Consider the following 57,671-nt stretch of genomic DNA (forward strand, 5'->3'; position numbering starts at 1 on the left):
ACGTCCGTTGCATCTTTTTCAAAAGATGCTGAAAATCTCTTAGAATTTTCAAGGTTGTCTTATTGTTTAGTTGTCAATGTTCTGCTGTCGTTTTTTGTCTTACTCTTATGAGCGACAGCTATATTATATTATCACATCTCATGTTGTCTGTCAAGAACTTTTTTCATTTTTTTGAAGAAGTTTGAAAGACTGACATTTCTTGTGCTGTCCGATCTCCGTCAGCAACTTTTATATCATATCATGGTGAACCATGAATGTCAACAACATATTTCAAAAAAGAAAGGTTATTGAGAAGCAAGATGAAGTTGTGAAGCGCTGCTGTTTTGTCAGCAACGTTGATAATCTTACCATTGCTGTCGGCATATGTCAACAGGTTTTTTCATTTTTTTTAAATTTTCTGTAATGCTGCTGATTCAACTAACTTTTTGTGCTTTTTACGTTCTCTCTGTTATAATAACAATATCTCACCAAATATAATAACGGAGGTTTTCCTTTATGAAAAAAATCGCAAGCTTTACAGTAAACCATTTAGATCTGCTGCCTGGTGTATATGTATCCCGCAGAGATTCAATTGGAATAGAAACATTAACTACCTATGATCTCAGAATGACTGCCCCAAACAAGGAACCGGTAATGAATACTGCAGAGATGCATACGATCGAACATCTTGGAGCTACATTCTTAAGGAATCACTTTGAATATAGAGATCGGGTGATCTACTTTGGGCCTATGGGATGCCGGACTGGTTTTTATCTGATTCTCACCGGTAAACAAACATCCAGCGAAATCCTTGGCCTTGTCACAGAAACCTTTGAGTTTATACGTGATTTTCAAGGCGAAGTACCGGGAGCATCTCCGAGGGACTGCGGAAATTATCTCGACATGAACCTTCCGATGGCAAAGTTCCTGGCAGACAAATATCTGTCTGAATCCCTGTATACAGCCAATGAGAAAAATTTGAATTATCCGGAATAATTATGTCAATACTGATAAAGTAACTTTTATTATAAGAAGGAGGCTTTGTCAGATGTCAGATCAGAATAAAATATATGAAGAAGTAGCAGTCAACTGCAGCCAGTACTGTCCCTGCGGACGTGATCATTCTATAAAAAATGTAAGCACCGGGGATGATACCAAATGTGAAAGCTGTCTTAACTGTTCTCATTTTTCAGAAGAAGAATGTCACTGCTGTCTGGACTTATATGATAAGATCGTAGATAAAATATAATTCCAGGAAATATTTTACGGACGATATTTTTATATAAATATCGTCCGTAAATCTTTATAAGCTCTGTTATTTGTTTCTCCTTCTTCTCAGGCAGAGAACCATTCCTCCAATGCCGCTGACTCCGGCTATTGCCAGCAGGCCTGAAACTCCGGATGTATCCCCTGTTTTTGGGGCCGGACCATTCTCTGAACCATTTTTGGTTACTTCATGATAATTCCAGTTTCCATCAGAGTTTTCTTTCTTTTCTCCTGAACCAGAAGTATTCTTTTCATTATTCTTTCCGCTGTCCTGTCCTTCGGCCGGTATCTTCTTCCATTTGGCTATTAATTTTAGATTTTTATGCACCGGGGTTTTAAAATCCCATCGCACGTCCTTTCCATTCTCATCCTTATAATACCACCCTTCAAAGGTGTACCCGTCTCTTTTTGGCTCTTTCGGTTCAACGGCTTTCTTCCCTCCGGCCAATATCTGTGTCTCCGGCGTATAATCTCCTCCGTTTGGATCAAAAGATACAGTGTGATCCCCGGTCAGGACAAATTTAACGGTCACACTTGTCCCGTCTGCCAGTGAGAATGTAAGATCAAAAGTTCCGGTCTTCCCCGAAATTTTTGCTTTATTAATAGCAGACATCTGCTTTTCATCTGCTTTGACCTGTGCATTGTTCCGGCTGGCATCCTTTCCCGCTGCTTTGCACAGATTGATCAGTTCGGTCTCACTGAGGGCTTCCCCACGGGTTTTATGGGTTCCATTGTTGGCGGCAATTAATCCCTTAGGATTTTCAGTTTCAGCCTTGGCACCATCGCTCCCCTCTTCCCGCAGAAAGACTTTGACAGTTACTTCAGTTTTATTAGGCGTCTGAAAGGACAGCAGAAAATCTCCAACCTCTCCTGCTGTTTTTGCTTCATTTATCCTGCGGACCTGTTCAGGATCGGAGATGATCAAATCTTCTCTTGGAATTTCAGCTCCTGTTTCATCAAACGCTTTCACAACCGACAATTCTTTTAACTGCTTTTCAGTAAAAGCTTCTCCCCCGGTTTTGCTGATGATGTGCATGGCCTTTATTATCTCATCATTATCCTCATTTTCTGCCACCTCATCATAACTCATTAAGGAGACCTTCACCGTAACCTTGCTCCCGTTTTCTGCCGTATATGTCAGGTCAAAGATGCCTGGCTTTCCTGCAGTTTTAGCCTCATTAATTTGTTTCAGCTGTTCCGGATCCAGGGAAAATCCATCCAGAGACACCGTATTCCCGTCTTTATCTTTTCCTTTGACAGCTCCGTAATTTTTTAATTCTTCCTCAGTAAAAGGACTGCCCCCTGTTTCTTTTTCAAAATCATTGGCTCCGATCGTAGGTGTTGGATGTTCCGGATCAAACTCCGCAGCATCAGTTCCGCATCCCCTCAAATAAACAGTCACGGTGACTTCCGTCCCGTTTGGTGTTGTATAGGTCAGCGGATATTCACCAATTTCCCCGTCCTTTTTTGCTTTGTTTAAAGTGTCTATCTGTCCAGGATCTTTAAACACCAGCTCATTATCTTCAAAACTTGTACCGTCTTCTTTTTTCCCAGTAACCTTTGTCAGCTTTTTTAACTCGTCCTGGGAAAATCCTTTCCCTCCAGTCTTGCTGACAGCATGATTGGCCCCGATCTGCTCCTTTGTGTCGGAGTCGATCCCATTTACATCCCGGTACGGGCCAAAATATACTTTAGTGCAGAATTTTCCTATCGTAATGGCTGTAGAGGATGCGAAAGGAGTTCCTTTCATAAAAGTATAATCGCTCAGCGTTGTTCCATCCTGAACATAGCCCTGATAACCGAAATCCGGAGATGCATAAACATTGGAAACCTTGGAATTTCCAGCTCCTGATCCAATTCCCGGCATCTTACTCCCAGAATCACCAACTGCAATAACCACTGTATCTCCGCCGCTGATCTCAATATTCGATGTAGTCATAGACTGATTAGGGAAAACTCCTGGATTCCCACAGTTGGAAGCTCCGATACCCGGAGCTCCGTTGCCTCCTACTGCATTGACCGTTCCCCCGGATATATAGATCCCATCGACTTTGTTTCCATAGCCAGATCCAATGCCTGAACCATATTGTGTTCCTACCGCTCTTATATTTCCGCCTGTAATACGAATATTTTTTGTATATCCTCCCCCCTGATGCTCTGATATACAGATAGATCCGATTCCCGGGGAATGCTTTCCTGCCAGGGCCTCAATATTGCCGCCCTTTACTGTGAAATTTGCAAATCCACATTCACTCGGAGTATTTATATTTCTCATCGCATTGCCTATTGCTCCGGCATGGAATAAATCAGGATTCCCCTTTGCCAGCAAAGAACCGCAGCTGTCATCACACTTATGTCCCTTCTTCTCCGCATTCACACACTGTATTGTCAGCTGTCCGTCCATTCCGTCTTTAGCCAGTGCCGCCCCATAATCTGGCCCGCCTGTTGCATCTGCACTGGTACCTGAATTGCAAATCAGCTGATTTGTTCCTACCAGCGTCATTGTTACATTGGCATGGGACACATTAATGCAGTCCTTTTTTGTTGTATTGCAGGTAATATTTACATTATTCAGTGTAATATCTGCAGTTACATCCTTCTCTGCCACAACATTATATTTTGTGGTTGTCCCAGTAATCTCATACCCTTTGGCATTAAACTCTGTCTCATTCAGAATTTCTGTCCCTCCGGATGCAGTCACCGATGCCCCATGAAGTGTAATTCTGATATCACCCTGGCTTACATCCAGCAAAGTTTGTCCCGTTTTAGTTTTCTTCACTGTACTCTTCTTTATCTCTTTTCTATTGGGAGTCTTTTTGAGGTTCGATTCTAACTTATTGCTTGCCCCCCCCCCCAATTTCTGGAAGTTCAGTCTGATTCTCTGTCTGTTCGTAAGGCACAGGTGCCAAAACCTCTGCTGTAGTTTCACTTTTTTCTTCTTCCTTCATTTTTTCCGATTCAGCATCTACTGCCATGGAACTCTCTGTTTCCATTCCATTTTCCAAACCTTGTTTGGTTTCTTTCTCTTCCACGGCAAACAAAACATGGTTTCCCGCCCCAAGAACAACTACTGCCAAGAATACAGCAAGCCGTTTCCATCTTCTCTTCATGATCATTTCCCTCCTAATTTTATCCCATATAGATATTTCATAAAATAAAGCGTTATAAGAGAAGATCTTCTGAATAAAAGTTAGAAACTTCTTTCTATCTTTTCTGAACGGCAGTTAAAAAATAATGCAGCAGTCCTCTGTTCTTTTCTGCAGGCTGAGCCTGTTCCCGGGCTGCTTCTGCCAAAAAATAAGTATGTGAATCCAACGTCCCTCCATCTTCTTTTCTGTAATATATCCCATCTTCTTTCAAAACAGATGTATTGACCGTATCTTTCCACATGATTTGAATCATGGCTTTCATTCTCTTTCGAATCAGATCGTCACAGACCGGACAGGCAATCTCAATTCGTCTTCTGGTGTTCCTTGTCATCATATCTGCACTGGAAATATAAATTTTCATTTCATCACCTGCCCCGAAGCAATAAATCCTTGAGTGCTCAAGGAATCTTCCCACAATACTCTGAACATGTATGTGTTCTGTTTTTCCTTTGATTCCCGGAACAAGGCAGCAGATGCCCCTGATGAGCAGAAAAATTCTGACTCCCGCACAGGACGCTTCTGAGAGGGCATCTATGATCTGCCGGTCGGTAAGCGAATTCATTTTCATAAAAATATAAGATGCCTGGCCGCTTTCCGCTTTGACCGCTTCTGTATGAATCATTTCTAATATCCTGTCCTTAAGCCCTTCCTTTGGTGCCACCAGCAGATATTTATAGTCACCGTCTACATTCGCGGTCGCCATGTTGTGAAAAAATCGGGCGGCATCTCTTCCGATCTTCTCCGAAGCAGTCATAAGGCTTAAATCTGTGTAAACTTTAGATGTACTTTCATTATAATTACCGGTTCCAATTTGAGTAATATAACGAATCCTCTTTCCGGATTTCTTTGTGACCAGACAAATCTTTGAGTGGATCTTGTATTTTTCAAATCCGTAGATCACTTTGCATCCGGCTTCCTCAAGTATCTCTGCATAATTTATATTATTTTCTTCATCAAACCTGGCCCTTAGTTCCATAATAACCAAAACTTCTTTTCCATTCTCTGCTGCCTCACATAAATATTTTACGATCTTTGCCTGTTTGGCAAGCCGGTAAATCGTGATCTTAATGGATATGGTCTCTTTGTCTTCTGCACTTTCTTTCAGCAAAGTAATAAAAGGCTCCATGGACTCAAAGGGAAAAGAAAGCATCCTGTCTTTTTCTAAAATCTGTTTCGTGACGGACAAATTGGGAATGAAGCTGCGGCTTCCTGAAGGAATCATCTTTGGATAGCTCAAGTCGGCCCTGGTGCTTTTAGGACAGCTTTTTATCAATGTATCCAGATACTTCAGCTGAAGCGGCGTATTACTTTTAAAACTGTCATGATCTGTAAGTTCCAATTTTTCGTTCAGGTAATCTTTCAGACTCTCCGGCATGCTTCTATAAAATTCCACCCGCACAGGTTCCAGGCGTCTGCGCAGTTTGATGATTTTTTTCATATGCATCCGATAGTCTTCATCCGTCTCATATATTTCATCATCCGGGTTGATATCGGCACTTCTTGTGACGCCAAAAATCGTTTTTTCCATAACCTCATAATGTTCAAATAAGGAATCACAAAATAATTCCATAACTTCTTCCAGCAGAAGAAACCTTTTTTCGTTTCCCGGAACAAAGATCAGACGTTCTAAATCCCCCGGCACAGGAACCATGCCGAACGACTGCTTTTCTTTCTTTTTAAGAATCAGTCCAATCTGCAGTTCTTTATTTGGAATATTGGGAAATGGATGCTGCCTTGTCACGACCATAGGAGAAAGCACCGGAAGTATCATACTGTCAAAGTATACTTTAAGATATTTCCGTTCTCGCTCTGACAAATCACTCTTCTGTGCATGGAACATTCCGATTTTCTGAACTTCATTTTTTAATTCTTTATAAATTTCATCACGTTCTTTATATAAAGTACGGACCATACTCCGGATTTCTGAAAGCTGTCCCTCCGGAGTTAAATTAGAACGGATATCTCTGTGGCTGTCCTGAATCAGGATCATCTCATGTATACTTCCCACTCTCACCATAAAGAACTCATCCAGATTATTTGTGAAAATATCCAGAAATCTCAGCCGTTCAAACAAAGGTACATTGCGGTTTTTTGCCTGCCCAAGGACCCGTTCATTAAACTTAAGCCAGGACAGCTCCCTGTCCTGTGTAAACGAAACATCATATTTTTTCATCCGCTGCTCCTAACACGTGCTTCAGCAAATATCCTTCTTTGACCCCTGCATTGTCAACTTCCATAGAAAGAGCTCCAGCTTTCTTTAAGATTTGAATGAGAATCAGCATTCCCGGAATCAGTGTATGGATTCTGTCCGGTTTCTTTTTTAATATTTCATGGGAAAGTCTCTGCGGGTCCTCTGCCGCCATAGATACCATACGTTTTAAATCTTTTAATGTAACCTTCTTAACCTTTTCTCCTTGATAAAACAAACTGCTGCATATGGATGCCGCTGCTCTGCAGGTCCCTCCAACCCCTATCACAGTTTTCTGGCCTGAATAATCTATTTCTCCTGTATACTCTTTGATCTCCTCTGAGACTGCATTCATTTCCTTTTCTTTCGGCAGAATAAATTCCACATACCGCTGAAATAAATTCAGTGATCCAATAGGAAAGGAACAAAAAGAAACTGCTTCTTCATCCTTAACCTCTATCAGCTCAGTGCTTCCGCCGCCAATATCAACAATAATACCTTCTTTTATATTATTGTTTTTTGATACGGCCAGATAATCCAGATATCCCTCTTCTTCCCCTGAGATTACTTTGATTGTAGTGCCAGTGCTCTCCTGAAGCCGGCCAGTGACTTCGCTCTCATTTTTTATTTCTCTCAGAGAAGCTGTCGCAAAATAATGGCGCTGGCTGATACAAAGCAGTGTCAGAATACCGTCAAACTCTTTTATTATAGAAGTCAGCTTATCTATGCCTTCTTTAGAAAGCTTCCTGTTTTCCACATAGCTGATGAGCCCCAGTGTCTTTTTCTTAGAAAAAATCTTCTTATACTTTTTGCCTTTCACCTCATATACAGCCAGCCGGACCGTATTAGATCCAATATCAATCATTCCTATACACATAATCTACCTCCATGCACTAATTATAATAACTGCATGTAATATTTCTTTTTGCTTTTTGTTAAATTTAGGTAAGTGTCTTTGTTCTGAATAAAAAACATCCATAGAAACTGTGAAAATCCTGACTGTAAATGGTACAATATGAATAAATTTTAATGATTAGGGGGAAATATCATGTCACCACAACAGATCATTGCAGTTGTTATTTTCTTGATTACTATGACTGCAATTATTTCAGACAAAGTACACAACACCGTTGCCGCAATCACAGGTGCGGTCCTTTTAATTTTAACCCATATTCTTACCATTGATGAATGTGTAGAGGCCGTGGACATTGAGACCATCGGCATTTTGGTGGGGATGATGCTTTTGGTTGCGATTGTCAAGAATTCGGGCATCTTTGAATATATTGCAATTAAAGCCGCAAAACTGGCCAAAGGACGCCCCTGGCCAATCATGGTAACATTCATTCTTATCACTGCTGTTTTATCCGGGCTTCTGGACAATGTAACTACTGTACTCCTGGTTGGCCCAATGACTTTAGCCATCACCAATATCTTGGGTGTTAATCCGGTCCCATACATTATTACACAGATCATGGCATCCAATATCGGCGGTACCGCTACCCTGATCGGTGACCCACCGAATATTATGATCGGCAGTGCGGCAAAGCTCAGTTTTGTTGATTTCATTCTAAATACAGGCTTTGCAGTCGTTTTTGTTATGATTGCAGCCCTGATCTGTTTCCGCTTCATATATGGAAGCAGTCTGACAGTAGAAGACAAAAATATGAAAGAAGTCATGAAACTGGATGAATCCAAGGCCATTAAAAGTAAAAAGTTGCTGATTCAAAGTGTGGTCATTCTGGTTATTGTAGCTCTTTGTTTCATTTTTCATGACCAGCTGAAAATGCAGTCCGCAACTATCGCTTTGGCTGCTGCCTGCCTGATGCTGATCATCGGCGGACAGGATCCTGAAGATATTATTTTGAGTGTGGAATGGCCGACGATTCTTTTCTTTGTAGGACTGTTTATTGTTGTAGGCGGTCTGGAGAAAGTCGGGGTTATCACGGTCCTTGCCAACGGACTTCTCTCTGTAACCGGAGGAAATATGACCATGACAATGATTCTGATCCTCTGGATCTCTGCTGTGGTTTCATCCTTCCTGGATAATATTCCTTTTGTGGCAACACTGATTCCGATGATCATGACGATCCAGGCTCACGGAGTCGATGTGACGCCCCTTTGGTGGGCACTTTCCCTGGGAGCGTGTCTCGGCGGCAACGGAACACTGGTCGGGGCCTCTGCCAACGTAGTCCTTTCCGGCATCAGCAAAAATGCAGGATATCCGATCTCTTTCGGTAAATATTTTAAAATCGGTTTCCCTATGATGATTTTATCTGTATTTATCTGCTCCATTTTCCTGCTGATCAGGTTTGCATGAGTTTTCATACTGTTTCTTAATAAGGAGGTTTTTATGTCTGCAGAACAAATTCTTGCGATTCTTATTTTCGTTATTACAATGGCGGCCATCATTACAAACAAGGTCAACAATACCCTTGCTGCTGTTTCTGGAGCCATCCTTCTTGTCCTGACCCACATACTTTCCATAGAGGACTGTGTAGGCTTTATTGATGCAGAAACCATCGGAATACTAGTCGGCATGATGCTTATGGTCTCTGTAATCAAAACTTCCGGTATTTTTGAATACATAGCGATCAAGTCTGCAAAGCTTGCCAAAGGGCGCCCCTGGCCGATCATGGTTGTTTTTATCATTATTACCGCGGTTTTGTCAGGACTTCTTGACAATGTCACTACGATTCTTCTCGTAGGACCTATGACTCTGGCTATCACAAATATATTGGAGGTGGATCCGGTCCCTTACATGCTGACTCAAATCATGGCATCAAATGCCGGAGGAACCGCCACACTGATCGGTGACCCGCCTAATATTATGATCGGCACTGCTGCAAATTTAAGTTTTATGGATTTTATCCAGAATACCGGTGCAGCCGTTGTACTGGTCATGATTGTCTCTGTCATCTGTTACCGTTTTATCTACAGAAAAAGCCTGACGGTGGACGAAAAGAATATACAGAAAGTCATGCAGCTGGACGAAACCAAATCCATCAAAGATAAGAAATTGATGGCTGAGAGTATTATTATTCTGATCCTTGTCGCTGCAGCCTTCATCTTTCATTCACAGCTGCACGTAACGTCTGCAACGATTGCGCTTACTGCAGCCTGCATTATGATGTTTCTTGGAAAAGAAGACCCTGAGGATGTTATAATAAATGTAGAATGGTCCACCATTTTGTTTTTCATTGGTTTGTTTATTGTTGTAGGGGCATTAGACAAAGTAGGGATCATCAAGATTCTGGCCCATGGTCTGATGAATCTGACCGGCGGAAATATGATTTTTACTATGATGCTTATATTATGGGTTTCTGCCTTGATTTCTTCATTCCTCAACAATATTCCGTTTGTGGCCACTTTGATTCCGATGATTCTCACAATGCAGGCCGGCGGAATCCAGGCAGAGCCTCTCTGGTGGGCACTGTCAATGGGCGCATGTCTGGGAGGAAACGGCACCCTGATCGGTGCTTCTGCAAACGTAGTATTAGCCGGCATCAGCAAAAATGCAGGATATCCGATCTCTTTCGGAAAATATTTTAAGGTGGGATTCCCGATGATGCTGGTCTCCATTGTGGTCTGCTCCGTATTTCTGCTGATCAAGTTTGCATAACAAACAAATGGCCTTAATTTTATTTACCATTATCACTGCCATATGTACTTTATAAGGAGGATTTTTTATGAATGAAAACACAGTAACCGGCGATTTTATTAATATCAACCTGCGCCAGCTGGGCGCCACTTCAATCAAAGAGTACAACAGTATCATGCACATTGCAGAATTTGACTTAGGTGACGGTCTGATCGTATCCTATGTATTCAACATCACCCGCCACAACAAATACTTTCTGCAGCGGGTACAGCCTTATGCGATGATTCATGGAAAGTTTGCCAGCGACCGTGAAATTCTTGAATTCATCAAAAGCGATTTAAAGCGTTTTGTGAATGCTAAGAACAGCAAAAACTTCGACACCTTCCTGATTATCTCGCACTTAGGGCACCACGTAACAGAAAATATAGAAAAACTGTTTTTAAATTATAATGTGGAACCAGATAAGCTCGAAGGCATTCAGGAAAAAATGGAAGAATCGCTGACTGACATCATTAAACTCTATCAGGCTTCCGAAAAGATTGATTTAAATGAGGACGATTAAAAAGGAGGCTCTCCTGTACATCTTACAGGGAGCCTCCTTTTTCTATAATTATTTAAGCCTTACTTTTAACCGGACCGGCTGATGGTCCGTATACTGGAAGTCATGGTTTATGACTTTCACTTGTTCTACTTTCACATTGGGTGATACGATAAATCCGTCGATCACATATACCTGTGAACCTTTCGTATAGGATTCATTTAAAAGCCTGCAGGTAGGATATGTATCATCCACAGCAAATTTAAATCCATCCGGAAGAATCTCGTTTCCGATAGCTCCCGGTACCCAGTCCTCTTTATTGCGGATCGGATATTTTGTGATGCCCTGAAAAGTCTGATTAAAATCTCCCCCTGCAATCACATAGTTTCCCTTTTTATATTCTTCTTCCAGCACTTTCAGGAGCATTTTGCTCTGTGCCTCTTTCCCTTCTCCGGAATCATAGGCTTCCAGATGCAGATTGATCAGAACAAGTTCTGACTTTGTTCCTTTTATAGGCAGCCTGGTCTTTAAAAGACAGCGTTTCAGGTTGCACGTTTTCAAAGGCCATGCAAAAGACTCCGGAAGGGCAATTCTTACTGCATTGTTTACTTTGCTGTCTGTCAGTGTTGTAAGGCCGCTTTCTACATGGCCGATGGTCGGCCATGGATATGGGGCGTATGCCACTTTAAAATTATATGCAAACATCCCGCCAAGCCCTAATTCGTTTTCATAGTATTTCTTTTGATCCGTAAAATAAGACCGTTTGGAATTAAGATCTACTTCCTGCAGAAAATAGGCATCCGCCTTGTTTTCTTTCAGCATCCCGGCAATCCCGGCCATATTTTTCTCTACCTGAGCTTTGCTGTCCGGCCGCACCTTTGTGCCTCCGTCCATAAAGAAATCTTCCTCTTTCCCGAGGCCGGCATATCCGGTATTCAGACTTACCAGGGTAAAGGGCTTCTCCCTGGAAACTGTCCTGTCTCCGCCTGATTTCTTTACTGTCTCTTTCTTTTCCGGACGGTACTCTTTCACTGTGACAAAAATCAGCAGTCCCACAAACACAAAAACTATGAGGGTAATCACCGCTGCAGCTGCCTTTGCTGCTTTCTTCAGCCTCTTCATCAGCCTCATCCCTTTCTCTTATTCCAGAAACAGTCCGACCGGACAATGATCGGAGCCATAAATATCTGTATGAATAACGGCCTCTGCCAGCCGTTCCTCAAGGCCCTCAGATACACAAAAATAATCAATACGCCATCCCGCATTCTTTTCCCTGGCCTTGAACCGATAGGACCACCAGCTGTAAGCCTCTGTGATATCCGGATAGAAATAACGGAAAGTGTCAATAAATCCGCTCTCTAAAAGTTTTGTGAACTTTTCTCTCTCCTCATCCGTAAATCCTGCATTCTTTCGGTTTGTCTTTGGATTTTTCAGGTCAATCTCTGTATGCGCCACATTCAGGTCGCCGCATAGGATCACTGGTTTCTCCTGCTCCAGTGTAAGCAGATACTCTCTGAAATTTTCCTCCCATTCCATACGGTAGGACAGTCTTGCAAGCTCACTCTGTGAATTCGGGGTATAACATGTGACGAGAAAATACTCTTCAAACTCCAATGTGATGACTCTTCCCTCATGGTCAAACTCATCCACTCCAATGCCGTTTCTCACGGAGACAGGCTTTATTTTTGTAAAGACCGCCGTTCCGGAATAGCCCTTTTTCTCAGCATAATTCCAGTATTGATAATAATCAGGAAGCTCCAGGTCAATCTGACCTTCCTGAAGCTTTGTCTCCTGAATACAGAAGATATCTGCATCCAGCTGTTCCATCACATCTAAAAAACCTTTTTTTACACAGGCTCTCAGCCCGTTTACATTCCAAGATACTAACTGAATCATCGTCTTTCTCCTTTGAAATTAAAAATCCTGTAATCTCAGTATAACACCTTGATTACAGGATTTTAACCTTTATTGTATATCTATCCTGAGATGTTTCTACCTTATTATAATAGCTGTTTTATGTTCATTCTGTCCACTTTTTTAATGAGATTATTTCTTTTATTTCTGTTTACAAATTATTATAGTACCTTTTTAGTACTTTTACATAACCCCCGCCATAGCCATATATTTCAATTCTTCCTCGGTATAATCATCCGGCTGAAATCTCAGCCTGCTTCTTTCCTTACGGCTTGGTTCCGAGCTATGAAAAAGCCCCTCAGCCTTTCCAATCTCTATGATCTTCCGGTTGCTTCTTAGCTGTCTCAGTGCTCTTGACTGCCTGGCTCTGGCCTGCTCTGCAGTCACTCCCTTGCGTCTCCCAGCTTCTTTTAAGGTGCAGTCCTCCTGATAGCGGGAGATCAACACCTCATAATCATTCATGTCTTTGACTGCTGCCTTTACAGCAGGCCAAAGTGATTGTTTCAGCTGGTCCTGGTCTATATGTTCATCCACAACTTCCATATCTGCCCCAGGATCGGCGATAGCATCAGCTATGGTCATATCTTCGTCTAAGGGCTTTTCAATGGATTCTACGGCGGTTACGTGCATTGTCTTTCTTAAGCTATAAAGCTGTTTTTCACTCATATGCATCCACCGCATGTATTCCTGATCTGTAGGTTCCCGGTTGTATTCTGCCAGGAAGTGGCTGGTCACCTGGTTGTATTTATAGATCTTTTCCTGTATATGTACCGGGATCCGCATAGATCGCCCGGTATTATCAAGGTATCTATGGATACTCTGGCCAATGCAGCACATGACAAACGTTGAGAAAGAAGCGCCGGCAGCAGGGTCATATTTTTCTACAGTCTCAGCCAATGCAATATAACTTTGATTCATCAGGTCTTCTAAGTCCGTCATATGGTCAATATACCGGTACTTCTTCACAATATTATAAATAAGTCCTTTGTTCTGCTCATAGAGACGGCCCATATTCTCCTTTACATCATACCCTTGTTTAATCTGCTGCACAAGCGTTTCATTGTCCATTGTTTCACCCTCCGTCTATAGAAACAGCCCCATATACCAATATAGGCATACAGGGCCGTTGAGTGCCTGTAAAGGCTGGTTATTTGCTTGTTGGTGCCACGGCCTGGTAATAAATAGCCTTGGCTTTATTCTCTAATACAAAGGCATCATAGTTAATACGTCCTTCTACCAGAGAACCACTGATCCCTGGTGGATCTGCATGGATCTTATAATCTTCCAGCTTTGTTGGGGCTACGGTAGCGCACGGGTGGCACATCATAAATCCAAAGTCTTCTGGAACTCTGCCCACCGGAACCTTGATGATCTGACAACCATCCAGTTCAGCAATAACACCCATCTTTTTCATATCCTGCCCGATGTCCGTCTCCATGATAATATCTTTACATTTCTTCATGAGAGTGTATGTCTTTGGAGAAACCACGATAAACCGTCCTGTCTCCGGAACCTCTGCGGTATCCAGCGCTTCACTGGCAGCAAGGATATCATCATATATTGTGGTATTTGTAAGAGCCTTTGCCGTTGGCTTTGTTCCTGCTCCCTCACACATTACACTATATACATAACTGTCTACCTCTGGAATGACCACCTCTCTGGTCTGTCTTTCCAGTGCAGCAGCCGCAGCAAGCTGATTAACGGTTTCATCTGCGTCCAATTTATCAATGGCAAAGGTAAAGGAACGATCCTTTCGTAACTGGAAGGTTTCTGTGGTGGCATCCAATCCCTGTACAGCTCCATACCGTGACCAATTACTTCCGGTTCCGGGCCTGTCGTAATCGTTCATTGAAGCGGTTGAGATCTTATACACCTTTACTGTATGGGCATTGATAAAATCAAAGTCCTGGTTGGTCAATAGAGCCTTTTTACTCTCTGTTGAAAATTTTTCATCCACATATGGGGAAAATTTGGTTGCTAAATCTATAGCCATTCTTATATGCTCCTTATCTGTATGATAAAGAAATACCCTAACTTAATCCCATGGCTTTCCTGATTGGATCCGGGCTAGATGGGTTTCTGCCCGCAGCAGGTGTGTAAGTAGATGCTACAATCCTGGGAGAATCAGGCTTTTGTAAAAATACCTTTAATGCTTCATACTGCTTTTTAAATTCGTTCATATTGGAATATTGCAGTATGTCAGCCAATTCAGCCGGGTATTTCTCTTTGTTCAATAGTTCTTTTATATCAAAAGCCATTTCACGCTGTTTTAGTTCCTGCTCCCGCTGTTCCAATGGGTCTGTTTCCTCTTGTTGAAACTTCTTTCTCTCTCTGGATAGTCGATCCTGTACGATGCGGTCAACGTCTTCCTGTGTGAATGTTCTTGGCTCTGTGCCGTTTTTCCCGGTCGGCTCCGTTGTCTGTTCCCCCTCTGATGGGGTTGAATTGTTCTGTTCCATGTTATCCATGTGTTTTACCTCCTGATGAGTATTAGTTGATATAGGCAGTTTTATATCATGCCTGGGATATGTTCCATAGCGACACTATGTTTCTATGAATACAAAAGGAGAAATTATAGAGCAAATAAAAAGGTGCAGGAGTATATACAGGCTAATAAGGCCCCTATACTTTCCCACACCTTTCGGTTTACAGTGGCTATGTGAACCACTGCGGTACTTTTATTCTATTTGCTCTAATACAAGTATATCAAATATTCGTTCGTTTGTAAACTAATGATATGCGTTTTTTATTCCATCATTCTCCTTTTAGGGACTAATATTTCTGAGTATTTCCGAGTAGGTGGTGGATCACCATAAACCGTAGATTATACAAGGATTCACAAGGGGTTGTATCTCTCAGATCATCCGGTTTCCTGATTGGTAACGTTTCCGAACGTTCCTTTTCAGTGCTCGCTTTTGTGTGTGCTTTTTATGGTGTCAGAAATGTCAGAATCATTAGGATTCATTAGAGCCTATATGGTAGTACTATTCCTTTTTAGGGCCTCTGAAATCTCTGGATATCACTTGTTAGCAGTTGTTAGCATGCTCTTGCAAATCTTAACAATTATTAACTTTTTAGGATGTCTTGATAAGGCTTTTCTCTGTTCCCTCTCACTTAAATAGCTTTTTCGTGGTTCGCTCGTGGTTCAGGTTTTTTCAGGTTTCAATGTAATCTGACCCGGTGTTTTGACGGGTCAGCCTGACATAACGTTTAGTTCGGTCAGGGGGGCACAATGGGGTAACAATTCGTTACCCCAGATGATTTAGGTAGATGGGTATACTGTGATTCACCGCCCACCTCTGGTATTACCTCAACTCTATGTATGCTTTACGGAATCGCCCCGTATTTCCCTTTTTGACCTTGTAGCCTACTATCTTAGGTCCTAACAGTTTCAAGACCTCTATGAGCTCGTCTGTGCGCTCATAGGATACTTTTATTTTAATCATGGTGCTTGCCCTTTCTTATATTGCGTTCCGCATGTTTTCCATATCCAAAACCAATTTGGAACATTTTATACATCCGATAATGAGCAGAAGAAAAATAATACTCTTTGTCTACTCTTTCTGCTATATCCTCAAGTTCTTTAAATGAAATTACATCCTGCCAGTTTGTTAATATGCCTTGAATATCCATAATGGTTAATTCCTTTCTGTGCTACATTGTAAAACGTCTGAAATCAACATCGCTACCCTATCTGCCTGTTCTTCATACTTCTGATGATCCGATGATTTAATCGTATTTGCCTTGTCATAATGTAAATATAAATGTGCCAATTCATGGGCGATTGTATAATTAATTTCTTTTAAGGATATCCCTAGCCTTATCCCTATTCTGCTTCCCTTGAGATATCCATCAGCCGTTGCTTTGAAATCTTTAAATATGATTTCTTCTATCTGTTTTCCTTTTGCTATTTTTAATAGATTTTCAAAAATTTTAGATTCTTGCATTAGATACTTTCCTTTCTGCCGGAAAGATGCTATACTCAAATTGGATTTTTGATAGCACTTTTTCAGCTATTGCGCCCCTGCCAGTGTTCCCGCACTGGTAAGGGCATTTTTTTATTGTTCCATTCCAAATCGCTTGATCTCTTCCAGCATCCGCACTGCATACCGGAACCCGTCATAAAACCCCTGGCGCCTGCATTCTGTACCATAGGAACTCTTTAAATAGGACAGGTGGCATAAAACATCCTCTGTGACTTCATGGCCTTTATTTTTCCTTATATAGATCTCAAATACATCATTTGCCTGCGCTACATCCTTACAGTCTCTGGATTCCTCAAAGTAGCAACCATAAATTTCTTTTATCAGTTCCATAAGTATCCCCCTAACTTAATCCATCCAGGCAAAACCACCGATCACCAGTGACATGGATACCCAGAATGGGACTACACCAGCCCCTAGAAGGAGTACACCGGATAATATAAGTGCTTTGCTTAATAACCTGTTTATCAATGCTTTATGCTCCTTTCAGTTGCTCTATGATATAGTCGTGAACATCGCCATTGTGTGAAACTTTCACTTGTCCTGATTCTATATGGTCCTTGATCTCCGTAAGTAAATAAACAATGTTGCCCTTGTTGAGGGTTTTATAATAGCTGTAATCATCAAAAGAAATGTTATATTCACTTCTTCCGTTATTGTACTGGATGGTCATATATGCATCATCCCTTGTTGTTTGAGAAACAGAAGATCCTTCCCTCTCAGACTCTCCCTCTGTATTTAGTTCTCTCTCTGAATTTAACTCTCTCTCTGTCTCTCTCTCTGGTGTAGAAATCTCACTAGGTTCCTTACAAGATTCCTTACAATTTTCGTTAGATTCCTTACAAGTGTTAGAAATCTCACTAGGTTCCTTACAATGATTACTGTTAGATTTATTACGTTCCTCTTGAATCCTTCTTTGATATGATCTCTGCCGGTCTGCTTCTGTGCTGCTCTTTCCTATATAATTTTGTATATTAGCCATGAAAATGGCCCCGGAACTTTTTATCCTTTCTATCAACCCAAGACTTTCAAATAGATCCAGAGCCTTTTCTACATCAGAAACATTATGATGTATCACCTTTGAAAGAATCTCTGTTGTATATGGTATATCTTCTGCCAGCATTAGTTTTCCGTCTCTTTTTAAGCTTTTCAAATACATTTTCAAAAGAATATTTGAATACATATAGCCATTTTCCATACTTTCAATGATGACAAGTTCATCACTATCAAAAAAATATTCCTTTAACCTCATATAATAATAAGGCTTATTGTCTGCCACTTGTTTGCCCCCTTCCTGTTCTTTTGCTGCTACATTCGTTGTTACTTTCAGTGATGCTTTGCTTGTTACCTATATGCCGTCAAACGGCTTAAACACTTGGTTTTATGCGGTGTTTCACTGTCGTTTTGGTTGTTACCTTCGCTGTTACTTTGCTTGTTATCCTGCCTGCCCTTTGCCTGTCCATTGGTTGTCCTCTGGACGTCCACTGCTGGCTCCGTACAGGCATTTTTCATTGAAATAAGCCCGGTTTACACGTCCAGGTATTACAATATAGCCTGCTGCCTTTAACTGGCTATTTAATTCCTTGATGATCCCATAAGCCTTGGATACGCTGACACCAATAACAGCAGCTACTTCTTTGGCATTGATAAATTGTTTTTCCATATGTTCACCTTTTCCTTTCGTTGTGATTCATTCTAAAGTGAAAAGGGTGTGAATAGTATTCCTACCCTTACAAACTTTTCCTTTCATAATTTTGTGGTTTCTACTCATATAGGAGAGAACCGGCTACTAAATTCTTAGTAGTCATTCCTCATCATAGTGTGGGCGGTAATTTCCGTTGGCCTTAACCAGTCCAAGTTTGGTCCTGTTTAATCCTCAAGGATGTCGAGTACATCGACACCTAAAGCCTTAGCAATTTTGCCAGCCGTTTCTGGCTTTACGTTTTTTCCACCCATTGCTCGGCATAACGTTCCCTTTGCTATACCTTGATCCTCAAAGCCTTTTTGTGTTATGCAGGCCCTGGCTCTGGCAAGATCAAACTTCTTTCTATCCAATTTCATTTCTAACCTCCTATTCATTATTGAATATTTTTTCTTGACAAATAAATCATACTATTCTAAAATGAATATGTCAAGAAAAATATTTTCACTTTTGAATAGTTGTGATAAAATAACAATATGAGGTGAAAATAATGGGATTAAATGAAATTATTAAAATCGGAGGCAGAATAAAAGAATTTCGTAAACAAAAAGGTTTTACACAAAAGCAAATGGCAAAAGCCGTTGGTATTCCTTATTCCACATATTCAAATTATGAGAACAATAACAGAGTTCCTAAAAAAGAACAGTTAGAAAAAATTGTAAAAATATTAGGTATAACTATCTCTGATCTTGTAGAAAGTAGTGTGATAGAAAGAGAGCTTCGTATTCTTCAACTTGAATACAAAGATTTAAAAGATAACGATGATATTCCCTTGAATACTCGCTTAGAATCATTGAAGATATATGAGGAAGAAATCAAAAATAGAAAGGAAGCATTGGCTCTTAACGCATATTTAATCAAAAACAATAAATCATCGGAAACAATAAACCAAATATCTAATAGAATGGCAATGAATATTCAGGATCTTTCATTTTTGGAAAAAAGAATACTTGAAAGCACAGGAAAATTGAACGATGAAGGAAAGAAAAAAGTATTTGAATATGCCAATGATCTTGTTGATAGCAGTAAATATCAACAAATGTCAGATCAAAGTCATTTAGTGCCAATAGCGGCCCATAATGATAATATAGACGATCCAGAGCAGCGGGAACTAATAGAGGAAGACTTGAAGGACTTATAACCCACCGCTTACTACAGAAACCCAGAAAACCCATTGGGTTATGACTACCGTAGAATTATCGTAAACGGCTTTATAGAGGACAGGGAAGAATTACCCAGCAAAGGTCGGAAAACGCTACCTTTGACTCTGCAAAACTGCCGAGTCAGCAGTTTTATACTGCCGTAGAAATTTACGTCAGGACAATCCTGACCGGGCAAAACGCCGGGTCAGAGCGTCCCAGCATAGGGCGCATGAAAACGCATATTTGCGTTCTCTAATAGAGCTAAGATCTCAGCGCAATTATGCGCTCAGTGGATAGAATAGAGCGGAATTTTCCGCTGTATGGACCTTGACAATATAATATGCTTACCCAGGCAACCGGAAGGGCGTTTTTCATCCGTTTCTAGTCTTGTAGGAAGGGGTGATAACATGGTTACATATGGTGATTTATTCAACTTTGTAATTATGCTTTGTGCTGTTATTGCTTTGATTTTAACACACAAAAAATAGACGCCCAGTCTTTGGTAGGATAGGCGCCTATTTTTTAGGAACTTAAAATACCGAAACGGATGAGTAGAGGTCATCCATCCGGTTGTCTTGTTAAGTATATTATACGCAAGGTTCCCCAATATGTCAAGAAACCGCCCGGCGGCAACCGGACGGAATCTCATAGATACTATTGCCGGACTGCTGCCGGGAATGAATCTAACATAAGCAATTAGATTATATCATTTCCAAGTAGCACCTGCAATAGGTGTTATTTTTATGCTGTTTTTCAAAGAAAGTATTTCATTTTTCCATGAAAAACCTACATTAATCAACGATAAATGACAGAAAGGAATGATATAATATGCCTGCATACAAAGACGAAACCACTGGAAAGTGGTATTGTAAATTTTATTATCAGGATTGGCAGGGTAAACGAAAACAAAAGAAAAAAATGGGGTTTGAAAGAAAGAAGGATGCCAAAGAATGGGAACAGCATTTTCTTGAACAGCAGGCCGCCGATCTCAACATGAGATTTTCTGATTTTATAGACTTGTATTTAGAGGATATGCAACACCGGCTCAGATATTCAACCATTGTTACCAAGAAAGCTATTATTAACAACCGTATACTGCCGTTCTTTGGTGATATGTCCGTTAATGAGATCACTCCACCGCAGATAAGAACATGGCAGAATGAGCTGACCACTTATAAATCCGAAAAGGGCAAGCCGTTTTCTCAAACCTACTTAAAAGCTGTATGTGACCAGATGGTCAATATCATGAATTATGCTGTGAAGTATTATAATCTGGCAGCAAATCCATGCTTGAAAGCCGGTAGCATAGGCAGGCACCGCAGAGATTCTATAGATTTCTGGACATTGGAAGAGTTTGAACGCTTTATAGCCTTTTTTAAGGACGATATTGAGCCTACCTTGGTGTTTACTGCCCTTTACTATACAGGGGCCAGAATCGGCGAACTGCTGGCTCTGACACCCAAAGATATAGACTTGCAGGCTGGAACAATCTCCATTACAAAGACTTACCAGCGGAGAGACAAGAAAGATATTGTAACACCGCCCAAAACCAAAAAGGGAAACCGGATCATATCTATTCCCCCATTTTTAGGAGAGATGTTCCAAGATTATATGAGCCTTATATATGGCCTGAATGATTCTGACCGTATTCTACAGTCAAATAAATGGATCATTGAGAAGTGGATCAAAAAAGGATGTGAAGGTGCCGGCGTAAAAAAGATACGGATACATGACTTACGCCACTCTCATGCAAGTCTGCTCATCGAACTTGGCTTTTCACCGCTGCTCATTGCGGAACGTTTAGGACATGAGAGCATAGAAACCACCCTGAACACATATAGTCACCTTTATCCGAATAAGCAGGATGAGGTTGCGTCCAAATTAGAGAAATTAAACGTCTTAGTACCAAAATAGTACTTTCAAACAAAAAGAAAGCCCGCAAACGACCTATTTAAGCCATTTGTGAGCTTTCTTATTTTTATTGTATATCTACAACAATCTTTTTGTCGCCTTTATCAACGGAAGCTTTGACAACCGTCCGGATCGCTTTTGCAATCCTTCCCTGTTTGCCAATCACTTTTCCCATATCTCCTGGGGCAACATGTAATTCCAAGATTAAAGCATCTTCAGTCTCACGCTCGATTACTGTTACTTCGTCCGGTTGATCTACGAGGGCTTTTGCAATCACTTCTAACAAATGTTTCATGCGTTTTGCCTCCTAACTATTTTTCAATTCCAGCAACTTTAAGTAACTTTGCAACAGTGTCTGTCGGCTGTGCACCCTGAGATAACCATTTCTTTGCAGCATCTTCGTCGAATTTGATCACACTTGGATCCTGGTTCGGATCGTAAGTACCGATTTCTTCGATGAATTTTCCATCTCTTGGAGATCTGGAATCTGCTACAACCACTCTATAAAAAGGAGACTTCTTCTGTCCCATTCTTTTTAATCTCATCTTTACTGCCATCTGTTTCACCTCCATAAATTTATTATTATTAATATCTATAACAAAGCGTTAAAAAGGCAGTTTAAACCTTCCTTTTTTGCCGCCCTTGCCACCAAACATACCTGACATCTGCTTCATCATCTTCTTCTGATTCTGGAACTGTTTGCAGAGCTTGTTGACTTCTGCAATCGGTACCCCTGCACCGTCAGCAATCCTTTTTCTTCTGGAAGGATTGATAATCTCCGGTGTAGCCCTCTCTTCCTTTGTCATGGAATAGATGATCGATGCGGTACGGTCCATCATGCTGTCGTCAAGATCCGCGCCCTTTAACTGATTCCCAAGTCCGGGAATCATGGAAAGCATATCTGAAAGCCCTCCCATCTTCTTCACCTGTTCCATCTGCTCTAAGAAGTCATCGAAGGTAAAAGAAGCCTTGCGGAGCTTTTGCTGCATCTCCAGCGCCTTTTCCTCATCGACTGTGGCTTCCGCCTTCTCAATCAGTGTCAGCACATCTCCCATGCCGAGAATACGGCTGGTCATGCGGTCCGGGTAAAACTGCTGAAGATCATCCAGCTTCTCTCCCATACCAATATATAAAATCGGTTTTCCGGTTACGGAGCGGATTGACAAAGCAGCCCCTCCACGGGTGTCTCCGTCCATCTTCGTTAAGATAACACCGTCAACTCCGACTTTTTCATTAAAATCTTTTGCCACGTTGACCGCATCCTGTCCGGTCATGGCATCTACTACAAGGATCGTCTGATATACATCGACAGCACCCTTAATGGCAATCAGCTCTGTCATCATATCTTCATCGATATGCAGCCGGCCTGCTGTATCCAGAATAACAATGTTGTTGCCGTTCTTTGCCGCATGCTCAATGGATGCCTTTGCTATATCCACGGGATTCATCTTATCTCCCATAGAAAAGACCGGAACTCCCTGTTTTTCTCCGTTGACCTGCAGCTGTTTGATCGCCGCCGGGCGGTAAACATCACACGCTGCCAAAAGCGGGCGTTTGCCCTTCTGTTTATATTTTCCTGCAAGCTTCGCTGTGGTGGTCGTTTTACCTGCACCCTGGAGACCTGCCATCAGAATGACTGTTATCTCATTTCCCGGCTTTAACTGGATCTCCGTGGTGGTAGAACCCATCAGCGCTTCCATCTCTTCTTTAACGATCTTGATTACCATCTGTCCGGGATTCAGCCCGTTTAAAACGTCCTGTCCTACAGCACGGTCCTGAACAGCTTTGATGAAGGACTTTACGACCTTGAAGTTGACATCAGCTTCCAAAAGCGCCCTTTTTACTTCTTTCATGGCTGCTTTTACGTCATTCTCCGTCAAACGTCCCTTGCTTCTTAAATTCTTAAATACGTTTTGAAGTTTCTCAGATAAACTTTCAAATGCCATAAACATCCTCCTGAATCCGCCGCAGAAACCGGCGACCTGTTACAAATCTTCCAGAATCCCGTTGGATACCTGCTCAATCTTTCTGATCTCTATCCTGATCTCCTCCTGATCCTCTGCATGCAAAATGCCTTTGGCCAGAAGATGAATCTCTGTTACTTTTTCTTTCGTCCTCAAAAACTTTTCCACAAGGTGCAGCTTTTTCTCATATCCAGCAAGAATCTTATTGCAGCGCCTGATCATATCATAGGCAGCCTGTCTGGTAATGCCGTGTTCTCCGGCAATCTCGCTGGGAGATAAATCGTTCAGTACATGGTCTTCGTATATTTCTTTTTGATGCTCGGTCAGAAGCTCTCCATAAAAATCATATAGGAGCGTCTGTTCTACAATCCATTCCATGTCACTTCTCCTGTAAAGTATTTTTCCTTTACCGTGATTCAGTTTATCCGATATTGATCTGTTTGTCAAGTATTTTTCCTTGCACATTTTACTGTTATGAGGAAATATGACTTGAAAAAGTTTCACTTTCCTGTAAAATAGAAAAAAGACGATCCCAAACGAAATTTAAATAAGAAAGGTTTTACTTACATGATACAAGCAATTAATGTAACTCTGCGCCTTGGAAAACGCGCATTATTTGAAGATGTCAATATCAAATTTACAGAAGGAAACTGCTATGGCCTGATCGGGGCAAACGGTGCAGGCAAATCCACCTTCTTAAAGATCTTATCCGGTGAACTGGAGCCGTCACAGGGTGAAGTGGCCATCACAGACGGACAGCGGCTGTCTGTATTAAAGCAGGATCACTATCAGTATGATGATTATACAGTTCTGGATGCTGTTATGCTTGGCAATACCCGCCTTTATGAGATCATGAAGGAAAAGGATGCAATCTACGCAAAAGAAGATTTTACAGAAGAGGACGGCATCAAAGCAAGCGAGCTGGAAGCCGAATTTGCGGACATGAACGGCTGGGAAGCTGAATCTGATGCGGCAACATTATTAAACGGCCTTGGAATAGAAAATGAGCTTCATTATGCAAAGATGTCAGAGCTGAATGGCTCCCAAAAGGTCAAAGTGCTTCTGGCCCAGGCACTGTTCGGCAATCCCGATATTCTTCTGCTGGATGAGCCTACCAACCATTTGGATCTAGAAGCTATCCGCTGGCTGGAAGACTTCCTTATTGACTTTGACAATACCGTCATCGTAGTATCCCATGACCGTTATTTCTTAAATAAAGTATGTACTCACATCGCTGACATTGACTACGCAAAGATCCAGCTTTACACCGGAAATTATGATTTCTGGTATGAGTCCAGCCAGCTGATCTCCAAACAGATGAAAGATGCCAACAAGAAAAAAGAAGAAAAAATCAAAGAGCTTCAGGACTTCATTGCCCGGTTCAGCGCCAATGCTTCCAAATCAAAACAGGCAACGTCCAGAAAAAAGGCTTTGGATAAAATCCAGCTGGATGAGATCAGACCTTCCAGCAGAAAATATCCTTACATTAATTTTAAGCCAACACGTGATATAGGAAATGATGCTCTGTCTGTAGAAGGGCTCTCTAAAACAATCGACGGTGTCAAGGTTCTTGACAATATTTCTTTCACTATGAACCCGGAAGACAAGATTGCCTTTGTAGGCCCAAATACATTGGCCACTACAACCTTTTTCCGTATTGTCGCAGGAGAACTGGAACCGGATGAGGGCACCTACAAGTGGGGCGTTACTACTTCCCAGTCCTATTTCCCTAAAGACAACACCAAGGATTTCAGCGATGATATGTCGATTGCAGAATGGCTCAGCCAATACTCTGAAGACAAGGATGTCACCTTTGTCCGCGGTTTCCTCGGAAGGATGCTCTTCTCCGGTGAAGAGGCATTGAAAAAGGTTTCTGTTTTATCCGGTGGTGAAAAGGTCCGCTGTATGCTGTCTAAACTTATGATCAGCGGTGCCAATATACTCATCCTGGATGAGCCGACCAACCACCTGGATATGGAATCCATCACAGCGTTAAATGAAGGACTTCACAAATTTAACGGAGGACTTCTGTTTAGTTCCCAGGATCATCAGTTTGTACAGACTACTGCCAACAGAATCATTGAATTCACCGATAATGGCATGATCGACTTCCTTGGGACCTATGATGATTATCTGGAAAACAACGAATCCGCAAGAAAACGTCAGGTTGCGAACTACGACGAAGAAGCATAAATTAACCGGCAGCGGAAAAACCGCAGTCTGCAGATCACTTGACCGTGAAATGCAGCTGCGGTTTTTCTATATCTCTTTTGTTTCAAACATCATCTCTTTTGTTTCATCTCTGCCATATCACCAAAGATCGGTGTTGCTTTTCCGAAACCTCCGGATATATCCATAATCTGCCCCGTTGTGTAAGCAGATTCGTCACTTGCAAAATATACAACTGCCGCTGCAATCTCTTCCGGTTTTCCCATTCTGCGAATCGGAGTATGCTTTAAAAAGAATTCTCTGAACTCATCGCTTAAATTCCCCTGAACTGCATCTGTGGCTGTCATTCCCGGCAAAACGGCATTACACCGTATATTATGTCTTGCCTCCTGAACGGCGATCAATTTAGTGAGATAATTAATTGCCGCTTTACTGGTTCCGTAAGCTACCTGTGAAATATCAGGCACCAGGCCTCCGATGGAAGAAATATTGATAATGCTTCCTCCACCCTGCTCTGCCATATACTTGATCACTGCCTGAGAAGATGCAAAGACACTGGTAAGGTTTGTGTTCACTGTCTGAAGAAAATCTTTACAGTCGGTGTGGCTGATATCCAAATCCTTTTTTGGATCTGAAGTGCCAAAGTTATTGACAAGAACATCAATGCGGCCTTCCTTTTCTATCACTTCTTCCACCATGCTGCCATAGGTCTCCGGTTCATTTGCATCATTATATACATAACGCACCCGGAATCCCATCTGATTCAGTTCATCTGCCCTCTGTCCGGCACGTTCCAGATTTCTGGCACCCATATAAACAATGGCACCCTCTTTGGCACAGGCTTTTGTTATAGCCAGACCAATACCTCTTGTTGAAGCTGTTACCAAAACTACTTTATCTTTTAGTCTCATTTTTCTGTTCTCCTTTTTGAATCTGCTGTCATTATTTTAATGAATTCCCTATAGAATAAAAACACCGCAGAATAGATTTAAAAGCTATTCTGCGGCAATTCCTTGCTTTATCTATGCGTACTGTACTTTCAGAGCTACATTCTCAAAACTGATCTTAATAATATTTAAGATACTCATTACCACTGTGGTGCACACATCAACAATATATTGGATGTCGTCTGCCACACTGTGTTCACGAAGCATGTATTCTGCATGGATATTCTTGATAAACTCAGATAACCCTTTTGTAGAATTCAGAGGAACGATCCTGTCTTTCCTCTCCATGGCTTCTTCTGTGGACAGGTACTCTTTTAGTTCATGCTTCAGATCTCTCTCATAAAAACAATGATCTTTTACATTTCCTTCATAGGTACTGTTGTGGGGATAAGTAAAATAATCAGCAATATAATGAATAATCACTCCGAGCTTTGCACAGCGGCGCATGTTCATCCCTTTCAGTGAGTCATAATCTGCGACAAAGTCGTCAAGTTGATTCTCTATTTTATCATAGGTAATATCAAAAGTATGCGGCGTTGTTATAAAGGATGGTCTGCAGTCAGGCCAGATACTTCCGATATAGAACGGTAACTTATAGTCAAATACTTCTTCCAGTTGCAGTGAGTCCATAATTTGTCCAGCCAGTGAAATGTGTGATTTTTTCCTCATTCGATCTCCTTAAAACACTTGACATGTAAACTCAGGTTCTAATCTTATTATATCCCGATTTTTAGAAAAATCAACTCTATTACTCTTTAAATTCCTTAAGTTTTTCTAAAATGTCATGAAATGAAAATCCTTTCCTGGCAAAAAAAGCTAAGTTTTTTTGAAAATTTTCCTCTGTTACCGGTCCTTTCTGACGGATCCTCTTTTTTATCTGCTCTCTCAGGACCTCTTCTTCCGGCTGGCCAAACTCTTCCCAGATACGTTCAAAAAGCTCCTGGCTTATGCCCTTGCCGGACAGTTCCTGTTTGATCTTTAAACGGCTTTTTGATGCTCCTTTGAATTCAATATAGCGTCTTACATATGCTTCATCATCTATATAATGATACCCTTCCACATAGGAAACTGCTCCCTCTATGCATCTCTCGGGAAGTTCCAGGCGCTTCAGCCTCATGCGTATCTCTTCTTTTGTCCTGTCTGAAACCTTTAAAAGATTCATGGCTTTTAGTTTGGCCCGGCGGAGCAGAAGACTGTCCAGTTCGTTCTTCTGTACCTCCGAAAGCTCCGTATCCTGCCTAAGTCCAAGTCTTCTCACATCTCCAGAATAAAGAAGGCAGTAACGCTCGTCATCAAGGTAAACCCTGATCTGCTTCTTCCCCACCGGCTCCAGCATTGTCACTATCATATCCGCCTCTTACTGCTGTGTTTCCTCTGGCTGTGTCTCCTCCGAAGCAGCTTCTGCCTGTCCGTCAAGGCCATACTCTCTGCGGACTGCGGCTTCTACTTCCTGTGCCACTTCCGGATGCTCTTTTAAGTATGTCTTGGCATTCTCACGGCCCTGTCCGATCTTCTCTCCCTGATAAGCATACCAGGCTCCGCTCTTTTTAATTACATCCACTCCGGCAGCCAAATCCAGGATATCACCTTCTTTGGAGATCCCCTCACCGAACATAATGTCAAACTCTGCCTGTTTGAACGGAGGTGCCACTTTGTTCTTGACAACCTTGATCCTTGTCCGGTTTCCGACCATATCGCCTGCCTGCTTGAGTGTCTCAATCCTGCGGACATCCAGGCGGATGGATGAATAAAACTTAAGGGCGCGTCCTCCGGTGGTTGTCTCCGGATTTCCGAACATAACGCCTACTTTTTCTCTCAGCTGGTTGATGAAGATCACGGTACAGTTGGACTTGCTGATAATCGCAGTCAGCTTTCTCAGTGCCTGTGACATCAGCCTTGCCTGAAGTCCCACATGGGAATCCCCCATGTCTCCGTCAATCTCTGCCTTCGGAACCAGAGCGGCAACAGAGTCCACAATGATGATATCCACGGCGCCGGAACGCACCATAGTCTCTGTGATCTCCAGTCCCTGCTCTCCGGTATCCGGCTGGGAAATATAAAGATTGTCCACGTCCACTCCAATATTCTGTGCATATACAGGGTCCAGGGCATGCTCTGCATCGATAAATCCGGCAATGCCTCCCCTCTTCTGTACTTCTGCTACCATATGTAATGCCACAGTTGTCTTACCGCTGGACTCAGGGCCGTAGATCTCAATCACTCTTCCTTTCGGAATTCCGCCCACGCCAAGAGCAATGTCCAGACTCAGAGAACCTGTCGGTGTTGTATCAATACTCATGTCTGCCTGATATTCGCCAAGCTTCATCACGGCTCCCTTGCCGTAGTCTTTTTCTATCTTTGTAAGAGCTGCATCCAATGCTTTTAACTTCTCTGTCTGTTGCATCCTGTATTCTCCTTTAATCTTATTATTAACTGTTTTTGATTATATCATAGCACAAAGAGAAAAACAAGTGTTCGCCGAATATTTGTTCGTACTTGTCTTTCTCTTTCAGTTTAACATATATTTACATATTCTTCAATCAGTCTGCCAGTGCTTTTCTGATCATTGTCAGAGCCCTGCATACAGAAACTTCCCTGATCTTTGCACGGTTTCCCTTAAGATCATATTTTTTAACTTCTGTTCTGCCGGCCCGGCTTACTCCAATATATACAAGCCCCGGCTTTTTCGTTTCAGTTTCTCCTCCCGGCCCGGCAAGTCCGGTGATTCCCACACCGATATCTGCCCCTGAAGTTTTCAGAACACCCTCTGCCATCTCCTTTGCAGTTTCCTCTGAAACAGCTCCGTACTCTTTCAGAGTTTCTTCTTTTACTCCCAGATACTTTACTTTGGCGTCATTAGAGTAAGTGATAAAGCTTTCATTCAGCACATTAGATGCCCCGGGAACATTGATAAGCCTTCCTGCCAAAAGACCTCCGGTACAGGATTCCGCCGCTGCTATGGTTTCTTTGTTTTTCTCCAGCATCTTTACCACCACTTCCTCCAGAGTTTCCTCTTCCTCGATGGTGTAAATCTTATCACCGAATCTGTCTCTCAGTTCTTCTACCATAGGCATAACTAATTCCCTGGCCTCATCCTCAGTGTCTGCTTTGGCCGTCACTCTCAGATGAACTTCTCCCAGCTTCGCATATGGAGCTACGGTAGGATTGCTCTGCTCATCAATCAGATCCATGATCTGGGTCTCCACGTAACTTTCTCCCAGACAGTCAATCTTTACGACCTTAGAGTACAAAATTCCGGGCTGAAGCTTAGACAGGATCGGTTCTACCTGATTGTGAAACATTGGAATCAGCTCGCTGGGCGGTCCTGGGAGAAGCACAACTTTTCTTCCCTCGGGTCCGTTGATCACCATACCCGGCGCAGTTCCGTTTCCATTATATAAAACAGTGCAGTCCTCCGGTACCATGGCCTGCTTTAAGTTATTTTCAGTCATTGGACGCTTGATGCCTGTAAAATATGCCGTCAGTCTCTCTTTGGCCTCTGCATCCTCCACAAGCTTCTGTCCGCAGGCTTTTGCCGCAATCTCTTTTGTCAGATCATCCTTCGTCGGGCCAAGCCCTCCGGACAAGATCAAAATATCTGACCGTTTCATTCCTGTCTTTATCACTTCCTCCACCCGCTCCGGGTTATCTCCCACAGTGGTTTCAAAAAAAACGCTTATGCCGAGGGCGGCTAAGCGTTCTGACAGGTAGGCAGCATTGGTATTAACAATGTTGCCCAGTAATATTTCTGTTCCCACACAAATAATTTCTGCTGTCATAATGTTCTCCTTCTATTTCAGGACATCCTTATTTTTAATTAAATAATCCAACAATGATATGATGGTCAACCCAAGTGAAATGTATACCAAAATATTTTCAATGATCACTGCTGTTCCGGTTCCCAAATCGATGATCAGCATAATGATCATGAACATTTGAAAATTCGTTTTAAATTTTCCCCAGTAGCTGGCTGCAATCACAACTCCATTGTCAGATGCAATCAGACGGAACCCGCTGATAATAAATTCTCTGGCAATAATGATGATGGCGATCCATGAAGCCAGACGGTTCATTCCCACAAGGGCAATCATAGCAGAGCAGACCAGAAGCTTATCGGCCAAAGGATCCATAAATTTACCAAAATTCGTTACCAGATTATACTTTCTGGCAATGTGTCCGTCCAGAAAGTCTGTGAGGCTGGCGATAATAAAAATCAGCACAGCAATCCACTTGCTGATCTCTCCAAACGGTTCCGCCAGCAGGACAAAAATAAAGATCGGTATCATCAATACTCTTAATATCGTTAGTTTATTTGGTAAATTCATAGTCCATCTCTCCTATCAAATCATACTCGTTTCCTTTGGTAATCTTTACATATACATAGTCTCCTGTCAACAGCTCTTCCGGGGAAGTCACAAATACACAGCCGTCTACTTTCGGTGCATCCATATAACTGCGTCCTACATATACATCATCTTCAAACAGGTATCCTTCAATCAAAACTCTGATCGTCTTTCCAACCATCTGCTGCGTATGCTCACTGGAAATCTGCTGCTGCAGCGCCATCAGCTCATCCCTTCTGGCTTCCTTCACCTCTTCTTCGATCTGTCCCTCAAATTCTGCTGCTTTTGTATCTTCTTCCGGAGAATAAGTGAAAACGCCCAGCCGTTCAAATCTCTGCCGGCTTATGAAATCCACAAGTTCCTCATGCTGTTTCTCTGTCTCTCCCGGAAATCCGGTGATGAGCGTTGTGCGGATCGCCATATCCGGGATTTCTTTCCTGAGTTTTGCAATGATGGATTCTATATCCTTTTTAGAAGTTCTGCGCCCCATTCTCCTCAGGATGCCGTCACTGCAGTGCTGAATCGGCATGTCAATATAATTTACAACCTTTTCTTCTTCCTTTATAGTCTGGATCAGTTCATCCGTAATCTCCTCAGGATAACAGTACAGCAGACGGATCCACTGGATTCCCTCCACCTTACAGAGTTCTCTGAGCAGTGCCGGAAGTTCTTTTCTGCCCGTAAGGTCCTTTCCATACAGTGTTGTCTCCTGAGCGACCAAAACCAGCTCTGTCACTCCGGAGGCTGCCAGTTCCTCTGCGCTCTTTAAAAGTTCTTCCATCGGAACGCTGCGGAATTTTCCCCTGATCTTAGGAATAATACAGTAACTGCATCTCTTGTCGCACCCTTCCGCAATCTTTAAATAAGCCATGTGGCTGCCGGTTGTGACCAGCCGCCTGTGTCCGGAATTATCCGGCAGATAATCAATACTCTCATAATGCTCATATCCATTGCCTGCGAGTGCTTCGTCCACTGCCTCCACAACAGAATCATAACTGGTGGTTCCAAGCACAGCATCAATTTCAGGAATTTCCTCTAAAATCTCATCCTTGTACCTCTGAGACAGGCATCCTGCTACCACAAGCGCTTTCAGATTCTGCTCCTTGTATGCTGCCATCTCAAGAATTGTGTTGATGCTCTCTTCTTTTGCATCATGGATGAAGCAGCAGGTATTGATGACAATGACATCCGCTTCTTCCTCATTGTTAGTCAAAGTGTATCCTCTCTCTGTGAGAAGTCCCAGCATCACTTCACTGTCTACCAGGTTTTTATCACATCCAAGAGAAATAAAAAGTATTTTCATCGGTTATTCTCCAAACAATTTTTTAGACTGTACACAGTTTTTCATGAGCATAGCGATGGTCATAGGACCCACGCCGCCAGGTACCGGAGTGATAGCTGAAGTTTTTTCCTTTACTGCGTCAAAATCCACATCTCCGCACAGCTTATTGTGTTCATTCCTGTGAATTCCCACATCAATAACGACTGCTCCCTGTTTTACATAAGAAGCGTCAATAAATTTCGGCCTTCCCACAGCGGCCACCAGGATATCCGCGCGGCTGCATACTTCCCTTAAATTTCTGGTCCTGGAATGGCAGATCGTCACAGTGCCGTTTTCTCTGAGTAAAAGCATGGACATAGGTTTTCCGACAATATTGCTTCTTCCCACAACAACACATTCTTTTCCGCTGATCTCCACACCGGAGCGTTTTAAAAGTTCAATGATTCCAGCCGGAGTACACGGCAGAAACCCGTCATTTCCAATCATCATATTCCCGACGCTGACCGGATGAAAGCCATCCACATCCTTCTTCGGATCGATGGCATGGATCACCGCATCCTCATCCATATGTTCCGGAAGCGGAAGCTGCACTAAGATACCGTTGATCTCAGGATCTTTGTTGCATTTTTCCACCAGGTCCAGCAGTTCCTGCTGTGTAGAATCTTCCGGTATCTCATAGGATACAGATTTAATTCCAATATATTCACATGCTTTTTTCTTATTCCTCACGTACACAGAGGAGGCCGGATCTTCTCCCACCTGGATAACCGCTAAGGCAATCTCTTTTCTCTCTGCCTTCATGGCCGCCACTTCCTGCTTCAGTTCATCTTTGATCTCAGCAGAGATCTTTTTTCCATCAATAATCTGTGTCATGTCTGTTCCCTCTCGTCATTTCTAGAATAATCCGGTGATGGCACCGTCTTCGTTAACGTCAATTCCTTCTGCAGCCGGTTTTTTCGGAAGCCCCGGCATCGTCATGATATCTCCTGTAAGGGCTACAATAAATCCGGCTCCTGCATTCACATAGACCTCACGGATCGTAATGTCAAAATGCTCCGGACGTCCGAGCTTCTTCGGATCATCAGATAAAGAATATTGATTCTTTGCCATGCAGACCGGAAGATTTCCGTATCCAAGTTCACTGAGCTGCTTTTTCTGCCTTGCCGCAGCCGGTGCATAAATAACATTGTCCGCACCGTAAATCTTCGTGGCAATGGTTTCAATCTTTTCTTCAATCGTAGTATCTTCATAAGAATAAAGCGGATGGTACTCGCTCTTTTTATTCTCCAAAGTTTTAAGAACTGCTTTCCCCAGAGAAAGGCCGCCTTCGCCTCCCTTTTCCCATACTTCTGATAAAGCAAAGTCACAGTCTCTTTCCTGGCAGAAATGTTTGATAAAATCTAATTCAGCTTCTGTGTCCGTCACAAACTGGTTCAAAGTCACCACTACCGGAACCCCATACTGTTTCAGGTTTTCTATATGCTTCTCCAGATTTACGATCCCCCTGCTCAGGGCATCAATGTTTTCTCTTCCCAGATCCTCTTTTAAGACACCGCCGTTATACTTAAGTGCTCTTACTGTGGCAACCAGAACAACTGCATCCGGTTTAAGACCTGCCATCGGACATTTAATGTCGAGGAACTTCTCTGCTCCAAGGTCCGCTCCGAATCCTGCTTCCGTAACCGTGATATCAGAAAGCTTCAGAGCCATTTTTGTAGACTGAACACTGTTGCATCCGTGAGCAATATTGGCAAACGGCCCTCCGTGGACAAATGCCGGTGTATGTTCCAGGGTCTGGATCAGATTCGGCTTCAGTGCATCCTTTAAAAGAGCCGCCATAGCTCCTACTGCATTCAGATCCTCTGCTGTCACAGGTTCTTTATCCATATTATAGGCAACAATGATCTTGCCTAACCGTATCTTTAAATCTTCCATATCGTTAGCCAGACAGAGAATCGCCATAATCTCAGATGCCACGGTAATGACAAAATGGTCTTCCCTCACAACACCGTCCACTTTGCGTCCAAGTCCTACGACAATATTCCTGAGCGCCCTGTCATTCATATCCAGACAGCGCTTCCAGACAATATCCCTTGTATCAATCCTCAGTGCATTTCCCTGCTGAATGTGATTGTCAAGCATAGCTGCCAAAAGGTTATTGGCAGAGGTAATAGCGTGGAAATCCCCTGTAAAGTGAAGATTAAGATCCTCCATCGGAACAACCTGGGCATACCCGCCTCCTGCTGCTCCTCCTTTGATGCCGAAACACGGCCCCAGGGAAGGCTCTCTGAGTGCCACCACAGTCTTCTTTCCAAGCTTTGTGAGTGCCTGTGCCAGTCCGATGCTGGTTGTGGTTTTCCCTTCGCCTGCCGGTGTCGGATTGATGGCAGTCACAAGTACAAGCTTCCCGTCCTCGTTGTCTTTAATCTCATTCATAAACCCGGAAGACAGCTTTGCTTTATACTTTCCGTACAGTTCCAGGTCATCTTCTCTGATCCCGAGAGTTTCTGCCACTTCCTTTATCGGATGTAATTCTGCTTCCTGTGCAATCTGAATATCTGTTTTCATTGGTTGGTTCCTTTCCTCTATAAATAATCTTCTTTATATTGTTCAAATTCCTCCTGGCTCATAAGAACCTTCCGGGGCTTTGTGCCTTCCTCTTCCCCAACGATTCCGGCTTCACAGAGCTGATCCATCAGCCTGGCCGCCCGGTTGAATCCAATCTTAAAGATCCTCTGCAGACTGGCAATGGATGCCTTGTCCTTATCAATAATAAATTTAGCCGCCTCTTCAAAGTACTCATCTCTGTCTGATGAGACAGCGGCTTTCACACTGGCCGTCTCAATCTTTTCTTTGATCTCGTTGCCGTAATTATCTTCTATATTCTGGCTTTTTAAAAATTCCACAACACGGCCCACTTCCTCATCGCTGATAAATGCACCCTGTACGCGGACCGGTTTCTGGTATCCTGCCGGATAAAAGAGCATATCACCCTTTCCTAAAAGCTTCTCCGCACCGTTCATGTCGATAATCGTTCGCGAATCCACACCTGAGGATACGGAAAATGCGATCCTGGAAGGGACATTGGCCTTAATCAGACCGGTGATGACATTGACTGACGGTCTCTGGGTGGCGATGATCAGATGAATGCCTGCCGCCCTGGCAAGCTGGGAAAGCCGCACAATTGCATCTTCCACCTCTCCCGGAGCAACCATCATCAAATCTGCCAGCTCGTCTACAATGATAACGATCTGCGGCAGCGGCTGGAAGTCTTCTCCCTCCATGCCCTTTTCCTTCATCTCTTTAACTTTTTCATTATAGCCGGTCAGATTCCTTACGTTGACTTCCGCAAACTTCTTGTACCGATCTCCCATCTCCATGACTGCCCAGTTCAGAGCACTGGATGCCTGCTTGGGATCCGTGACCACCGGAATCAAAAGATGGGGAATTCCCTGATATGTACTGAGCTCCACGACCTTAGGATCAATCATAATCAGCTTAACATCATTGGGGCTTGCTTTGTATAAAATACTCATAATCAGTGTATTAATGCACACTGACTTTCCGGAGCCTGTGGCGCCGGCGATCAGTAAATGGGGCATCTTGGCAATATCCGAGATAATCACTTTGCCTGCCAGGTTCTTGCCGACTGCAAACGCAATATTTGAAGAGAACCTTTTAAAGTCATTATTTTCTATCAGATCACGGAACATAACCATCTGATTGGTTTTATTTGGAACCTCAATTCCCACTGCTGCTTTGCCGGGGATCGGTGCTTCAATTCTGATATCCGGTGCTGCCAGATTCAGCTTAATATCATCAGAGAGTCCGACAATCTTGCTCACCTTCACTCCCTGCTCCGGCTGAAGCTCAAACCGGGTGACAGAAGGTCCACAGCTGATATCCGTAATCGTTACATTGACGCCGAAGTTCCTTAACGTCTGCTCCAGCTTAAGAGCAGTCTTTTTAAGCTCAGCCTGACTGTTTCCTCCTGCTTTTTTGCCCTTCTTCAGCAAGGTTACCGGAGGGAACACATAATCTCCTTCTTCCAATGCGGCAGGATGGATCGAGATCTCCTGCAAAGGTTCAGGTTCTGTTTTATCCTTGTTCACAAAGGACCGGGTTCTTGGCTTTGGTTCCGGTTCCTCTATTGGAATGTCATCATCCTGTACGATCATCTCATCTAAGTCAAAGGTTTTCTCCGGTTCTTTTGCCGGCTCTTTCAGCGGTTCTTCCGGCATCAGAGTCAGGTCATCCAGGACCTGTGTCTTTTTCTCCCGTCCGCCGAGCTTTAACTCAGGGAATTTTGGAGCTTTAATCTTAGTCTTTGGTTTATCTTCTTTTTCTTTTGGCTGTTTTTTCTCAGATGTCCTGCTTTTTTTCTCTGCAGGCCGTTCCGGAGCAAAAAAGGCGATCACCCGCTTTACAAAAGAAAGCAGCGATCTCTCTGTGATCAGTATCACGGAAATAACCGTCAAAAAAAATACGACAACATAACTGCCGACCAGACCCAGTTCCTTATATAAAAAAGAACTGACAACACCTCCGATCACGCCTCCCCCCGCATGTTTCACCGATCCATACCGATAAAAAGCACTGATATCAGACATGTGAATGTCTGTACCCATCTGCCATATAGCTGCAGTCATACACAAAAGCAGGACAATAAAAAAAGACTTTTTTACCGAGATGCTGTTGTACTGGTTGGAGATCAGCAAAAGAATCATAATCAATATAACAACAGGGGCAGCATAATGGACGCCGCCCAGCACTCCGAATAAAGCAGAGCTTACAGTATTTCCCACTTTCCCGCAAAGTCCGAAATTACTCAAAAATAAAAAAAGACAAACTGCAAAACTTAACAGAACTGCAATTTCCTGATAGAACCCTGCAAAATCTTTTTGCTTTTTCTTCTTTCGTGACGTACTTCTTTTCTTTCTTTTTTTGGCTGCCATTCTTCTGGAATCTCTTTTCTACTTGAATTTAATGCTTGATAACGCTTCCTTAAAAGAGTTATATGCTTATTTTACAATTAACCTAAATAAATGTAAAGAGCCTGAACAGAACTCTTTGGTTCCTCTCAGGCTCTTTTGTATGTTTATATGTGTTTAAAACGACGGTCCGTTCATTCTGTTTTTAATATTTGGCTGTCTCAGGCGGAATAAACTGTTCTGCTTCGTTTACAAACTTCTTCACCTGAACGCCTGCTTTGACTACCGGAATATTGGTTCCCGCTCCGGCCACACATCCTCCCGGGCATCCCATTCCTTCAATCAGATAACCGTTCTTTTTGCCGGCCTTTGCCTGAAGAAGCATCTTCTTGCACTCTGCAAGGCCTTCCACATGGTCAATCTTCACATCCACTCCAGGATGATACTCTTTGACGCATGCCTCAATCGCCGCTGCGACACCGCTGGCAACCGCATAGCCGCGTCCTGCACCAAACGCATCGTTCATCTCTTCTTCTTTATCGTAGTTATTGAAATCAATGTTTTTGGCAGTGAACATTCCGTCTAACTCTTCAAATGTAATGACAAAGTCAACTTCACTTCTGACAGACTTTCTGGAAGCTTCCAGTTTTTTAGCCACACAAGGTCCTACAAATACGATCTTTGCATTTTTGTTGGTCTGACGTGCCGCTCTGGCAGTCGCAACCATAGGGGTCAGGGCATTGGAAATCTGGTCGATGACTTCCGGAAAATACTTTTTGCCAAGCATAGACCATGAAGGACAGCAGGAAGTTAATAAGAACGGAACCTCTCCTGTTGCAACTCCATGTGCGTAGTGCTCCGCTTCCTCCAGAGCCCCGGCATCAGCTCCTACCGCTACTTCCCATACATCAGCAAATCCGATGTCCAGCAGGGCTGCTTTTACCTTGGCCGGCGTTGCCTTAGGGCCAAACTGTCCGACAAAGGCAGGAGCTAAGATAGCGATGACTTCATTGCCCTCATTCATAGCTTTGATGAGCTGATAGATCTGTGACTTATCCGCAATAGCTCCGAACGGACAGTTGACCATGCACATACCGCAGGATACACACTTGTCCGGATTAATGGTAGCACGCCCTGCATAGTCAGTCTCAATAGCTCCTACGCCGCAGGCTACTTCACACGGTCTTTTTCTTTCATGGATCGCACTGTATGGGCATACCTTCTGGCATTGTCCGCACTTAATACACTTTTCCTGGTCAATGTAGGAATATCCGTCCACAAAACTGATCGCATTCTTCGGACATACTTCCATACATGGATGTGCCATACATCCCTGGCACTCTCCGCCTACGATGAAAGCCCTGTCCTTACATGCATTGCAGGCTGCAGGAATTACCTGTAAGAGAGGCGGCTCGTAGTATTTTTCGGCTATGTTGCTCTCTTTGATTCCTTTTGTAATTCTTGCAGGCTTGTCAGCAGGTCTTAAAGACATCCCCATGGCAAGACGGATTCTCTCTCCTACCACTGCCCTTTCACGATAAACACTGTCGCGGTATGTCGGCAGCTCACCTTTCACTAATTCGTACGGCAGATCCTCGATTTCTTCAAGGTCTCTTTGTTCATAGGCAAATTTAGCAATCTCTGTAAACACCTTTTTTCTGATCTCTCGGACCGGGGTCTCAATTCCTCTCATAGCTCCTCCTTTAATGTTCGTTAAAATAAAAACAATCTATGTTTATTTTACACTACTTTTAAGCGAAATTAAAGGACTTTTTTGCTTTTTTTGTACTTTATTCTGTACACATGAACCTTAACAAATTTCTCATTTTTCAGGCATATTTTGGATCAGTTCCTGAAGCTTTGCAAACGCCTGGCTCATTCCTCCGATTTCGTTGATTAATCCGAGCTTTACCGCCTGTTCTCCTTCTAAAATGGTGCCTGCATCTTTTACCTGTTCGCCGATGTGAAGCATCAGTTCCTCTACCTTTTTTTCCGGAACATCGGAATGATCGCTGATAAACCGGGTAATGCGGTCCTGAATCTTTTCAATGTTGCGGTAACTCTGCATAACTCCGATGAAGGTTCCGCTGGAACGAACCGGATGGATCATCATTGTTGCACTTTTAACAATAAATGAATAGTCTGAGGATACTGCCAGGGGTACTCCGATGGAATGGCTTCCTCCCAGCACCAGTGTTACAGTCGGTTTGCTCAAAGAGGCAATCATCTCCGCAAGGGCAAGACCGCACTCCACATCCCCGCCGATCGTATTAAGCAGGATCAGAACCCCCTTGATATCATCAGAATATTCCGCTTTTGCAAGTGCCGGGATCATATGCTCATACTTGGTTGTTTTCGCATTTTGAGCTGATAACTGATGACCCTCGACTTCTCCGATGACAGTCATCACATGAATGCCGCCTAAATCTAACTCACCTGTATCTCTCACTTCATTTCTTTGATCTTCATTCATATTATCATCCTCACTTTAACTGAAATTAATAATGCATCTTTCCTATGCAATAAAAAGAGAAGAAGCACAGTGCTTCTTCTCTTTATTGTCTTCCATTATAAGAAAGATTATTCTTCTTCAATTTCAAATGATACCAGCAGATCTTCCTGATTCACCTGTTCTCCTTCGTTGATATAAATTTTATCAACTTTTCCGTTGACCTTGGATACTACAGTGGTTTCCATCTTCATGGCTTCCACAGTGAGCAGCGGCATATTCACTGTAACCGGATCTCCCTCTTTTACAAGGACTTTTCCGACAGTTCCAGGAATGGTGGAACCTAAATGTCCCGGATTGCTCTTATCTGCCTTGATCCTGTGGTCTGCTTTAACCTCAAGGTTGCGGTCTAAGATCTTCACCTCACGCATGGAACCGTTGACTTCAAATTCCAGCAGACGGTAACCGTTCTCATCCGGCTCTGACATATCCAAAAACTTGATGATCAAGTCTTTTCCTGCCCCGATGGTCAGGGTTGTTTCCTCGCCTTTTCTCAGACCAAAGAAGTATACATGGCTTTCCAGCCTTGTAACATCATTGTAAGCCTCAAAATGTCTGCAGTAATCTTCATATACTTTCGGATACATAGCATAACTGATAGCTTTGCGGTGAAGCGTTTTTTCATCTTCCATTGTATCAATATAGAAGAATTCCTTGAGACCCTTTTTAATCTGGTCAAAGTCTTCCGGAGGAAGCAGGCTTCCCGGGCGGACAGTGATCGGCTTTTTGCCTTTCAGCACAATATCCTGAAGCTCTTTCGGGAACCCTCCTTCCGGCTGTCCGATCATGCCTTCAAAGTATTCTACTACAGAATCAGGATAAGATAAGCCCTTTCCTTCCGTCAGGATATTTTCCTTTGTCAATCCATTTTTAAACATAAAGATAGCAAAATCACCGACTACTTTGGAGGAAGGAGTTACCTTCACAATATTTCCAAGCAGGTCATTGGCATCTTTGTAAAGCCCTTTGATCTCCTCAAAGTCTTCGGCAGCCCCCATTTCTTTTACCTGGGCTAACAGGTTAGAGTACTGCCCTCCTGGGATCTCATACTTGTAGATCTCGGTATTCGGAGCATCCATTCCGCTCTCAAACTGTTTGTAAACCGGTCTGAGTCTCTCATAGTACTGGCTCAGTTCTGTGAGCTGATCCGGAACTAATCCAGTATCCCTCTCAGTTCCGTGCAGTGCCTCCACCAATGAGTTCATAGAAGGATTGCTGGTCATTGAACTCATAGAGCCGATAGCACAGTCCACAATGTCCACGCCGGCTTCTGTTGCCTTTAACAGGGTGCTGACTCCGTTTCCGGTAGAATCATGGGTATGAAGATTTACCGGTATGTTTAATTCTGACTTCAGCGCTGTAATCAGCTTCTCTGCCGCATATGGCTTCACAAGACCCGCCATGTCCTTGATCGTAAAGATATGACAGCCAAGGCTTTCCAGCTCTTTTGCCTTTTTCACGTAATAATCCAATGTGTATTTTGTCTCATTCGGATTCAGAATATCCCCGGTATAACAGATTGCACCTTCCACGATCTTTCCGGTCTTTAAGGCCGTCTCAATCGGAAGCTTCATGTTCTCAACCCAGTTTAAGCTGTCAAAGATACGGAACACATCCACTCCACGGTCAGCCGCTTCATCAATAAAGGCTTTGACGACATTGTCCGGATAATTCTTATATCCTACTGCATTTGAAGCCCTTAAAAGCATCTGAATCAGAGTATTCGGCATTCTTTCTCTCAGCAGTGCAAGCCTTACCCACGGAGATTCTTTAAGGAAACGATAAGAGGTATCATAGGTAGCACCTCCCCATGCCTCCACAGAGAAAGCATTTTCCATGTACTGGTTGGACGCCTTTGCTGCTCCGGCAAGATCCTTTGTTCTCATTCGGGTTGCCATCAAAGACTGCTGGGCATCACGCATGGTTGTATCTGTCACATATAATTTTTTATCACTGAGAATCTTCTGAGTGAACCCTTCTGCTCCAAGTTTCAGGAATTCATCTCTGGCTCCCCAGATCTCTTTCTTCTTATCATACTTTGGAAGTACACGGTCTTCAAAGAACGGCTTCTCTTCTGCCTTCTGTTCATTGACCATTTTATTTCCGAGGAATTCAAGGATCTTTGTTGCCCGGTCCTGGCTCTCAGGAAGAAGGAACAACTCCGGTGTATCTTCTATAAATGTAGTATAACACTGGCCTGATTTAAATGTTTCATGGTTGAGCACATTGATCAGGAACGGAATGTTTGTCTTGATGCCGCGGATCCTGGTTTCTTTCAGCACACGGGTAGACTTCATAACAGCACCTAAGAATGTACGGTCATGGGAACATGCCTTGACAAGGAGACTGTCATAATATGGAGTGATCTCAGCGCCCGCATATGCATTTCCGCCGTCCAGACGGATTCCGTTTCCTGCTCCGGAACGGTATACTGTAATCTTTCCGGTGTCCGGCAGGAAATTATTAGACGGATCTTCCGTTGTGATACGTGTCTGAATTGCATATCCTGTTGTTGCGATGCTCTCCTGGGATGGAATCTGGATCTCATCAGAATCCAGGGCATATCCCTGTGCCACAAGAATCTGTGTCTGCACAATATCAATTCCTGTAACCATCTCTGTCACAGTGTGCTCCACCTGAACTCTCGGATTCATCTCGATAAAGTAAGGATTGTTGTCCGCATCTACGAGAAACTCCAGAGTTCCGGCATTGCGGTACCCTACTGCTTTTGCCAGCCTCAGGGAACTTGCAAAAATAATCTGCCGTGTCTCCTCAGGAATACTGAAGGCCGGTGCGTACTCTACCACCTTCTGGTGACGGCGCTGTACAGAACAGTCACGGTCATAGAGATGGACGACATTTCCATAATTGTCTCCGATGATCTGAACTTCAATATGCTTCGGACTCTTTAAATACTTCTCAATAAAGATCTGGTCATCTCCGAATGCTTTCTTGGATTCGTCCCTGGCTTCCGCATACTCCTTCGGCATCTCCTCAGCCGTGTGGACTATACGCATTCCGCGTCCGCCTCCGCCGTTGGATGCTTTCAGCATAACAGGGTATCCGACCTTTTCTGCAATCTCCAAAACCTCTTTTTCACTATGTACCGCATGATCTACACCCGGAATAATCGGTACATCCGCTTTGATCGCCATCTGCTTGGAAGAGATTTTGTCTCCCATCGCTCTCATAATGTCGGAAGTAGGTCCGATAAATGTAATGCCGTGTCTCTCACAGGCATCTACAAACTCCGGATTCTCAGATAAAAATCCATATCCCGGATGGATCGCATCCACATTTTTCTCTTTGGCAATCCGGATGATCGTCTTGATATCCAGATATGCATCGATCGGTCCTTTATCCGGATTCAGCTGATAAGACTCATCCGCCTTGGAGCGGAACAATGCATAGCGGTCTTCTTTTGAAAAGACGCCAACAGTCGTAATCCCTAACTCATTCAGTGCACGGAATACACGGATTGCAATCTCACCGCGGTTGGCTACTAATACTTTTTTAAATTTCTTTATTTGCATTGGTAAACTACTCCTTATATAAAATTTGTCTTTCCTGGCAGGACAATAATCCGCGCCAGCAAGACGTATTAGAAATCATTATAGCTTAAAACTCACCATATTACAATAGCAGATTGCCCGGCAACCTTGTACAGGTCAAAAAAAGACGGCTTCCTACATCGGAAACCGCCTTGGCATTATCTTATTCTGCATCATCTGCATTGTCTGCGATCAATGCTTTCATGCTCAAGCTGATCTTCTTTTCATCCTTTTTGAAGTCAACGACTTTGGCTGTGATTTCCTGTCCAACGGATAAAACATCAGATGGCTTGTCAATATGTTCCTTGGCAATCTGAGATACGTGAAGCAGTGCATCAATGCCTGATTCTAACTCAACAAATGCTCCGAAATCAGTCATACGTGCAACTTTTCCGTCTACAACGTTGCCAACTTTGTATTTCTCTTCTGCTTTTAACCATGGATTTTCCTCTGGGAATTTCAGGCTTAACGCAATCTTTTCTCCCTGGATATCCTTGATCAGCACAGTAACTTTGTCTCCGATAGAAAATACCTTTTTAGGGTTTTCAACACGTCCCCAAGACATCTCAGAAATATGAAGCAGTCCGTCTGCACCGCCTAAATCGATGAATGCACCGAAGTCTGTCACGTTCTTGACAACACCGTCGATCTTCATTCCAGGCTCGATCTTTTCGAATAATTCTTTCTGTTTTTCTTTCTTTGCAGCTACTAATAACTGCTTGCGGTCACCGATGACTCTTCTCTTTCTAGGGTTAAACTCACTGATGACAAACTCGATTTCCTGTCCGTCGTATTTCTTTAAGTCTCTCTCATAAGAATCAGAAACGAGGCTTGCAGGAATGAAAACTCTTGCCTCATCAATAATGACACTTAAACCACCGTCTAAAACCTGTGCAACCGGCGCTTTGAGCACTTCCTTGTTCTCGTAAGCTTCTTCCAGGCGCTTGTTGCCTTTTTCTGCTGCCAGTCTCTTATATGTCAACAACACTTGTCCTTCTCCGTCGTTCACTTTAAGGACTTTTGTCTCCATCGTATCCCCTACTTTGGCGATTGTTGTTAAATCTAAGTTAGCTGCATCATTAGAGTACTCACTGCGTGTCAGAATCCCGTCAGCTTTGTAACCGATGTTTAAGATGATCTCATCAGGTTTTACGTCAATGACTGTTCCTTCCACTACCTCTCCGTTACGAATTGTAACCAAACTTTCCTCTAATAATTGTTCAAAACTCTTTTCCGTCATGCTAGCATGAACCTCCTTGATAATTTTCTCTGGGGTGGATGCCCCCGCTGTAATACCTACCTTACCAGTCGATTCAAAAAGTTTCAAATCCAGGTCTTTAAGTGTCTGCACAAAAAAGGTGTTCCCACACTCTTTCTTGCTGATCTCATATAACTTCTGGCTGTTAGAACTCTGTCTGTCGCCAATGACAATCATTGCATCTACATCGTGTGCTATAGATTTTGCTTCTAGTTGACGCTCTTCTGTGGCATTACAAATTGTATTACATACTTCTATATGATAACTCTTTTCCGTTATAATTTCAACTATATCTTGAAATTTATTGTAATTAAATGTCGTTTGCGAAACAATGCAGGTTTCTTTGCCTTCCAAATCCACTTCTGAAAGTTCCTCAGCTGAGGAAATAACATGGACTTCCCCGCTGCACCAGCCCTTGATTCCTTCCACTTCCGGGTGCTCTGCACTGCCGATAATCAGAATCTGTTTTCCTTCCCCGGAGGCCTTCTCCACAATTCTGTGGATCTTTAAGACAAACGGACAGGTGGCATCCACTAAATGAAGTCCTTTCTTCCGGATCAGTTCATAAATATCCTTTGCCACTCCATGGGAACGGATGATCACAGTGCCTTCTGAGATCTTTTCCAGCTCTTCTCTGGAGTTCAGGACCTTGACGCCTCTCTTTTCCAGATCAGAGACAACCTCTGAGTTGTGGATGATCGGTCCGTATGTGTAAACCTGCTCCTTTCCGGCTTCTTCGTACACCTTGTCCACTGCCCGCCTGACACCGAAGCAAAAGCCTGCTGTTTTAGCCAAATTCACTTCCATTTTACTTCACCTTTTCAAATTCTTTTATAACCGTATCCACCACTTCTTCTATGGACATCTCGGAGGAATCCACAAGAACTGCATCCCCGGCCTGTTTAAGCGGGGCAATCTCCCTGGTCATATCCTGGTGATCCCGCTTCTTGATATCAGCTTCAATAACAGAAAGATCAGCTTTCTGCCCTTTTTCGATCAGTTCATCATAACGGCGTTTTGCCCTTACCTCAACAGATGCCGTCAGATAAATTTTCAGATCTGCATCCGGGAGCACATTAGTTCCAATATCTCTTCCGTCCATAAGAATATCCGCGGTCTTTGCCAGATCTCTTTGAAGGTCCAGAAGAGTGGCTCTGACCGAAGAATATGCAGAGGTCTTGGAAGCCATATTTCCCACTTCCTCTGTCCTGATCTGTCCTGTAACATTTTCTCCGTTAAGCATCACCTGCTGCATCCCGTCTTCATAGGCAATGCTGACTTTAATATCTCTGCATGCTGCATCAACAGCCGCTTCATCCTTCTCATCAATGTGATGGTTTATAAAATATAGCGCCATGGCCCGGTACATGGCCCCTGTATCAACATAGATAAACTCTAATTTTTTTGCGATAGTTTTTGCAATGGTGCTTTTTCCGGCTCCTGCCGGTCCGTCGATGGCAATACTGTACATATGTGCTTTCCTCCTAATTCATTCCTGCTAAATATCCTGTAGACCATGCGATCTGAAGATTATATCCTCCGGTCAGAGCATCCAGATCCAAAACTTCTCCCGCAAAATATAAACCCGCCACCTTTTTTGATTCCATAGTGCTTGGATTGATATCCTTTACATCTACCCCGCCCTGCGTGATGATAGCCTCTTTAAAACCTCTGGAACTCGTGACAGAAAGAGGCATTGCTTTTAAAAGTGCCGCCAGCTGCCTCCGCTCTTGCTTTGTGATCTCATGAATCTTTTTTTCTTCCGGAATCCCGGATAATTCTAGGATAACCGGGATCAGTTTTTTTGGCAACAGCTTCCCGAGAGAATTTTTGAACTCTTTGTTGATATTCTCCTGAAAATCCCTCAGAATCCTCTGGTCCAGCTGTTCTGCTGAAAGCGCCGGCTTTAAGTCGATTTGCAGCTCTAATTTTTTCCCTTTGTGCTTTGCCGCATAACTGCTGGCACTTAAGATAACCGGGCCGCTGACACCAAAATGAGTGAACAGCATCTCCCCGAATTCCTGATAAATCCTTTTTCCGTCCGCATAAAGAGATGCTTCCACATTTTTAAGGGAAAGTCCCTGAAGCCTTTGGCAGACCGTTCCGTCCACATTAAACGGCACCAGCGCAGGATCCAAATGCGTCACCTTGTGTCCGGTCTTTTTGGCAAATAAGAGCCCGTCTCCTGTAGAACCTGTAGAAGGATAAGACATGCCGCCGGTAGAAACAATGACCTTATCTGCTTTTATGCTCTGTGATCCTCTTAATTCAACACCTTTGACACTTCCGTTTTCAATTAAAATGTTCTTTACTTCCGTATTCAGCCTTACTGATACTTTTCTCCTTGACAGCTCTCTCTCCATAGCCCGGATCACATCAGATGATTTATCTGATACAGGAAATACACGATTCCCGCGTTCCACCTTTACCGGACATCCCCATTGCTCCATCCATTCCATCATCTGTTCATTGGTAAAGGAATAAAATGCACTGTATAAAAACTCCCGGTTGGTGACCACATGGTTCATCAGGTCTTCAATATCACCGGCATTGGTCAGATTGCATCTACCCTTTCCCGTAATAAAAAGCTTTTTGCCCAGTTTTTCATTTTTTTCTAATAAGGTAACCTGATTCCCTTCTCCTGCGGAACAGATGGCAGCCATCATTCCTGCTGCCCCTCCTCCGACTACAATTACTCGTTCCATAAAACTCCTTTTTCTTATGCACCCATTGTCATTGGGCGTCTTCATATTTTACTCTCCTCACAGCAGCTGCTTTTTTTACAGATAAAATACAAGAAGCCAACAAAATCGGCAAAAATCCATCCGGCCGGCACAGCCCACCAGATACCTAAAAGACCGACGCCCGGCACTGCTGAGAGAATATAGGCCAAAAGTACTCTGCTTCCCAGCGAGATAACAGTCAGCAAAATGGAAATCTGGGAGCGGCCCAGCCCCCGGTAAAGCCCATAAAACAAAAATAATATTCCAATACCCGCATAAAAACAGCCGACGATATGAAGATACTGTACTCCGATTCCAAGAACCTTTGTTTCACCCGGATCAATAAAGATACGCATGAGCGGTTTTGCCAGAGAAACAACAAAAACGGATGCCAAAGCGCAGAAACAGGCTGAGATCCCGGCTGCCATGCACATACCCTTTTTTATACGCTCCGGTTTCCCTGCCCCGTAATTCTGTGCAATGAAAGTCGTAAATGCGTTGCCGAAATCCTGCGCCGGCATATAGGCAAATGCATCTATTTTTACCACTGCGGCAAAAGCTGCAGAAACAGCAAACCCAAAACTGTTCACAAGCCCCTGCACCATCAGAATCCCAAGATTCATAACAGACTGCTGGATTGCCGTAAGGGAAGAGTTGCTGATGATCATTCTCAAAAGTTCACGGCTGTAACGCATATGGCAGCGTTTCGGGCATAATTCCCCTGCTTTTCTAAAAAAATAAATTGTAATCAGAACAGCTGATACGCCCTGGGCGGCCACAGTTGCCCATGCCGCACCAGCAATTCCCATCTCAAACTTCAAAATGAACACTATATCCAATATGATATTAAGCACTGCGGAAACAGCCAGATATATAAGGGGCGTCAAAGTATTTCCTATACTGCGGAGTACGCTGCAAAAAAAATTATAAATGCAGACAAAAAAAATCCCAAAAAAGATAATAAACAAATAGTCATGGGTATAGGAAGCTGCCTCTTTTGGAATGTGCAGCCAGACAATCATCCTGTCCAAAAGAAGAAACGCCGCTGCGGTAATTACAGCTGATACAAGGCAGACAAAGACAAATGCATTGACAATGGCAGTCTTCATCCGCCCCATTTCTCTCCGCCCGTACAGCTGGGCAAATACAACACCGCTTCCCATACAAAGTCCCAGAAGGACAGACGTCAGCAGAACCATCAGTGCATAGGCCGAACCAACTGCCGACAGTGCTGCCGCTCCGATCGTCCTGCCGACAATCAAAGTATCCGCAATATTATATAACTGCTGCAGAAGATTCCCCAAAATCATAGGCAGACTGAACACAGCAATGGACCGGCCAATCCGTCCATCCGTCAAATCAATTTGCATAAATACCCCCATCTGACTGTAAAAAGGCAGTTTGTACCGTACACATGGATCCCCTGCGCATTTGTGCGCATCCTGCACGGAGTGCTTTTTTATTACATAGGGAGGTTCGGGGAACTTTCCTATGTAATAAAGGAGCGGCGGGGAAATACTTCTCCACGCCGCTTTTCTGTACCATTACAATACCATCTCCTGCAAAAAAACACAATCCTTTTCTCAATTTTTATATTTCCCCGAACGACTTTATCTCCTCAATCCTTTGTTTCGCTGTTTCATACCCCTGTCTGTAAAAGGCCTTCAGACGTTCTGTGTTATTATCTGCCCTGCTGACCAATACTTTATGTGGACGGATGACCAGCGCTTCTCCCTCTGCTTCCAGTTCCTCCAGATACTCTGCCGTTTCATTATAGCGCCGGTTCCTGGTTTCCAGCTGCTTTACCACTTCCGGATAGTTATGGTACATAATACGGGCAAGCCGCTGAGTCTTGCCGGTTACAGGCTTTCTATACTCTTTTTCCCTGGTCAGTACTACTATATTCTTTTTATAGCCGCGTTCCATTGCATGGCGTATGGGTATGGAGTCTGATATTCCGCCGTCCACATACCGTCTTCCCTCCAGCTCTGTCATCGGACACACATAAGGCACTGTACAGCTTGCCTTTACAATCTGCATCAGCCGTTTCCCGTCGTGCTTTTCAGAAAGATACACCGGTTCCCCTGTATGACAGTCTGTTGCCACATATTCACAAACCATGTCTGAAGCCTCATAAGCTTGATAGTCAAATGGAATCTTCCGGTTTGGATATTCGTCAAAGACCAGTTCAAAATCAATCATGGATCTTTTTCTAAGGAGATGGGTCCAATGGATAGGCGGATGATTCCGTCCGTTTGGTATCATACAATCACGGGATCTTCCCTTCTGTCCGGAAATATAATCCATTGCATTGATCGAACCTGCGGAAACTGCTGCTATGTAGGGCATATAAATTCCGTAATCCTGCAGGCAGTCCAGCACTCCGGCAGTAAAGACTCCCCTGTTAGCCCCGCCTTCCAGAATCAGGCCTGTATGTTTCATTATCTTTTGTTTCTTTTCTATTTCAATCACTCCTTTTTCATTTTCCGCAGCTAAAATCCTAATCACATTGTATGGAAAAATCAATGTTTCTGGCAGAATCGTCAATTTTCGGGCAGAATCGTCCGGCGGCTGTCATGACAGAGGCTGCTTTTTGATATATAATAAAAATAAGCTTGAAAATCTGATGACTAAAAGAGGTGAATGATGATAGGATTACATACATTGCTGATGGAGATGATACAGTTTTCTATTCTGCTTCCGGCAGCAGCATTCTGCTATCTCCCCATGAAAAATCAGATAAAATACACAAGACTTCACTTGCTTCTTCTCTGTATGGGGATCTTTACTCTCTATATACCTGCTGCCTCATGGCTTGCCCTGTATCTGAATACAGAAATTAATACTATTTTACTGCCGTCTCTTGTTTGTTTTTTCTTTCTCTATTGGAAAACAGTAAAAACAGATTTATCCAGGACACTGGCAGTATTTTTGAACGCATGCGCCATCATGTCTTTTCCGGCTGTCGCAGCCTTTATTTTTGATGCATATCTGTATCCCGCATCAGGTGCTTTGAATTTCTCTCCGGAAGCAGGATTTTTTCAGTTTTTTCTCTCTTTACTGCTGGTACTGCTTCTGGCTTTCCCTCTGCACCGGTATTTCAGCTGGATGCTGGATTCCCTGGACTTTCCGAATGTCTGGTATTCTACTCTGGTGTTTCCGCTGATGCTTACTCTTTTTAACCTGATAATAACTCCTTATTCTTATGAAACGCTTCATACCGGGAGGATTATAGTCATACTTCCCCTGCTCGAGCTTATTCTGTTTCTGCTTCTTTTGTTCCTGTATATCCTTTTCTATCATATGGCTGCTGTGATTCTGGAACACGCAAGAAAAAAAGAGGAAGTCCGGTTTCTCGAAATACAGGCAGAACAATACGAGACACTTCAGAATCATATTCAGCAGACCAGACGGCTCCGCCACGACTTCCGCCATCTGGTGATCGGAATGACCGGCCTTGCCGACAGCGGTGATCTTGATGGTCTGCGCACCTATCTGAATGAATATAAAAATGAACTGGACTCTGACACACCTGTCAGCTACTGCCGGAATGCCGCGCTAAATGCTCTTTTAAATTATTACAGGGAGATGGCCGTCTCTGAGGCGATCAAAACAGACTGGAAGATCCAAATCCCGGAACCGCTGACCATTTCGGAATTGGACCTTTGCAGCCTCCTTGGAAATCTAATGGAAAATGCCATCGCCGGATGCAGGACGGTTCCAGAGGACGAGCGCTGTTTCAGTCTGACCATTGTACTGAAAAATACCAGCTCCCTGTGCATTGTCTCCACCAACAGCTTTGACGGCACAGTCAGAAAAAGCCGGGAAGGTTATCTGTCCACCAAACGGAACGGGGAAGGCACAGGGCTGTTCTCCATAAAAACAATCGCAGAAAAGTACAGCGGCACCGCTCAGGTTTCCAACAGCGGCCGGAAATTCTTTGTCAATATCCTGCTCAAAGTCTGAGTCTTGTCTGTTAACGAAAATATTTTTTTATTTGAAAGGGAAAGGAATTAAGAAATTTGAGAGTTGCTTTAATTGATGATGAAACTGAATATCTTCATCGTATGACAGAATACTGCAATGAGTTTTATAAACAAAAAAATCTGCAGCTTGACCTTTCTGTTTTTCATTCGGGTGAATCTTTTCTGGACAGCTTTCAGAAAAGTTCCTATGCCATCGTGTTTATGGATATTTATATGAAAGGCATGGGAGGAATTGAGGCGGCACAAAATCTTCGAAAAAAGGACAGTGAGTGTATCCTGATCTTTCTGACCTCCAGCCCGGATTTCATGCCGGATGCATTCTCCTGTCATGCTTTTGAATATATCACCAAGCCGTTTACAAAAGACCGGGTATTTCAGGTACTGGAGGATGTCCTTAGGATTATGCCGCCCGTTTCCCGCTTTATTGAGATTCTCAGTGAACGGAAAAAGGTTCCTATACTCCTTTCGGATGTAATGTCTGTCATAAGTGACGGTCATTATCTTGAGATCACTCTGGCGGATAACTCATCCTTGAGAAGCCGTATGACTGCAGGGAATTTTCTGAATCTTACGGATAACGACCCACGTTTTCTTTCTGTCAACAAGGGGGTTATCCTGAATGCCGACTATATAAACAGGATCGAGAATCACTGCTGTACCCTGGAAAATGGTGCAAAATTCCCGATCCGTGTGAGGAAGCGCAGGCAGATAGAAGAAGAGGTGAGAAACTATCATTTTAAGAAGATCCGCAGCCGGCAAAAGTATTCTTCGGAGCAGCCAAAATGAAAAAATCTCATGCTCATGTTAAAAGCCGGCAAAAGCCTGATAATCTTTGGCTTTTGCCGGCTTTGTTCTGCTCAGCTTCTTACTTTATAATATGAACATCGCATCTCCAAAGCTGAAGAAACGGTACCGTTCCTTCACCGCTTCCTCATATGCATGAAGGATATGCTCTTTTCCTGCCAATGCAGACACCAGCATCAAAAGTGTAGACTCCGGCAGATGGAAATTTGTGATGAGGCCGTCAATAACCTTAAACTGATAGCCGGGATAAATAAAGATCTCCGTCCATCCGCTTTTGGGCTCAATATGACCATCTTCATCTGCGGCAGATTCCAAAGTCCGTGTACTTGTGGTTCCCACAGAAATAATCCTTCCGCCTTCCTCTCTGGTCCGGTTGATCTTATCCGCTGCCTCTTCATCCACATAATAGAATTCCGAATGCATATGATGCTCTGTCACATCTTCCACTTTTACCGGCCGAAAGGTGCCAAGCCCTACATGCAGAGTGACGTAGGCGAGCCTGATGCCCTTTTCTTCAATCTCTTTGAGCAGTTCTTTTGTAAAATGCAGTCCCGCTGTAGGAGCAGCCGCAGAACCCTCATGCTTGGCATACACGGTCTGATACCGGTTCTTATCCTCCAGCTGATGAGTGATATACGGAGGCAGCGGCATCTGTCCAAGCTCGTCCAGAACTTCCTCAAAAATCCCATCGAACTCAAACCGTACAAGCCGGTTCCCCTCATCTACAATATCCATGACTTCTCCCATAAGCTTTCCGCCGCCAAAAGAAATCCTTGTCCCCGGTTTTGCCTTTCTCCCTGGTTTTACAAGCGTTTCCCAAGTATTGTCCTGTTTTCTTTTTAACAGCAAAACCTCAATCTTGGCGCCGGTTCCTTCCTTTTCTCCGATGAGACGCGCCGGGATGACTTTTGTATCATTTAATACAAGGCAGTCGCCCTTTTTCAGATGTCCAATAACGCTTCGGAAAACCTCATGTCTGATCTCCCCTGTCTCTTTATCCAATACTAATAATCTTGAACTTGAACGGTCGGCCAGCGGATCCTGGGCGATCAGCTCTTCCGGCAGGTCAAATGTAAAATCTGATGTTTTCATAAATGCTCCTGTTTTCTCCTAATTATTTTCAATATGTTAGTATATCATTAAAAGCATGGACCTGCAATGAGAAGCCTTGTTTTCTTCAATTTTCCGGCCCTTTCACCGCTGAATCATATTATAATTGCAAGCCTTCTGAAATAAGGGTAAAATGAAGATAACACAAGACAAAAAGGAGGTACCCATTATGAAGAAAGATGTATTGGATTTTGTTATTGAAAAAACTCACGAACTGATTAATTCCCCTACCTGCAGCAAAGAGACCAAAGAGGCAGCCAATGCCTGGCTGAGCGCTGTGGAGAACGGCAAAGAAACAGAGGAAACACAGAGATACATAGCCGAATTGGAAGAAGATATTATGCCAGTTGACACTCTGATCGCTTTTGCAGAGTCTGACGCCGGAGCACAGGTATTCGGAGCAGACAAAGCAAAAGACGTTGCCGCACATGCCAGGGACATCAAGTCAAACGGTGCCGAATACTGTGACTGTCCTGCCTGTGCAGCTGCAGCCGCCATCCTGGAAATAAAAGATCAGCTCTAGGAAACCCGCAAAACTTATATAACTTCAGCTGCCCCGGATATACAGCATATCGTCTGCATATCCGGGGGCTGTTTTAACCTGCAGTTTCCTGGCCCTGGCTGTACCAATAATTTTTAAAGTCGTATTTGAGTACACGGTAAGCATATTTGTCCGCGTCATAGGTAAATTTCCCGATCAGTTTTCCTTTGCTGTCGTATTCACCATAGGATTTATCCATGCCGCTGCTGTAAGTAATGTTTCCGTGATATTGCTGGACACTGCTTACAATGCTGGAATAAGGCAGTGCAAAGGAAGTGACAAGTTTATAAGTTCCCTTATTCTCGTCAACCAGATACTTATAGTACATAGACTTTGTGCCGGATTCAAATTCTCCGGTCCCCGGATACAGGCTCCAGTCAAAACTTGGGTACGCAGATGAACTTCCGTAATTATTGTTGAACATATAAAGGTAATACTGTCCATCTTCTAAAGAATCGTCTTTTTCATAAGTGATCGTGTGCTGTCCTGCCTGGGACACAAACGTGCCGCTCTTTTTCAGCTGGTATTTTTTAAGCCCTGTCCCTTCATAGAGGCTGCCCCCATGGATCAGATAATCGATGGATGGGGTTTTATAAATATTCTTCATCTTGATCACCGTGCTCTGTTCTCTGCTGCTCAGTACGAGACTTCCGTCCTCCAATATGTCAAAGGAATTCAGATGAATCCAGTCAAGTTCCGTTCCCCCGTATGTGTTTTTCCCGCTTTCTCTCTGCTTTGCCGTCTTTCTGATTTCCTTAAAATATTCCTCAAAATCAATAAGTTTTTCCACTTTCCCGGTTTTTACATCCACTGCGATTAACACATCTTCTATAGTATCTTTTTTCTTGTCATTGACCAGGCAGAGAATCTTATGGCTGTCCTCGTCATAAGCAAAATCGTGGTGCAGTTCATATCCGCCGATAGAGTAAGTCTTCGTCACTTTGCCCAGTCCGTTGACGAGTGCGATTTTGTCCTCTTCATAAGAATAGGCCATCTGTCCCCCAATGAACAAAAGGCGGTCTGACCGGTAGGAATTCAGAGGGATCTTTCCTCTGCTGGTGCCGCTGTTGTCGTAAAGATAAATATTTGCATTATCGGTCTTATCATGTCCCAGCATGGCAAACAGCCCGCCGGACAGCTCCGTGGTCCCGTTTCCGCTTTTTAAGCTGGAAACTGCCGGAATCTCGGAATCTGCCGCTGTTGTCACCCGGAAAGCTTCCCTGTAATCAATGTTTTCATCTTTATCATAAAAGGTGAGCAGTACTTGATTGCTCTTGCCCGGCACAAGCCCCGTAATCAAAAACTCCTGCTCATCTTTCCTGCTGCTGTTATTCTTCAGGGTATACGAATAATCAGCTTTTCCCTTGACCCGAATCGTACACTTTACCGTGACTTCTTCGGATGAGATCCCGTAAAAATACACGGCGCCTGTATTGGTGCCGTACGGATTCTTAACAAGAAGCGGATCCTTAACAGTATACTTCTTTTTTGTTTTCCACTTGGCCAGCTGCTGGTCTGTCTCCTTCTGGTAAGCCTTCGTATAAATATTTGTTTCTTTATGTTTGACTGTTTTCACCTTGCTGCTTATCTTTACAGGTGCAGACTCTGCCCAGACAAGAGGCAGCAGGTTCCGGCTGAATGCGAAACCTGCTGCTGTGATGAGTGCTAATAAAATAATATAATGCTTTTTCTTCATGCTTCCTCCATTCCTTTCATTTGATCTGACAGGAATAGAATACAAGATAAATCTTGTTAAACTTTGAAGAAAATGTGAGAATTTTGTGTATAAAACCAATCCTAGAATAAATATCCTTGAAAATTGTACTTCATGACTCTGTAGGAATACTTATCCGCATCGTAGCTAAAGGAATAAATCAGCTTTCCGTCCTTGTCGTATTCCCCAAAGGTTTTGCTTGTTCCGCTTCCGAAAGAGATATTGTTCTTCATGTGCTCCACGCTGCTGACAATCGGTGAGTATGGGATTGCGAACGACTGAACAAGCTTGTACGTTCTTTTATTTTCATCCACAAGATATTTATAATACATGGACTTATCCCCTTCTTTCATTGTTCCCGTGCCAGGGAACATACTCCAGTCAAAGCTCTTGATCGTGGCTGAATATCCATAGTTGTTATTAAACATATAGAGATAGTACTGTCCCTTCGGAAGTGATTTATCATGTTCAACTGAAATGGTATGCTGCCCTGCCTGTCCCACAAAGGTGCCCTCTTTTTTCAGCATATATTTCTGATAATCTGTTCCGTTGTAGACAGTGCCTCCATGGATCAGGTAATCCACCTCCGGCTTTTCAAAGACATTTTTCATCTTGATGAGAGTGCTCTGTTCCCTGCTGCTGAAAATCATACTGTCATCATCGATCATATTCATGGAATTTAAATGAATCCAGTCTAATCCGGTTCCCCCGTAGGTATTTTTCTTCGGACGGTATGCCAGGTTTCTCATAGTTTTAAAGTAGTCCTCAAAGTCGATCAGTTCCTTGACTTCTCCTGTTTTTACATCCACGGATACAACCACATCCTCAATGGTATCCTGCTTTTTGTCATTGACCAGACAAATGAACTTGTTTTGCTTTTCAGCATACAGAAAATCGTGGTGAAATTCATAATTTTCGCCCAGATCATAGGTCTTTGTAACTTTTCCAAGACGGCTGACCATGGCAATCTTGTTAAAATCATAAGAGTACGCCATTTCATCACCGACAAAGAGCAGGCGGTCTGTGCGGTACTTATTCAAAGGCATCCGTCCTCTGTTGACTCCATTGTTGTCATAGAGATAAATGTTGGCATTCTGGGCTTTATCATGACCAAGCAGTGCAAACAGCCCGTCCTCCATTTTTTGTGAAGAAGTCCCCTTGGTTTTTTTCAGTATTCTCGGTATGACATTGTCCTCCGGAATATCCACATAAAAATACTGCTTTTCGACAGCCCTTTTGTCTTCATTAAAAAATTCCATGGTTACCTTATTTCTTGTTCCCGCAGAAAGCCCGATGATCTGGTACTCATGGGTTGTGCTGTATTTCTTTTTTCCCTTTAATGTATGCTTATATACAGCTGCTCCGACATTGGGTGCTTCTACGGTGCAGACAGCATAGGATGCACGGTCTGTTTTTCCATAATAGTATAGGGCAGTGGTATTTGTACCATAGGCATTACGAATTACCATAGGTTTCTGAATCGTATAATTTTTCTTTTTCTGCTTGTCAATCTGATCCTGAGATTCCTTTTGGTAAGCTTCTGTAAACACATCCTTTTCCTTGTGTTCCAGTGTCATCGGCTTAACTTTAATCTCCCTTAGCTTTACACTTTTTAAAAACTGCTCTTCCTTGTAATTTGCGTATACCCGGTATCCGAAAAAACCGGCTGCCATAAGAACCAGAACTGCCAAAATGCATATCATAACTTTTTTCTGTTTATGTTTTTTTGACTCTCTTCCCTGCATTTCTTCAATCATTCCTTTCAGATAGCTCATTTCTCATTATCCTCCTGTGACATTTTCAACGGTATTATATCACATTTTCACAATATATGTAACTATTTTGTAATATTTTTAATATAAATGCAAAGAGGAGCAGAAAAACTGCAGTGACTGCACTTCCTCTACTCCTCTTATTGTTTCCCCTAATTACTTACTTATGCCCTAAGCTCAATTCCCAATGTTTTTAATTCATCTAAAATCTTTTCAACGATCTTGTTGATCTCCGCTTCCTCCAGTGTTCTGTCCTGAGCACGGAAGGTCAGAGAATATGCAACAGATTTATATCCTTTGTCAATCTGGTCGCCCTCGTAAACATCAAACAGTTCAAATCCTTCCAGAAGCTTTCCGCCTTTCTCCCTGAAGATCTTTTCAATCTGGCCTACAAAAATCTCTTTTTTGACAACCATACTCAAATCACGTTTCATGGCAGGGAATTTTGCCACTCCTGTATATTTACGGTCGAAGGTCGCCTGCTCACAGATCACGGGCATGTCAATGACAGCTGCGTAGACTTCCCCCTTCATGTCATAGTTTTCAACAGCCTGGGGATGCATCTGTCCGATATATGCGGCTTTTTCTCCGCCGATCAGAACATCAGCCTGGCGTCCCGGATGCATAAACGGATGGTCTTTGACCGGAACATATTCAGCCTGTCCGCCAAGTCCCAGATCTCCGAACAAATCCTCCA

At 43.1% G+C, this 57,671-nt stretch carries 52 protein-coding genes (1 of these 52 running past the window's edge); 11 read left to right on the top strand and 41 right to left on the bottom strand.

The window, feature by feature from the left end; translation table 11 throughout:
* Positions 1-495 precede the first annotated feature (495 nt).
* Positions 496-975 (top strand): S-ribosylhomocysteine lyase, encoded by a 480-nt coding sequence (locus KH180_RS08675; RefSeq protein WP_290759272.1) that lies wholly within the window; start codon positions 496-498, stop codon positions 973-975.
* A gap of 52 nt (positions 976-1,027) precedes the next feature.
* Complete coding sequence (locus KH180_RS08680) at positions 1,028-1,228, top strand: hypothetical protein (protein ID WP_290759275.1); 201 nt, start codon at positions 1,028-1,030, stop codon at positions 1,226-1,228.
* Between the two features lie 66 nt (positions 1,229-1,294).
* Here KH180_RS08680 and KH180_RS08685 read toward each other — a convergent pair whose 3' ends face one another.
* The 4 genes from KH180_RS08685 to KH180_RS08700 all read right to left on the bottom strand — a co-directional run bounded on the left by KH180_RS08685 (position 1,295) and on the right by KH180_RS08700 (position 7,459).
* The gene (locus KH180_RS08685; RefSeq protein WP_290759278.1) at positions 1,295-4,024 is read right to left on the bottom strand and encodes an InlB B-repeat-containing protein; all 2,730 of its coding nucleotides are present in this window, start codon (positions 4,022-4,024) and stop codon (positions 1,295-1,297) included.
* Between the two features lie 55 nt (positions 4,025-4,079).
* On the bottom strand, positions 4,080-4,355 hold the full coding sequence (locus KH180_RS08690) for a hypothetical protein (RefSeq protein ID WP_290759281.1): 276 nt from the start codon (positions 4,353-4,355) through the stop codon (positions 4,080-4,082).
* Between the two features lie 94 nt (positions 4,356-4,449).
* On the bottom strand, positions 4,450-6,567 hold the full coding sequence (ppk1, locus tag KH180_RS08695; RefSeq protein WP_290759284.1) for a polyphosphate kinase 1: 2,118 nt from the start codon (positions 6,565-6,567) through the stop codon (positions 4,450-4,452).
* A complete protein-coding gene (locus tag KH180_RS08700; RefSeq protein WP_290759287.1) occupies positions 6,554-7,459 on the bottom strand; it encodes a Ppx/GppA phosphatase family protein in 906 nt (301 codons plus the stop codon). The genes ppk1 and KH180_RS08700 overlap by 14 nt, the downstream gene beginning before the upstream one ends.
* 171 nt (positions 7,460-7,630) lie before the next feature.
* Here KH180_RS08700 and KH180_RS08705 point away from each other — a divergent pair, with 171 nt between their 5' ends.
* The 3 genes from KH180_RS08705 to KH180_RS08715 all read left to right on the top strand — a co-directional run bounded on the left by KH180_RS08705 (position 7,631) and on the right by KH180_RS08715 (position 10,742).
* Positions 7,631-8,899, top strand: a complete 1,269-nt coding sequence (locus KH180_RS08705; protein ID WP_290759290.1) for an ArsB/NhaD family transporter — start codon at positions 7,631-7,633, stop codon at positions 8,897-8,899.
* 33 nt (positions 8,900-8,932) lie between these two features.
* Positions 8,933-10,201, top strand: a complete 1,269-nt coding sequence (locus tag KH180_RS08710; RefSeq protein ID WP_290759293.1) for an ArsB/NhaD family transporter — start codon at positions 8,933-8,935, stop codon at positions 10,199-10,201.
* A gap of 67 nt (positions 10,202-10,268) precedes the next feature.
* Complete coding sequence (locus KH180_RS08715; protein WP_290759295.1) at positions 10,269-10,742, top strand: hypothetical protein; 474 nt, start codon at positions 10,269-10,271, stop codon at positions 10,740-10,742.
* A gap of 48 nt (positions 10,743-10,790) precedes the next feature.
* On the opposite strand, the gene KH180_RS08720 is transcribed toward KH180_RS08715, so the two are convergent.
* The 11 genes from KH180_RS08720 to KH180_RS08770 all read right to left on the bottom strand — a co-directional run bounded on the left by KH180_RS08720 (position 10,791) and on the right by KH180_RS08770 (position 18,676).
* The gene (locus tag KH180_RS08720) at positions 10,791-11,840 is read right to left on the bottom strand and encodes an endonuclease/exonuclease/phosphatase family protein (protein ID WP_290759538.1); all 1,050 of its coding nucleotides are present in this window, start codon (positions 11,838-11,840) and stop codon (positions 10,791-10,793) included.
* 18 nt (positions 11,841-11,858) lie between these two features.
* Positions 11,859-12,614 carry an exodeoxyribonuclease III gene (locus tag KH180_RS08725; protein WP_290759298.1) on the bottom strand — a complete coding sequence of 252 codons (756 nt, stop codon included), beginning with the start codon at positions 12,612-12,614 and terminating at the stop codon, positions 11,859-11,861.
* 201 nt (positions 12,615-12,815) lie between these two features.
* On the bottom strand, positions 12,816-13,700 hold the full coding sequence (locus KH180_RS08730; RefSeq protein WP_290759301.1) for a sigma-70 family RNA polymerase sigma factor: 885 nt from the start codon (positions 13,698-13,700) through the stop codon (positions 12,816-12,818).
* 79 nt (positions 13,701-13,779) lie between these two features.
* Entirely contained in the window at positions 13,780-14,625 is an 846-nt protein-coding gene (locus KH180_RS08735) for a hypothetical protein (protein ID WP_290759303.1), read from the bottom strand.
* A gap of 37 nt (positions 14,626-14,662) precedes the next feature.
* Positions 14,663-15,100: a hypothetical protein gene (locus KH180_RS08740; RefSeq protein WP_290759305.1), complete on the bottom strand. Its 438-nt coding sequence runs from the start codon at positions 15,098-15,100 to the stop codon at positions 14,663-14,665.
* A gap of 970 nt (positions 15,101-16,070) precedes the next feature.
* Positions 16,071-16,265: a hypothetical protein gene (locus tag KH180_RS08745; RefSeq protein ID WP_290759307.1), complete on the bottom strand. Its 195-nt coding sequence runs from the start codon at positions 16,263-16,265 to the stop codon at positions 16,071-16,073.
* Positions 16,266-16,270: 5 nt separating this feature from the next.
* Positions 16,271-16,579, bottom strand: a complete 309-nt coding sequence (locus KH180_RS08750) for an ImmA/IrrE family metallo-endopeptidase (RefSeq protein WP_290759309.1) — start codon at positions 16,577-16,579, stop codon at positions 16,271-16,273.
* 111 nt (positions 16,580-16,690) lie between these two features.
* Positions 16,691-16,948 (bottom strand): hypothetical protein, encoded by a 258-nt coding sequence (locus tag KH180_RS08755; RefSeq protein ID WP_290759312.1) that lies wholly within the window; start codon positions 16,946-16,948, stop codon positions 16,691-16,693.
* 142 nt (positions 16,949-17,090) lie between these two features.
* Complete coding sequence (locus tag KH180_RS08760) at positions 17,091-17,894, bottom strand: phage replisome organizer N-terminal domain-containing protein (RefSeq protein WP_290759315.1); 804 nt, start codon at positions 17,892-17,894, stop codon at positions 17,091-17,093.
* Between the two features lie 156 nt (positions 17,895-18,050).
* Entirely contained in the window at positions 18,051-18,278 is a 228-nt protein-coding gene (locus tag KH180_RS08765; RefSeq protein ID WP_290759318.1) for a LysR family transcriptional regulator, read from the bottom strand.
* A 206-nt stretch (positions 18,279-18,484) separates the two neighbouring features.
* Positions 18,485-18,676, bottom strand: a complete 192-nt coding sequence (locus tag KH180_RS08770) for a hypothetical protein (protein ID WP_290759321.1) — start codon at positions 18,674-18,676, stop codon at positions 18,485-18,487.
* Positions 18,677-18,807: 131 nt separating this feature from the next.
* On the opposite strand from KH180_RS08770, the gene KH180_RS08775 reads away from it, so the two are divergent.
* Together KH180_RS08775 and KH180_RS08780 are read left to right on the top strand one after the other, a co-directional pair.
* Positions 18,808-19,458, top strand: coding sequence for a helix-turn-helix domain-containing protein (locus tag KH180_RS08775; protein ID WP_290759323.1), 651 nt, complete (start codon positions 18,808-18,810; stop codon positions 19,456-19,458).
* 829 nt (positions 19,459-20,287) lie between these two features.
* The gene (locus KH180_RS08780) at positions 20,288-21,373 is read left to right on the top strand and encodes a site-specific integrase (protein ID WP_290759325.1); all 1,086 of its coding nucleotides are present in this window, start codon (positions 20,288-20,290) and stop codon (positions 21,371-21,373) included.
* Between the two features lie 64 nt (positions 21,374-21,437).
* Here KH180_RS08780 and KH180_RS08785 read toward each other — a convergent pair whose 3' ends face one another.
* From KH180_RS08785 to ylxM, 4 genes are read right to left on the bottom strand one after another with little or no spacing between them, the layout of a single operon-like run.
* Entirely contained in the window at positions 21,438-21,665 is a 228-nt protein-coding gene (locus tag KH180_RS08785) for a KH domain-containing protein (RefSeq protein WP_006568928.1), read from the bottom strand.
* 16 nt (positions 21,666-21,681) lie between these two features.
* On the bottom strand, positions 21,682-21,927 hold the full coding sequence (gene rpsP / locus KH180_RS08790) for a 30S ribosomal protein S16 (protein WP_009288711.1): 246 nt from the start codon (positions 21,925-21,927) through the stop codon (positions 21,682-21,684).
* 48 nt (positions 21,928-21,975) lie between these two features.
* On the bottom strand, positions 21,976-23,316 hold the full coding sequence (ffh, locus tag KH180_RS08795; RefSeq protein WP_290759333.1) for a signal recognition particle protein: 1,341 nt from the start codon (positions 23,314-23,316) through the stop codon (positions 21,976-21,978).
* A gap of 39 nt (positions 23,317-23,355) precedes the next feature.
* Entirely contained in the window at positions 23,356-23,712 is a 357-nt protein-coding gene (ylxM, locus tag KH180_RS08800) for a YlxM family DNA-binding protein (protein ID WP_290759336.1), read from the bottom strand.
* A 189-nt stretch (positions 23,713-23,901) separates the two neighbouring features.
* Here ylxM and KH180_RS08805 point away from each other — a divergent pair, with 189 nt between their 5' ends.
* Positions 23,902-25,527: an ABC-F family ATP-binding cassette domain-containing protein gene (locus KH180_RS08805; RefSeq protein WP_290759339.1), complete on the top strand. Its 1,626-nt coding sequence runs from the start codon at positions 23,902-23,904 to the stop codon at positions 25,525-25,527.
* Positions 25,528-25,616: 89 nt separating this feature from the next.
* Here the strand turns inward: KH180_RS08805 and hdhA are convergent, their stop codons facing one another.
* The 18 genes from hdhA to KH180_RS08895 all read right to left on the bottom strand — a co-directional run bounded on the left by hdhA (position 25,617) and on the right by KH180_RS08895 (position 49,489).
* Positions 25,617-26,414 (bottom strand): 7alpha-hydroxysteroid dehydrogenase, encoded by a 798-nt coding sequence (gene hdhA / locus KH180_RS08810; RefSeq protein WP_290759341.1) that lies wholly within the window; start codon positions 26,412-26,414, stop codon positions 25,617-25,619.
* Positions 26,415-26,525: 111 nt separating this feature from the next.
* The gene (locus KH180_RS08815) at positions 26,526-27,119 is read right to left on the bottom strand and encodes a zinc dependent phospholipase C family protein (RefSeq protein WP_290759344.1); all 594 of its coding nucleotides are present in this window, start codon (positions 27,117-27,119) and stop codon (positions 26,526-26,528) included.
* 79 nt (positions 27,120-27,198) lie between these two features.
* The gene (locus tag KH180_RS08820) at positions 27,199-27,798 is read right to left on the bottom strand and encodes a regulatory protein RecX (RefSeq protein WP_290759346.1); all 600 of its coding nucleotides are present in this window, start codon (positions 27,796-27,798) and stop codon (positions 27,199-27,201) included.
* A gap of 9 nt (positions 27,799-27,807) precedes the next feature.
* Positions 27,808-28,854 (bottom strand): recombinase RecA, encoded by a 1,047-nt coding sequence (gene recA, locus KH180_RS08825; RefSeq protein ID WP_290759349.1) that lies wholly within the window; start codon positions 28,852-28,854, stop codon positions 27,808-27,810.
* 136 nt (positions 28,855-28,990) lie between these two features.
* Positions 28,991-30,229 carry a competence/damage-inducible protein A gene (locus tag KH180_RS08830; protein ID WP_290759352.1) on the bottom strand — a complete coding sequence of 413 codons (1,239 nt, stop codon included), beginning with the start codon at positions 30,227-30,229 and terminating at the stop codon, positions 28,991-28,993.
* A gap of 12 nt (positions 30,230-30,241) precedes the next feature.
* Positions 30,242-30,775 (bottom strand): CDP-diacylglycerol--glycerol-3-phosphate 3-phosphatidyltransferase, encoded by a 534-nt coding sequence (gene pgsA / locus KH180_RS08835; protein WP_290759355.1) that lies wholly within the window; start codon positions 30,773-30,775, stop codon positions 30,242-30,244.
* Positions 30,759-32,096, bottom strand: a complete 1,338-nt coding sequence (gene rimO, locus KH180_RS08840) for a 30S ribosomal protein S12 methylthiotransferase RimO (RefSeq protein WP_290759358.1) — start codon at positions 32,094-32,096, stop codon at positions 30,759-30,761. Before rimO ends, pgsA begins: the two co-directional genes overlap by 17 nt.
* A gap of 3 nt (positions 32,097-32,099) precedes the next feature.
* Positions 32,100-32,948: a bifunctional methylenetetrahydrofolate dehydrogenase/methenyltetrahydrofolate cyclohydrolase FolD gene (gene folD, locus KH180_RS08845; RefSeq protein WP_290759360.1), complete on the bottom strand. Its 849-nt coding sequence runs from the start codon at positions 32,946-32,948 to the stop codon at positions 32,100-32,102.
* Between the two features lie 21 nt (positions 32,949-32,969).
* Positions 32,970-34,643 carry a formate--tetrahydrofolate ligase gene (locus KH180_RS08850; protein ID WP_290759363.1) on the bottom strand — a complete coding sequence of 558 codons (1,674 nt, stop codon included), beginning with the start codon at positions 34,641-34,643 and terminating at the stop codon, positions 32,970-32,972.
* Positions 34,644-34,660: 17 nt separating this feature from the next.
* On the bottom strand, positions 34,661-37,030 hold the full coding sequence (locus tag KH180_RS08855; protein ID WP_290759366.1) for a DNA translocase FtsK: 2,370 nt from the start codon (positions 37,028-37,030) through the stop codon (positions 34,661-34,663).
* Between the two features lie 181 nt (positions 37,031-37,211).
* On the bottom strand, positions 37,212-38,699 hold the full coding sequence (locus tag KH180_RS08860) for a 4Fe-4S dicluster domain-containing protein (RefSeq protein WP_290759369.1): 1,488 nt from the start codon (positions 38,697-38,699) through the stop codon (positions 37,212-37,214).
* A 129-nt stretch (positions 38,700-38,828) separates the two neighbouring features.
* Positions 38,829-39,479: a ClpP family protease gene (locus KH180_RS08865; protein WP_290759372.1), complete on the bottom strand. Its 651-nt coding sequence runs from the start codon at positions 39,477-39,479 to the stop codon at positions 38,829-38,831.
* A 107-nt stretch (positions 39,480-39,586) separates the two neighbouring features.
* Positions 39,587-43,048, bottom strand: a complete 3,462-nt coding sequence (locus KH180_RS08870) for a pyruvate carboxylase (protein WP_290759375.1) — start codon at positions 43,046-43,048, stop codon at positions 39,587-39,589.
* A gap of 181 nt (positions 43,049-43,229) precedes the next feature.
* The gene (locus KH180_RS08875) at positions 43,230-45,131 is read right to left on the bottom strand and encodes a bifunctional 4-hydroxy-3-methylbut-2-enyl diphosphate reductase/30S ribosomal protein S1 (RefSeq protein WP_290759378.1); all 1,902 of its coding nucleotides are present in this window, start codon (positions 45,129-45,131) and stop codon (positions 43,230-43,232) included.
* Between the two features lies 1 nt (position 45,132).
* Positions 45,133-45,795, bottom strand: coding sequence for a (d)CMP kinase (gene cmk, locus KH180_RS08880; protein WP_290759381.1), 663 nt, complete (start codon positions 45,793-45,795; stop codon positions 45,133-45,135).
* Between the two features lie 13 nt (positions 45,796-45,808).
* Positions 45,809-47,029 carry an NAD(P)/FAD-dependent oxidoreductase gene (locus KH180_RS08885; RefSeq protein ID WP_290759384.1) on the bottom strand — a complete coding sequence of 407 codons (1,221 nt, stop codon included), beginning with the start codon at positions 47,027-47,029 and terminating at the stop codon, positions 45,809-45,811.
* Positions 47,030-47,070: 41 nt separating this feature from the next.
* On the bottom strand, positions 47,071-48,417 hold the full coding sequence (locus KH180_RS08890) for an MATE family efflux transporter (RefSeq protein WP_290759387.1): 1,347 nt from the start codon (positions 48,415-48,417) through the stop codon (positions 47,071-47,073).
* A 220-nt stretch (positions 48,418-48,637) separates the two neighbouring features.
* Positions 48,638-49,489, bottom strand: coding sequence for a patatin-like phospholipase family protein (locus tag KH180_RS08895; RefSeq protein ID WP_290759389.1), 852 nt, complete (start codon positions 49,487-49,489; stop codon positions 48,638-48,640).
* A 201-nt stretch (positions 49,490-49,690) separates the two neighbouring features.
* Between KH180_RS08895 and KH180_RS08900 the strand changes: the two genes are divergently transcribed.
* On the top strand, positions 49,691-51,013 hold the full coding sequence (locus KH180_RS08900) for an ATP-binding protein (RefSeq protein ID WP_290759391.1): 1,323 nt from the start codon (positions 49,691-49,693) through the stop codon (positions 51,011-51,013).
* A gap of 56 nt (positions 51,014-51,069) precedes the next feature.
* Positions 51,070-51,819, top strand: coding sequence for a LytR/AlgR family response regulator transcription factor (locus KH180_RS08905; RefSeq protein WP_290759393.1), 750 nt, complete (start codon positions 51,070-51,072; stop codon positions 51,817-51,819).
* A gap of 84 nt (positions 51,820-51,903) precedes the next feature.
* Here the strand turns inward: KH180_RS08905 and queA are convergent, their stop codons facing one another.
* Positions 51,904-52,929 (bottom strand): tRNA preQ1(34) S-adenosylmethionine ribosyltransferase-isomerase QueA, encoded by a 1,026-nt coding sequence (queA, locus tag KH180_RS08910; RefSeq protein WP_290759395.1) that lies wholly within the window; start codon positions 52,927-52,929, stop codon positions 51,904-51,906.
* Positions 52,930-53,116: 187 nt separating this feature from the next.
* Between queA and KH180_RS08915 the strand changes: the two genes are divergently transcribed.
* Complete coding sequence (locus KH180_RS08915) at positions 53,117-53,470, top strand: molecular chaperone Hsp90 (RefSeq protein ID WP_290759398.1); 354 nt, start codon at positions 53,117-53,119, stop codon at positions 53,468-53,470.
* 73 nt (positions 53,471-53,543) lie between these two features.
* Here the strand turns inward: KH180_RS08915 and KH180_RS08920 are convergent, their stop codons facing one another.
* The 3 genes from KH180_RS08920 to pheT form a co-directional block, all read right to left on the bottom strand.
* The gene (locus KH180_RS08920; protein ID WP_290759401.1) at positions 53,544-55,184 is read right to left on the bottom strand and encodes an aryl-sulfate sulfotransferase; all 1,641 of its coding nucleotides are present in this window, start codon (positions 55,182-55,184) and stop codon (positions 53,544-53,546) included.
* Between the two features lie 101 nt (positions 55,185-55,285).
* Positions 55,286-56,977, bottom strand: a complete 1,692-nt coding sequence (locus KH180_RS08925; RefSeq protein ID WP_290759403.1) for an aryl-sulfate sulfotransferase — start codon at positions 56,975-56,977, stop codon at positions 55,286-55,288.
* Between the two features lie 161 nt (positions 56,978-57,138).
* Positions 57,139-57,671 carry the end of a phenylalanine--tRNA ligase subunit beta gene (gene pheT, locus KH180_RS08930; protein ID WP_290759405.1) on the bottom strand. 1,888 nt of this gene lie beyond the right edge of the window, so 533 of the gene's 2,421 nt are visible here — the last part of the coding sequence; its start codon lies beyond the right edge, outside the window; the stop codon is at positions 57,139-57,141.

This window comes from Anaerostipes sp. (genome assembly GCF_018381315.1).
Taxonomy (GTDB): Bacteria; Bacillota; Clostridia; order Lachnospirales; family Lachnospiraceae; genus Anaerostipes.

Coding starts and splice junctions, on each gene's coding strand:
- KH180_RS08675 (WP_290759272.1), top strand. CDS start 496: ATGAAAAAAATCGCAAGCTTTACAGTAAACCATTTAGATCTGCTGCCT.
- KH180_RS08680 (WP_290759275.1), top strand. CDS start 1,028: ATGTCAGATCAGAATAAAATATATGAAGAAGTAGCAGTCAACTGCAGC.
- KH180_RS08690 (WP_290759281.1), bottom strand. CDS start 4,355: ATGAAGAGAAGATGGAAACGGCTTGCTGTATTCTTGGCAGTAGTTGTT.
- ppk1 (WP_290759284.1), bottom strand. CDS start 6,567: ATGAAAAAATATGATGTTTCGTTTACACAGGACAGGGAGCTGTCCTGG.
- KH180_RS08700 (WP_290759287.1), bottom strand. CDS start 7,459: ATGTGTATAGGAATGATTGATATTGGATCTAATACGGTCCGGCTGGCT.
- KH180_RS08705 (WP_290759290.1), top strand. CDS start 7,631: ATGTCACCACAACAGATCATTGCAGTTGTTATTTTCTTGATTACTATG.
- KH180_RS08710 (WP_290759293.1), top strand. CDS start 8,933: ATGTCTGCAGAACAAATTCTTGCGATTCTTATTTTCGTTATTACAATG.
- KH180_RS08715 (WP_290759295.1), top strand. CDS start 10,269: ATGAATGAAAACACAGTAACCGGCGATTTTATTAATATCAACCTGCGC.
- KH180_RS08720 (WP_290759538.1), bottom strand. CDS start 11,840: ATGAAGAGGCTGAAGAAAGCAGCAAAGGCAGCTGCAGCGGTGATTACC.
- KH180_RS08725 (WP_290759298.1), bottom strand. CDS start 12,614: ATGATTCAGTTAGTATCTTGGAATGTAAACGGGCTGAGAGCCTGTGTA.
- KH180_RS08730 (WP_290759301.1), bottom strand. CDS start 13,700: ATGGACAATGAAACGCTTGTGCAGCAGATTAAACAAGGGTATGATGTA.
- KH180_RS08735 (WP_290759303.1), bottom strand. CDS start 14,625: ATGGCTATAGATTTAGCAACCAAATTTTCCCCATATGTGGATGAAAAA.
- KH180_RS08740 (WP_290759305.1), bottom strand. CDS start 15,100: ATGGATAACATGGAACAGAACAATTCAACCCCATCAGAGGGGGAACAG.
- KH180_RS08745 (WP_290759307.1), bottom strand. CDS start 16,265: ATGGATATTCAAGGCATATTAACAAACTGGCAGGATGTAATTTCATTT.
- KH180_RS08750 (WP_290759309.1), bottom strand. CDS start 16,579: ATGCAAGAATCTAAAATTTTTGAAAATCTATTAAAAATAGCAAAAGGA.
- KH180_RS08755 (WP_290759312.1), bottom strand. CDS start 16,948: ATGGAACTGATAAAAGAAATTTATGGTTGCTACTTTGAGGAATCCAGA.
- KH180_RS08765 (WP_290759318.1), bottom strand. CDS start 18,278: ATGGAAAAACAATTTATCAATGCCAAAGAAGTAGCTGCTGTTATTGGT.
- KH180_RS08770 (WP_290759321.1), bottom strand. CDS start 18,676: ATGAAATTGGATAGAAAGAAGTTTGATCTTGCCAGAGCCAGGGCCTGC.
- KH180_RS08775 (WP_290759323.1), top strand. CDS start 18,808: ATGGGATTAAATGAAATTATTAAAATCGGAGGCAGAATAAAAGAATTT.
- KH180_RS08780 (WP_290759325.1), top strand. CDS start 20,288: ATGCCTGCATACAAAGACGAAACCACTGGAAAGTGGTATTGTAAATTT.
- KH180_RS08785 (WP_006568928.1), bottom strand. CDS start 21,665: ATGAAACATTTGTTAGAAGTGATTGCAAAAGCCCTCGTAGATCAACCG.
- rpsP (WP_009288711.1), bottom strand. CDS start 21,927: ATGGCAGTAAAGATGAGATTAAAAAGAATGGGACAGAAGAAGTCTCCT.
- ffh (WP_290759333.1), bottom strand. CDS start 23,316: ATGGCATTTGAAAGTTTATCTGAGAAACTTCAAAACGTATTTAAGAAT.
- ylxM (WP_290759336.1), bottom strand. CDS start 23,712: ATGGAATGGATTGTAGAACAGACGCTCCTATATGATTTTTATGGAGAG.
- KH180_RS08805 (WP_290759339.1), top strand. CDS start 23,902: ATGATACAAGCAATTAATGTAACTCTGCGCCTTGGAAAACGCGCATTA.
- hdhA (WP_290759341.1), bottom strand. CDS start 26,414: ATGAGACTAAAAGATAAAGTAGTTTTGGTAACAGCTTCAACAAGAGGT.
- KH180_RS08815 (WP_290759344.1), bottom strand. CDS start 27,119: ATGAGGAAAAAATCACACATTTCACTGGCTGGACAAATTATGGACTCA.
- KH180_RS08820 (WP_290759346.1), bottom strand. CDS start 27,798: ATGATAGTGACAATGCTGGAGCCGGTGGGGAAGAAGCAGATCAGGGTT.
- recA (WP_290759349.1), bottom strand. CDS start 28,854: ATGCAACAGACAGAGAAGTTAAAAGCATTGGATGCAGCTCTTACAAAG.
- KH180_RS08830 (WP_290759352.1), bottom strand. CDS start 30,229: ATGACAGCAGAAATTATTTGTGTGGGAACAGAAATATTACTGGGCAAC.
- pgsA (WP_290759355.1), bottom strand. CDS start 30,775: ATGAATTTACCAAATAAACTAACGATATTAAGAGTATTGATGATACCG.
- rimO (WP_290759358.1), bottom strand. CDS start 32,096: ATGAAAATACTTTTTATTTCTCTTGGATGTGATAAAAACCTGGTAGAC.
- folD (WP_290759360.1), bottom strand. CDS start 32,948: ATGACACAGATTATTGATGGAAAAAAGATCTCTGCTGAGATCAAAGAT.
- KH180_RS08850 (WP_290759363.1), bottom strand. CDS start 34,643: ATGAAAACAGATATTCAGATTGCACAGGAAGCAGAATTACATCCGATA.
- KH180_RS08855 (WP_290759366.1), bottom strand. CDS start 37,030: ATGGCAGCCAAAAAAAGAAAGAAAAGAAGTACGTCACGAAAGAAGAAA.
- KH180_RS08860 (WP_290759369.1), bottom strand. CDS start 38,699: ATGAGAGGAATTGAGACCCCGGTCCGAGAGATCAGAAAAAAGGTGTTT.
- KH180_RS08865 (WP_290759372.1), bottom strand. CDS start 39,479: ATGAATGAAGATCAAAGAAATGAAGTGAGAGATACAGGTGAGTTAGAT.
- KH180_RS08870 (WP_290759375.1), bottom strand. CDS start 43,048: ATGCAAATAAAGAAATTTAAAAAAGTATTAGTAGCCAACCGCGGTGAG.
- KH180_RS08875 (WP_290759378.1), bottom strand. CDS start 45,131: ATGGAAGTGAATTTGGCTAAAACAGCAGGCTTTTGCTTCGGTGTCAGG.
- cmk (WP_290759381.1), bottom strand. CDS start 45,795: ATGTACAGTATTGCCATCGACGGACCGGCAGGAGCCGGAAAAAGCACC.
- KH180_RS08885 (WP_290759384.1), bottom strand. CDS start 47,029: ATGGAACGAGTAATTGTAGTCGGAGGAGGGGCAGCAGGAATGATGGCT.
- KH180_RS08890 (WP_290759387.1), bottom strand. CDS start 48,417: ATGCAAATTGATTTGACGGATGGACGGATTGGCCGGTCCATTGCTGTG.
- KH180_RS08895 (WP_290759389.1), bottom strand. CDS start 49,489: ATGAAACATACAGGCCTGATTCTGGAAGGCGGGGCTAACAGGGGAGTC.
- KH180_RS08900 (WP_290759391.1), top strand. CDS start 49,691: ATGATGATAGGATTACATACATTGCTGATGGAGATGATACAGTTTTCT.
- queA (WP_290759395.1), bottom strand. CDS start 52,929: ATGAAAACATCAGATTTTACATTTGACCTGCCGGAAGAGCTGATCGCC.
- KH180_RS08915 (WP_290759398.1), top strand. CDS start 53,117: ATGAAGAAAGATGTATTGGATTTTGTTATTGAAAAAACTCACGAACTG.
- KH180_RS08920 (WP_290759401.1), bottom strand. CDS start 55,184: ATGAAGAAAAAGCATTATATTATTTTATTAGCACTCATCACAGCAGCA.
- KH180_RS08925 (WP_290759403.1), bottom strand. CDS start 56,977: ATGAGCTATCTGAAAGGAATGATTGAAGAAATGCAGGGAAGAGAGTCA.